Raw genomic sequence first — 57,671 nt, forward strand, 5'->3', positions numbered from 1 at the left:
ACTTTTTGAATTTCTGATTTCTCTGTCTTGATTATAACGGTTTCCACTGCTGCAAATTCTCCCGGTTGTGAAAGTTCTTTCGCAAGCGTTAGCTCGTATCCATCTCCAAATAGTTTTTCTAAATCTTCTGTTGTCACATGGATGTGTCGATTCGATACGCCAATCGGAACCTGTTTCATCTTAAGCACTCCTTTACCACTTCATAAAATTCATACTTTTTTAGCATCCCCTCTCTTTTATCATTTACACAATAATGTTTACACTTATATATGACAATTGAAAAAGACAATATACAAAGTAATTGATTGAAAACATAGTTTTATATTCTCGGTAAAAAGTGGTAAGATATAATTATGTGTTTTCAGAATAATAAAAGAATGAAAACACAGTTGTTTAGGAGGGATTTTTGATGAATTACACGTTAGCAGTACGAATGAAAGCATTTCAATCTTCTATATTTAGTGAATTAGCAACCTATAAAAAAGAAAAAATTGCAGCAGGTCACGAAATGATTGATTTAAGTATCGGTAATCCTGACATGCCTCCTGCTGATTTTGTAAGAGAAGCCTTAGTACATACAGCAAGTGGAAAAGAAAACTATGGATATACGTTAACAGGGATTCAAGATTTTCACGAAGCAGTAACTGAATATTATAACAACAATCACAACGTTATATTAGATGCAAACCGTGAAGTTTTATTATTAATGGGGTCGCAGGATGGACTCGTTCATTTACCAATGGTATTCGCAGATCCAGGGGATCTCATATTAGTCCCTGACCCTGGGTATACAGCGTATGAAACTGGGATTCAAATGGCAGGCGCTGAATCTTATTTCATGCCTTTAAAAAAAGAAAATGACTTTCTGCCTGATTTACAGGCGATTCCTCAAGAAATCGCCGATCAAGCAAAAATGATGATATTAAACTTCCCTGGAAATCCAGTCCCAGCGATGGCACATGAAGATTTTTTCAAAGAGGTCATCTCTTTTGCAAAACAACATAACATCATCGTTGTTCACGATTTCGCTTATGCAGAATTTTATTATGATGGTAAAAAACCAATTAGCTTCTTGTCTGTTCCAGGCGCAAAAGAAGTTGGTGTTGAGATTAATTCTTTATCCAAAAGCTATAGCTTAGCCGGGAGCCGCATTGGTTATATGATTGGAAATGAAGAAATTGTAGGAGCATTAGCACAATTTAAATCAAACACGGATTATGGCGTGTTCTTACCCATTCAAAAGGCAGCAGCCGTTGCCCTACGTCACGGTGCTGAATCTTGCGAGAAAAATCGTACTATCTATCAAGAACGAAGAGATACTTTAGTTGATGGCTTCGCTTCTTTCGGTTGGTGTGTTGAAAAGCCAGCTGGGAGTATGTTCGTTTGGGCTGAAATTCCAAAGGGATGGACTTCATTAGATTTCGCTTATGCGTTAATGGACCGTGCAAATGTTGTTGTGACACCAGGTCATGCCTTTGGACCACATGGTGAGGGCTTTGTTCGTATCGCACTTGTCCAAGATAAAAAAGTACTACAACAAGTTGTTGAAAACATTAAAAATAGCGGTATTTTTTCTCATGAAGATGCAGCTGCTTTAGTCAGAAATTAACTACACTCCCCTGCTCATTTTTAGTAGGGGATTATTTTATATAAAGTGAAACTTTAATCAGTGGGAGTTTTCTTCATCTCCCACTGATTATTAGTTGAACCAATCGGGCTTTTACGGGCAGTTATCCCCCACCTATCTTCTTTGTTTCTCTCTGAATCTTGAGGTGGGCGTCTTACTGCCCGTTAATGCGGGATAAATACAAATTAAAAAACCTACATAAAACCCTTCTTTTTAGGCGGGAGAGAGCATCCGTTTATGCATAGAAGCGGTCGGATCCTTTTCCTGCCCATGCCAAGCGAAAACAAAGAGAGAAAACGAGTGCAGGTGACCTTTTGTTATCCATAGCCGCGGCTATATGTCGAAAAATCAAAATGGATTTATATATAATAGAAAGGATTGATTTCGATTATATATTGGAGTAGTTTCATAATTGCCGTATTCGTAACTGGTTTGGCTTTTTTTTATCTGATTACACATTGTTCAATCGTTTACAATGGTGGCAGCCTTTTCTCATTGGTCTTGCAGTTGTCCCAGCAGGTGCTCTTACTGAAAAAATGAATTCTCCTATGTGGCTAATTATTGTGATCCCTTTTCCAATTGGAATCACTTTGTTGCTTTCTTTTCTTGAGTGGGATGGTATACTTTGGCTATCTACATACGGATTAACACTCATCTATTACATTATTTTTCATATTTTCTTAAGTTACTCGTTCAAATTTGATTCACTTATTCCTGCTTGGAAATTACATGCTTAATTTTAATTAGGAGGTTCACATGAACACAACAAATATTAAAGATACGCTTCCCCATCGATATCCCTTTTTAATGATTGATGGAATCACAGATATTGAAGATGGAAAATCAGTAAAAGGTTATAAACACATCACAACTAACGAATGGTTCATCAATGAATTTCAAAAAACAATGCCTCACACGTTAATCGTTGAAGCGCTTGCACAACTTGGAGCCTTTGTTGGTAGCAATGAATCAACTGGTTTAGGCTTTCTATCTTCCATAGATGGTGTAGAATTTGTAGGAGATGCTAATCCTGGCGATCGATTAGATTTATATTATGAAATTGTACGGAACAAACGTGGTTTTATCCTTGGCAAAGGTCATGCTTCTGTGAATGGGCAAACAATCGTCAAAATAGAAAAACTTTTAGTTTATATGGCTGAAGGTTCACACTAATATAATGATCCTTATGAAAAATAATATAGTCTGCAAAAACAAAGGAGTGGTAAGTGAGAAATTAGGCTTTAGTTACTTCATAAAAGCGCCCGATTGTTGAATAACATTTTTATATATTGGGAATTTCCATTCCTTTTATTAAAGCTTTTATACGATAGATTGAAAGCATTCCTAAAGACTTTCGCTTTGATTGGCGTGCTTAGATAATAAGTAGATTTTCTCCGTTCTTTTGTCTATCTAAATTGGCACTTTTAATATTCTTTTAAACCAACAAGCTCCACTTCAGAATAGCATAAAAACTCATTTGCAATTTATTATTGCAAATGAGTTTTCTATCGCTAGCTGACATCTAGCTTTGTTTTAAAATATGGCTTTTTTTAATAATTCTAATTTAATTATTTTGCTCAAGGCATTGATAAACCGCCATCATATCGCTTTTATTTAACTCACGAATACGATTGAAAATTGGAATATCTGCAACAGCCTCAATATTTAAGCTTTCAGCAACAACATCACTTACTGTTCCAGTTAACCATGTTTTTACTTGTATGCCTTCAACAAGCTCCTTAAGACCATCATCATTGATGCCACTTGCATAACAACTTACACATGGAATTGTTAATTTGAACACGCCATCATGCAGATTATCTTCTGATATAACTTTCTTTCCTTTACAGAATGGACATGGATGGCTTTTTTTAATTTTATTAATTTGGGTAACTAATTTTTTGTAACCAAATGCTTCATAAACATATGTTAGTTTTTTGTATTTTCCATTTGTGAAATACTTATCTATGATGGTTTCTCTTGTTTCATTGATATTAGGAAAATCACAGATGGTCACTTGATTATTGTTGCTAATGGATTCGATATTGCCCTTAATTGTATCCCAGAATGGTAAGACATTTTGTAATACCATTTCATAACCCGTAAAGCTTGCTTGTTCTAATTCAAACATTTTCAGTGAGACTTGTGTTTTTCTAGGCAGTAAAGAGACATCTTCTGTCAAAATCATATCGCCACCTACAATAGATTTCAGTTTGATGAGTGCAGGTAAATCACCTACTATTTTCAATACTTGGTCAATCGGCTGATTGATAATTTCACGAATATCTGTGTCTCCAAATTTAAGCGGTTTATGGTGGTTTAAAACAGTACCCTCACAAATTGGACATGTAATCCTTTCTTTAGAAGCTTTAATTTGCTCTTTAATAATTGATTTTGAAACGAAAATATACCCACCAACGATGGTATTAAAACCTACCCATGTTCTACGTGCCTTGCCTTTCTTATCATAAAATGACTTTTCAAAATACCCGTACCAAAATGTATGCTTTTCTTCATCTGACATCTCATTATAGCTTTTCGTCAGGTCATGACCAAGCTCATTCTTAATTTCTTCAAATAGAAATTCTAATTTTGGGTATTGATAAAATTTTAATACTTCCATTACTTCTGGATAGAATAGACCATCCCAGAATGGAAGATTTTTGTCCTGAATCGCAAGATCTTTATCAAATATTTCAATCTCAAGACGTCCTGAGCATGATGGACAATGATTGTCCTTAGAAAAGAAATCAAAGCCTCTCGTATCTTTATTGGTCGGATGCGACGCTATAATATAGTTAATCATGCCACCAATTTCATAAAGGAAACTATATTGACTATACAAATGTCTTTCAAGATCAATGGCAATGACAGGTGCAATTGTATTAGAATCGTATTCACCATAAATCAAACGGGCTATTGATGATAAGCTTTTTAAAATACCGCCTTTATAGACATTTTCTGCATTTTTAAAATAGGCGATATGACTTTCTTTTAAATACGTAATGCCATTTTGTGATTTGAGTGTAGATGAAATAGGCGATGGTAGCGCGATATCTTCCCTATTTTTAGTCTCATAATATTCATGATGACTAACAACATCAAGATGCGTGACAGGTTCATTCTTTCTTTTACCAAAATCAACGATAAAATCAGAACTTTCCATCATATAGGAATTATGTTCAATCATCATGATTGAAACTGATTCATCTTGTAGAATGTCCCTGATACTATCAATGAATTGATTTAAAATATTTTGTGATAAACCTTTTGAAGGTTCGTCAAAAATGAAAAGTGTATTAGGATTTCTAGAATTTGCAAACAGTTCCGAGACTAAATGCACACATTGAAATTCACCAGTCGATAATGTTTGCGTTTTTCTATTTAAAGTCAAATAACCTAGTCCAAGTTTGATCAATAAGCTCAAACGCTTATGTGCGATATCTTCATTTGGAAGTTCATCAATGATATCTTCAATTGAGCGATCGAAAATATCATCAATTGCTTCACTATATTTTGTGATTTTCTTTTTAATATCAAGAAAAGTCGCAACAGTTGACCGACTCGTAATGGATTGGTTTCGATCTTGTCCAACCATAACAAGTTTATCGTTTTTGTATTGCTTCTGAAAATCTTTGGCAATACATTCGTTGACAAGTGTAGATTTACCACATCCAGACTCTCCGGTAATGGTTACAAGTCTATTTTTTGGTATTTTAATTTCAGCTATTTGAATATTACGGCAATATAAATCATAAAATTGATAGTAATCTGTTGGCTCTTCCTCATTTCGTTCTAAGTGAACTGGTTTTGGACGCGGTGATTCATCCACGATTTTTCCGCCATATTTACCACTGCCAGGTCCAAAGAATACTTGGTCATCTGTTGTATCGAGCACTGTGTCAGAATGGTCAATAAGCCAAATTTGATTCTTATTGCCTAATTGTTTAATTTGTTCTAAAATTTTAAGTAATGTTTCGTGATCAATACCGACTGATATTTCATCAATGATAATGACAGTATTTTCACTTACAGCCATGAATTCTGCCAGGTAAAGTCGAGTTAATTCTCCACCAGACAATGTACCCATAATTCTGTTTAATGTTAAGTAACCCATATTCATATTGATAATGTTTTTAAGTATATGCTGTTTTTCTTCACTAATATTTAAATCTTCTGATAGGGAAAGAATAGTTTCAATACTTAAGTTGTTAATTTCTGATATACTATGCGGTTTACCAAATAAATCGATTGTATATTGCTCAACTTCCTCGTTATAACGCCTTCCATTACACTTAGAACATTCAACATTTTTATTAGTACCGCGGCCTTTACACTTAGGACACCAGCCTAATTCATTATTAAATGAAAAGACTTCTGGAGAAAGATCGTATTTTTCAGCGAGTCTTACACGAATCTCTGTAAATACGCCAGTATGCGTGCCAATTGTTGAACGTGGATTAGAAGAAATTGATGATCTTCCAAGAAAAAGCACTAAAGGCATTTCTTCCATATTAATGGCACTGAAATTTGTTTCCATAATATCAGGAAATAAATACTGATATTCAGCCTTTGGCAATAATGAAACGAGACGTTTCTTAGACTCTTCACCAATTGTCTGACAAAAAGTTGTTTTACCAGATCCAGATAAACCAGCAATGCCTAACGATTGATCAGTTGGAAGTGCTGCATCTAATTTGTTAATATTGTTCGCAATTAATTGATTTATTTTCATTGTGATCTCCTTACAATTCTCTAAATTTAATATTGCCATATTAGTAAAACTTCAAATCGTCAGGAAAATTTGCTTAGCGTTGTAAATCCGCATTTTCCTGACGGTACCCCAGGTGGAGGTCTTACTGCCCGTTAATGCGGGATAAACCTTTGGTTATATAAAAGGCTGGCAGTTTGATATGGTACCTGTTCAAACTGCCAGCCTTTTCAACTTAACTTCCGACCCGTGTATGACATTCAAATAATTTTTGAATATACAACGAATTTGCACATAGTGTCACTCTTTATTTTATATTTTTTTTATGAAGCAAATATGTGTCTGGAGAAGCAGACATTAGAAACAGATTCATTTCTCCTACAGTGTAGATATACAATTCATGCATCGCACGTGTACAAGCTGTATAAAACAGTTTTCGCTCACTTTCTCTACCATATTGTTTCTTTGAAGCATCATAGATGATAACCGCGTCAAACTCTACCCCTTTCGCTAAATAGGAAGGGATAATCAGAATACCTGTATCAAACGAACTTGTTTCTTTTTTTATAAGACGTACCTGTAAAGTTTGTTGTAAAATATGAAAAGCTCTTTCACTTTCTTCTGCTGTTTTACAAATCACCGCAATTGTTCTATGACCGTCTTCTTGAAATTGCTCAATCTGCTTCACAATCTTTTTATGAAGTTCCTCTTTCCCTTTCACTTCCGTTATAGTAGGCTGTTTTCCATCACGTTGAAAAGGTTCAATCTCATTTCCATCTTTGATTAACTGCTTCGTAAAGTTTATAATTTGTTTTGTAGAACGATAACTACGTGTTAGAACAATTCTTTCACTCAATTCTTCTCCAAACAAGGTACATAGCTGTGAAAACTCATTTTCCGCCGCATGCATATAAATTGTTTGATTAAAATCACCTAGTATCGTCATTTTACTATGTGGAAACAATCGTTTTAAAAACGCATATTGAAATGTAGAGTAATCTTGTGCTTCATCAATAAATATGTGCTGAACAGATGTGTTCCTTTGTAGTTCTTCCAGCTGGTCTTTCATATACAAATAAGGCGTTGCGTCTTCGAAAGGCATTTGAAACTGTTGAATCTTCTCTACGGTTTCTTTACAAATCTCTTTCCAGCCTTGTGGTAAGTTATTCTTTTCTATAAACTGCTCAGCAAACTGCGGATCTTTATATAATTGTAAATACAGTGCTGGTGTGTTTATAAATTGGAGTTTTTTTACACGTTTTCGAAGTGGCTTAAAGTATTCTTTTACAACGATAGCCGCTAGCATGTTTTGTTCTCGTTCAAAATCATCAAATGTACCATCCGAATATTCTTGCTGTTGCTGTAATTTTTGATGAACCTTTGCATATGTTTCTTTATCCAATAGCTGTACTTCTTCTTCCACCCAAAGTTTTTTCCGCTCTATTTTCTCTTGTTTCTTCAACTCTTTTAACAACCATTCAGAAATTAACTTTATTCGATTTGGAATCCGTATCGAAGCATCAAAATCATAAAATTGTTCTTTCATTTGTTCCTTAGAAATCAATACTTTCCCTCTAAATTTAATATCTTTAAACAGCATGCCATCCTGTTTTAAGTAAGCCACATAATGATCTACCACTTGAATAAAAGCCGCACTTGCTTTGTAGCGAATACCTTTTAAACGTGTGTTATATCCTTGTTCTTCCATTCCTGTCAGTATATACTCCATTTGTGTAAACGGATCTTCTAATTCGAATTTCTTATCAATATGACGCTCCAAATATTCTTGGAATGTCGTTTGTTTCATATTATCTTCTCCAAGTTCTGGTAATACAGTGGAAACATAACTATTAAACATGGCGTTAGGTGAAAAAAGAACGATTTGATCGGCATGTATTGTATCTCGGTAACGATACAATAAATAAGCGACACGCTGCAATGCAGCAGAAGTTTTCCCACTCCCAGCTGCCCCTTGCACAACAAGTAAACGACTCTTTTCGTTACGAATAATTTGATTTTGTTCTTTTTGAATAGTAGAAACAATACTTTTCATTTGCGTATTCGCATTGTTTCCTAACACTTCTTGTAACAAAGTATCTCCAATTGTAACGCCTGTATCAAACATGCTTATAATTTCACCATTTCGAATAACATACTGTCTTTTTAATGTCATTTCTCCTGAAATCGTCTCATTTGGTGCCTTATAATTCGCTCGCCCTACTGAATAATCATAGTACAAGCTAGATATAGGAGCTCGCCAGTCATAAACAAGAAATTGTTCTGTACTTTCATCATAAAAAGAGTGAATACCAAGATAAATGGAATCCTCACTTTTTTCACCGTCTTCTAAAAAATCAATTCTTCCGAAATATGGTGATTGCTGTAGTCTTTTTAATCCTGTAACTTGATTGTGAGCATGACGATGACTTCGTTCTCGTTCTGATAGTAATTCCACCTGTTGCTTTATGCTTGCTGCAGTTTCAGTAGCCTCTTCAGCATTATCAAAGTTTACTGTCACATCATCCCAAAAGTGTTTTCGAATCTGGACAACATCCGCTTTTCCCACACTTATATTTTGTTCAAGTGTATCAATATGCCGTTCAATTTTCCCGACAACTTCTTCTACTCGGTGTTGTTCCTTCTGCCACTCTTGCCCTGTCTTCTCCATATCGCCACTCCTTATCACCATAAATTCATCCTGATCCTCAATATTTTGAGGCAATAGCTTAGAAAAACAACTTCACTGAAAGAAGTTTTTCATTATATGACCAAAAGTTTGACAAACATAATAATAATTTGTTATAATTATTATGGATAGTTATTGAATAAAAACTAAAATTTAACTAATGGTCATTTTTTCATTGTAGCATATATACATTTTCCAAATCAACATAAAAGGAGATACCAAATGGTATCTCCTTTTATGCTTTCAATTCAACTTCAAATTCTATAATTGATTCACCGTTTTCTCCAATTCGTTCGACACTAATCTTTTCAACTTTATAAGAAAATTTAGTGGTTAAACTAGGAATTTTCACGGTCGCTATTTTATCAGCATTTCTTCCCACTGTGACATGTGGAATATACGGAATATTTTCTATTCACTCAAATGTCCATTTTGTTCAATAAAAAAAGAACACTGTAAAGTGCCCTAAGTTTCTGAGTATAAAATATGTGACAATGCCTTGCCCATTCGAATGGCGCAACATAGAAGAGCTTTATAGCGGAATATATAGAGCTCTTGGAAAAGGAATAAGTTGGTTGGCATTGACTCGATATTTCGATATTGTATGTTTAGAAATTCCTTATGTGCAATGAGAAAGAGCACCTTATCCAATAGGTACTCTTTCGTGAAGGAGAGTGTGCGAAACAGGCGACCACTGCTTGTCCACTCTAATCCCTCCTTATACCGCTAATTCATCAACATATCGTAAGTAATCAACTGGCGCCCTTTCCGTCTGATCTACCAGGTATCCGTAAATATCAAAGTCTGCTCTTAGTATCGACTTCTTCCCTTTCGGCTGCAGTGACAGTCTTATATAAGACTGAATAACCGATAACGGAACTAAGAACACTGTCTGATCTTTACTAAACTCAATAAGGAAGAAACACATAGCTCCCATCTTGTCCGCTTTCTCCAGGTAATCCAGTTGATGCTGTGCGATGTTACTTAAATCAAATCGTGTATCACTCTGTGTTGACTTCGCTTCAAACGCTACTGCTTTACCTCTATACACACCATCGTAATCTACTGTGCTTTTAGACTCATAAAAACCATTTAGAACTCTACTGCCCGCGCTCTTTAACACCTTCACAGGAGTCGGACGCTTGTTTATAAGCGCCACCCCCTAACGTTGGTACATTTCATTCGATAGATTGATAAGTCTTTCGAAATGCATTTCTCGATTACCTAAGCCCATTGTTATTCCTCACTCTCTTTTAAAAGGATTATTTTGTTAAGTTTTTTATACTTCAGGATTTTCATAGGTGTTACTTATTACACAAATCTTGTAATAAAAACCATCACGTTTCATCATCAATTTATTGTAAACATATGAGTCTTTCAACTTCATGCCCTCTAAGGTTTTCATTACATTAATCAATAAAAACAACTATGATACAAGCACAGTCATACATAGAAGAAGCGAATATAGTAATAACATAACCAAGTTGTTCAAATTCTAAATTTATTATAAAAAGGAGAGTGTAAACTATGAGCGAACAATGCCCGATTAATGTACCGTGTCAGGTTACTGGACAAACTCAAACGCCATTAGCTGATGTAGCTGCAACACCAATCGTTACACCAGCTGCACTGATTAAAATACCGGTTGTTTTAGCTGAGAGAACGATTCAAATTGTTGTAGAATCGAATATTTCATTGGAGCCTGCAGCAGTTGAGATTAAACGTGTGTTAAAAAATGTATTTTTAACACAATGTAAGTTAGTTCCTGTAGCTTTCACTTCAGTAGCATGTACGAATTTCCGACGCGTAACAAGAGCGAAGTTATTTGTAGAAGGATTTATTCGTAAAAATATTGAATATGCTGCGGATGAGTGTAATGGAGCATTGCAGGATAGAATTGCTAATGTTCCGTTTAATGGATTTGCAGATTTGACAGCAGGCGATTTTCTAACAGAACCACTATTTGCAGCTTCTTCAGACACTACTTCTCACTTTATTAATCCTAAAAATGGTGACTTACCTCGATTAGATAAGTACTTCTTTGAAAATACGGTATTTTATAATGAACAACCGTATTGTGAACTAATTAGTGCTAATTTCTTTGAACTTGATTTTTCACCATGCCCTACAGTTTTAAATGAGCCGTTCGATACACTTCGTGAAAAAATCGTACTAGACCTTACTTTGAAAGTTTTGCAAATACAACAAGTGGAAGTTGGTTCTGGTACAACCAATAATTGTTAGAAACGTAGATTCTGGTGCAAAAAGAGTCCGAGTCAATTAGAATTCAATTTTTAAATAATCCCTAACTCGGAAAAAGAACCGCACATCCTGCTTGAATTTGTTTTTCTTGATTTTTCATCCGGACACATAACGCTTTGTAGTTTTTCAGCTCTTTCACCACAAATTTACGCATCTCTTTTTCATCGATGTCTTCAAAGAATGACAATTGGCACATACGATACGATTCCCTCCTGCATAAAATTCCAAATCCTGTCCATACTATAGGTAGGCTGTGATAGCTTGAGTTTACGAGTTACCTCCAATTTTCTTTCTCCCTTTCCCTGGGGCCGAGTAGTTAGCTTTTGCTAGCTGCTCTTTTATTGTTCGTTGATTTGACATTCATTGATAAAACGTAGATTTTACAATTCCCATTACCTATATCCTCAACTGCTCGACAACCATTCCTTCATCCACTGCTCTAAAGCATTTTAAAGTGACTTTTTTACCATTTAAATCATTAAAATTAAAAGTCGGTATATTAGGAAAGAAGTTTTCATTCATTTATCCATTCCCCTTTTCTACAAAATGAAATAAGAGATATAGAATTGTAAAAAGGTATTTTTAGATTATACAAAAAAGAGGATTTAACTCCTTTCCGAAGCTAAGTATCCTCTTTAAAACGTTGTCAAAATAATGATTCACGCAAGAGTTTGCGTCTCCCTCCATTTCTCCAATAATCGCTGTTCTTTATCACTCGCTAAACCCGCTTTTCTCTCTTCCGTTTCACTACGTAACTGTTCCCATTTCCAAATATCCGTAATTGTTTCTTCAATAGATCGAAATGATAGTCCTGTTTGCAATGCTTTGTCAATACTAATCGCATTACTACCACGCCACGGCTCTTTCTCTCCTTGAAGCGGTATTTCTTCTGGTAACCAAAGTGGCATTTCTGTCCACGGAGCTACATGGTTTTCTAATAAAAATTGTTCGCTCGCCCAAGTAAACTCAGCATCACTATTTGTTACCTGTTTACAGCATTGTAATAATTGCTCCATCGTTAAGGGAGCAGCGGGTCCTGTTGCATTGTATATGCCAGTCACGTTCCTCTCAATCATATGTAAAATCCATATAGCTAAATATTTAACATCAATTAACTGGACATGACTCTTTGAATTTCCTGGTGCCAATACAGTTCCACCCTCCGAGATTCGTTTCACCCAGTAAGGTAGCCGATCTGCATAATCATTTGCTCCTACAATCAAGCCCGCTCTTACTGCCAACACTTGATTCGGCATATTTTTCTCCGCCTCTATTTCACACATTCTCTTTAATGGTCCGTAATATTCATTGTAGATTGGTCCTGCAGTATCCCGGGTAATATCATTAACTTTTTCTTTTGATAAAATGGGCGTATCGTATTCTTCCGTAATCCCCTTTGAAATCCAATCTCGGTAAACAGAAATACTAGATACATATGTATAATGTGAAATATGATGCACTAAAACAGATGTTGCTTTTCCAACAGTACGTGGTACAAAACCACACGTATCAATTGCAGCATCCCATTTTCGTCCTTTTAATACTTCTAAATCTCCATCTCTATCGCCAATTAATACTTCTACATTTGTATTTTGAAAAATGCCATTTTGGTTTCCGCGATTAAAAACCGTTAGTTCATGCCCCCTCTTCAATCCTTCTTCAACAATTGCTCTTCCTAAAAATCTAGATCCACCGAGTATTAAAAGTTTCATCTTCATCCCTCCATCTTTTAATCATACGCTCTAATTTTCAAAACACCTCTGAAAAATGTGCATTTTCATTAAATTTCAAAATTTTCGTTTTTTCCGTTTACAAACATCCAATAATTGTATATACTTACTAACGTAAGAAAAATTTTCTAAAAGGAGGTCGAATAAAATGATGAAATTACATGTTTATGCCGCATCTGTTTTACAAACAAATATATATTCGACCACCCTAATGGAGAATTGAAAATCGTTCGTTATTTTCTTTAACTAACAAATTCGCCACAGGAGGTCGTATACTTTCCTGTGGCTTTTTCACGCCTTGCCATAGGAGAGCTTTATCTTCCTGTGGCTTTTTTGTGCGATTTTTTAGCCTCTTACCATATTTTTTGAAAGGAGCAAATACTCTATGACATTTCATGTATTCTTTTTAACCATTACAGTTCAGAAAAATCGTCTTTCTGAAGCTGACCTGTTACATGAGAAGCAAATCCAGAAAGCTATGGACGAAGTTAAAGATCGTCAAGTTTCTTTCTACAACCATCTATAACAACATTTCTTTACGAAAGGAGTTCCACGCTATGACGTTTCGTGTATTCTTTTTAACCATTACCATTCAGAAAAATCGTCTTTCTGAAGCTGACCTGTTACATGAGAAGCAAATCCAGAAAGCTATGGACGAAGTTAAAGATCGTCAAGTTTCTTTCTACAACCATCTATAACAACATTTCTTTACGAAAGGAGTTCCACGCTATGACGTTTCGTGTATTCTTTTTAACCATTACCATTCAGAAAAATCGTCTTTCTGAAGCTGACCTGTTACATGAGAAGCAAATCCAGAAAGCTATGGACGAAGTTAAAGATCGTCAAGTTTCTTTCTACAACCATCTATAACAACATTTCTTTACGAAAGGAGTTCCGCGCTATGACGTTTCGTGTATTCTTTTTAACCATTACCATTCAGAAAAGTCGTTTATCTGAAGAGGAAATTTTACGTAAGCAGCAATTAAAACAGATTATGGATGAAGTTCAAGATCGTAGAAGTTCTTATTACAATCATCTATAAAAATGAAATTCAAAAATAATGAGAGGAGATGATGACAATGTTTATGTCGCAATGCAAGAAAATGATTTGGATGATAGAGGTAGACTCCACCTAGCTCGATTGCTACAAATAAATACGGGGTCCAACAGTAAAAAAGACCAGCTACAATATGTAACTGGTCTTCCCCTATTTTCGGTTACTTCTTTTTGTTTTAAATAGTCTTACTAAGTTTGAAACAACAGTTTTCGTCACAGCGTAGACTGGAACCGCCAAAATCATTCCGATAATTCCAGCAAAATTACCTACACCTAGAATTAATACAATGATTGTTAAAGGATGTATGTTTAGCTTTGAACTCATTATGCGCGGTGAAATGATGTTACTTTCAAACTGCTGTACAATTGTTACAACAATGATTACCCACAATGCTTGCATTGGGGAAACGAATAATCCGACAATTACAGCCGGCGCTGCACCAATGAAAGGACCTAAGTTCGGGATGATATTTGTAAATGCCGCTATAATACCTAAAATAAAGGCATATGGCACACCAATAATTAAATATCCCACGAATGTAAATGCACCTACAAATAAACAAACAAGAGCTTGCCCTTGAATGTAGGCGGACAATGTTTCATTCGTTTCTTTTAGAATATGAAGTCCTTCTTCACGGTATGATTCTGGTAATAAACTAACAGCTCTTCCTGGAAATGCATGTCCATCTTTAAACATATAAAATAAGATAAACGGTACAGTAAAGACCACTAATGCAACGTTCGTAATAATACCAAATAAAGCCGTTGCACTCGACGTTATTGTATTAGGTATACCTTTTAAATATTCAAGTACATTTTTTTCAATTGTTTCTAACGATACGTAATTTTGTGTAGCCAGCCATTCAAATAGCCTATGATGAGATAAATCTGTTATGTATACTTTTCCTTCTTGAATATATGTTGGCATGTTTTTCACTAAATCCATTAGCTGCTGAGAAACAGTTGGAACGACAACACCAATCGAGACTGCCGTTAAGGTAATGATAAAAACATACAGCAACAAAATCGCTAAATTTCTTGGTACTTTTTTCTTCTCTAAAAACACGAGTACAGGATTAAAAATAAAATACAAAAACAAAGCGATTAATATTGGGAAAAATAAGGTGGAAACAAAAATGCCAATTGGTTGGAATAAGAACGATATTTTTGTGCAAATAAAAATAATCGCTACAATCATTAGCACTTCTAATGTCCAAAAATGAACTTTTGATTTCAAAAAATGGCCTCCTTTAATATAGTGCTTCACTTTATTGTATCAAAACAATAGTGAAATTTACATGCTATTTTTACCTTCAATGTTCCAAAATAGCAATAAATACACTACAATGAGAGTACATACAAATTTGCAGGTAAAAGGTGATAAATATGACGCAATGCATCATTTGCAGAGAAGAAACGAAAGAACTGAGTGAACAGTACGTCATCCCAGAGATTTTATGTGGATATTATTTCACAAATTCAATATGTGACACTTGTCATGAACATCTCACAACAAATGTAGACCGTCCATTAATTCGGCATAAATTAATTCAATACAAAATTGAACAAATGAAACACCAAATTGACTCTCCTCTTCTTTCCAACCTATATGGTCAAGAACTAGCAGCAAACACTGAAGAAGTTGAAAGTAACAATGAAATGCATTATTCTAACTCGCTTATTATGAAACTATGTAAAAAACATGACATTTCACTTCATAATGAAATTTGGAAAGAAGAGCGCGTAACAAAAGTGGCAAGCTCTATTCAACGTGAATTACTATTAGATAACCGCAAATATAAAATGAGCATATTAAAGATGGCTTACGCATTTGCTGTTCATACAATTGACGGTTATTTCGATGATCCAGATGCAATGGAGATTTCAACGATTATATCCAATGCTGACTTCATTGAATTGAAAGATAGAAGTATTGTTCGTGATTTAAGTAAAAGCTCATTGTGGAATACGCTGAATACAAATTGTGATAATCATTATTTTATTTTATTAAGCGATAAAGATGGCTTATTCTGTTTTATTCGTCTTTTTGATATATTCGATATTGTTGTACATCTTTCTAAAAAAACATATCAACTTCCATCTCCGATTGTTGGTGTGAATGATGTAAACAAACAGGAATTTTATATTGAAAATTTAAAACAATATATGGATGATTTATTTAAGCAACCAAGTAAAGACTTGCATTTGAATAAACTATAAATAAAGGAATAACAATGATAATTCCTATTTTAGATCCATTTGGAAACAAGATTATTTTTTACAAACATATACTAAATTGATTAATAACAAACCAAAACAAGAACGTACGGTCTCCTTTCTTGTCTAAAAGAGACTATGTTATAATGAGTATGAAAAGAGCAATACAATCACATAAAACGATAATAAACTGTATATAAATAAAAAGACCAGTGTGCGGCAACACACTAGTCCATGTAACTTAGCAGATTGGATTGTTCATTATCCTATTTGTTTCTTATGAATGAAACAACCCACATTCTATTGGCGTAGGTGGGTTGTTATTTTTTGAGCTTGTCGATTAGCAATACGACAAACGTTAACAGTGCAACGAGAAATAATCCGCCTTGCAAAAGCAACGTAATTTCACTCATATATTATCACCCCCCTTCTACTTAGAGAAGTGATAATTGAACAACCAACCATACCATAAGTTACCTTTTAATTTTACCATATTTTTTAATAGTTGACGATGAAAACCGGCAAGCTCTAAGCTTACCGGTTTGTTGTATGGAACACAATTTCCCCTTACTTTTTCAATTCATAAGCATCCGCTATCATTTCTCCAACAATGGCATTCAATCTCACATTCAAACAATATTGTATATGTTTAAGGTCTTAGTATGAATCGAATTTGATGTTATTCCCCAAATTCAGATTTTTATATCTTCAGACGTCTCAATGACATGACCGATTGTAGATTCTACTCGACCAATTGGATCGTGATTCCGTAATTCTCTAAAATCAAGACCTGTTAAAGTTTCAATTTATTCTCAAGACATCTACTCTTTTACTGATAAAGAAAAAGTTTCTTCCCTATTTATCCCGGTATGGGTAAAAGCAAACTGCTTAATCATTTCATTTAGAGCCTCCGCTGCTTTTGTAGGAATCTGATGCTTTACGTTATCAATAAATTTTAATTCATTACATGGCAATTTTCCATGCAGTAGTTTCGCATGACCATAAAATGATTTATCTTTCTTACCATAAACCAATAAAACCGGAAGCTCAATGTTTCTAAGCTGATTGGTACAATTATAGTGCAAACTATAACGATAATACTGCTCGATATTTTGGGCATTTCCTTTTCTAGCTTCTTTAAACATCTTTCTGAACAATTTATGTGTATTTGAATTTCCCCATGAAATAGACAATGCTAAAAATGAAACTGCCCCTGTTTTCGCAAGTTTCACGCCTAGTGAAATCTTATTCTTTAGATATCCATCCCTCACTTCTGACATTCCCCCGATTAGAATACCCCCTAAGGCACTTTCGGCAAAAGTCAATAAAAATTCTAATGCGACAGAGCTTCCGGTCGAATATCCGCATATGAATGCTTTTTTGACTTCCAAATGATTCAATAAACGTCTAATATCTTCAACAATCAGTGGATAGGTTATCGGTTGTCTTGAATCCTGACTCCTTCCGTGTCCTCTAATATCAAAAGTAATCACTTTAAACTCTTTGGATAATTCTTCTATTTGATACTCAAAATTTACACAAGTGAGTACAGGAGGATGAATAAAAACAATAGGAATTCCTTTTCCCTTAACGGTATAATACAGACTACTACCGTCCACATCCAACATTGGCATGTATGTAATCACCTCAATAATCTGAAATCATTCCTAACTCTTCTTTAAAGAAAAAAGTAGCTCTCAAAAAAATGATACATAGTAAAAATTTGATTTGAGTAGATGGGCGTTATCTATTCGTTATTAATTCCTTTATAATTTGTGAAGGCTCTTTAGTGATAAGCTGTCGATGATATTCTGTTATACGTTCCTGATAACATTGGAGCTGATTTTCGTTTTGAAAAAATGAATATAGTTGCTCTTCAAGTGTTTCTTTTGCATCTTTCCATTTATTTAAATAGAAAATCACACCTAACTTTTTTAGTTGTTGTAAATTAATTTCCTCTTGTCCTGGTAATACATGATAAATAAAAATAGGTTTTCTTTTAAATAGACTTTCACTTATTGTTACTCCTCCAGGTTTTGTAACGATTGCATCTATTTGATCGTAGAGTTTGTTCATTTTTCCCCTACATGTAATATATTTTAAAGGTGTTATGTTATCTCGCTGTAATTGTTGAAGTTTTTGATATAAATCGTCATTTTTCCCGCATAACACATAAAAGTGAACTTTTGTTTCCGTTCCTATTTTGTGAATCAAATCTTCTATTGCTCCAACCCCTAAACTTCCACCAGTAATTAAAACTGACAATGCAGAGGAAGGAAAGTTTACTATCTGCTCTTTATGTTTTTTTATTTTTTTATGAATAGGAATTCCTGTTATAAAAATCTGTTCATTATTTATTCCCTTGTTTTTTAAAAACTCTTTCATATGATGAGACGGTACAAAATGAAAATCAATATGCTCAATACCCCAACAACGATGAATGAAATAGTCTGTATATACATTTATAACTGGTGTTTTTAGTTCACCTTTTTCTTTCAAATAATTCAATATATATGAAGGTAAAGCATGAGTGCAAATGATCAGATCAGGTTGTTTATCTCTTATTAATCTTCTCATGAATGGCACAAACAGAAGTTCATATAATTGATAACGTTTGTTCTCTTCGACATTTCTGTAGACAGAGTTTTGGTATATCCAATTATAAAAGTCAGGGAATGCTTTAATCCATTTTAAATAAACATTTGAAACCAATGCTTCTATTCTTCCGTAACTATACGAGAGAATATCCACTTGATCACATTTTATATTGAATTGATCCTCTTGTATTCCTTCCATTAATGCATGTGCAACTTGATGGTGGCCTGATGGAATTTGCAAAAATGGCAAAAACAAGATGGTCTTTTGTGTTGAATGTTGTTCCATAAATCACCTCTTGAAGTACACTTGACGATGTGTCTTTTCATTAATTTCTGTTATTATGTGGTACTTCTTTTTTTCTATTCTGGCAACTATTTAGAATAAATTACGATGGATTTTGTTCCATAAATTACATACAAAATGAAAGGATTTTTCATGTATAATTTTTATAGAAGGAGTGATATGATTGAAAATTTTATTACTATCCGTTTTATGTATGATTCTCTTCTATATATTCAAAAAAGCTCACAAAAACACGACTGATGTCGTGATAAATAAAGTTCAAATAGATCAAAAGCAAATTCACGGGCATGATCCGGTACTAAATATTCTACACCTTTCCGATATGCATCTCGAAAATATCTCCATTTCCCCAACTCAGCTTTATGAAAAGCTAAAAGATGAATCAATCGATTTGATTGCACTTACTGGAGATTTCCTTGACCGTAAACGTACAATTTCTAAACTTTCTCCATATTTAGAGGTATTAAATCAATTACATGCAAAGCATGGCATATACGCTGTTTTCGGTAACCATGATTATGTGTTACGTGAAAAGGACTTACAAAAATTAAAAGCAACACTTGAACAATATGGCTGCAAGGTCATGCAGAATGAAAACCATGTTATTTATGTTCAAAATAAACGTGTAAATATTATTGGTGTTGATGATTTTAGTACGAAACGCAGTAATTTAACAGCTTCTTATAGAGAAATTAAACCAGGAACAAATTTAGTTTTAACTCATGATCCGAATATTGTGCTCCATATGAAAGAATATCATTTTGACTATTTACTAGCTGGTCATTTCCATGGTGGGCAAATTTGTTATCCAAAAGCCTATCACCTTGCGAAAATGGGTAAGCTTGCAAGAATGAATATTATAAAAGGACTTCATATGCAAGAGGGAAAACCCTTTTATATTAGTGAAGGGCTAGGTCAAACAGGAGTAAATATTCGAGTTGGAAGCCGACCAGAAATTACATTGCATCAACTATCAATATCAACAGTTGAAAATAAAGAACTACCCGCAGTATAAGATGTAAAGGCTGTTAACGGACCTAGTTAACAGCCTTTATATTTTACTGTCAAATTATTTTTAATGTAGTATCTAAAATTGCATTGACTGTTTAACAAAAGTAATTAACATTTTCTTTTAGCAACTTCATCTTGAGCTCCATGATTATATATTTTCAATAAATTTTCCTTAGACATAAATAAATATTTTGGTGAGGAAGATATATTGTTCTTCATTACTTTAAAAATTGGATCACCATTAGATAATAAACATATTGGTATAAATGCTAACCATTTAAACAATTTATAAAAAGGGCTAGAAATAGAAACAAATTCAAAACCTAATCGGTCAGCTCCTCTGTTTAACATTGAAATCCCAATTATCCCTTTAATTTCATCTGCCCTAGAATGATTTTGAATATATGATCCAAGACTGGGCAAAGACTTTTTGACATGTTGATAAATGAATCGTGCTTTTGTAATATCATTTTTAATGTACTTCATATCATTGATTAAACGAATATTATGTAAATGAATTTTAACCAAGATATCATTCTTATTGATCTGTGTACCATCAGAAAGAGTAATATGTCTCCCCTTGTAACGAGTGAGCCTTACACGAAAAATATTTTCTTTGTGAGTTTCGTTATGAATATAAGTTAAGCGAGTGAATTTATAATATATTGGATCAAAAAAATTCCAAATCGTTAGTACATAACTTTTCATTTTATTTTCATTTCCCTTTTTGAATGTTTGATAAAACTATTTTGCATATTTTTAATAAAAAATATTTAGGAAATCTTAGGTCTTTTAGTAAAAAGAATGAAGAATTATTAGTATAAGTTGGCATCATAAATTTCTATAAAATATTGCAATATAAATCATGTGAAATTGAACTTAGTGGTTCTTTTTCCTAATTATTTTTTACAGGGGGCAAAAAATGAATATTCTTAACTTCTTGATGTCATTATTCAATTCTGGAAGAAGAACTCAGCAAATGTTTAAATTGTTTAGAAATAGACGGAGTAATAATAGAGGTTGGGTTTGGGTTTCTTTACTAGGATTAGGAACAGTTTTTAGTGTAGTAGCAACGCGTAATTCAAATATGATGAGACCTATCCAACGTTTGTTCCAAGGTGTTCAAAATACGACAAGCACATTTATTCCATCCAAAGTAAACCTGGCAAATATGGAGTTTGCTAATGAAATTACTCCTAACAGTCAAAAGAAACAAGGTAATCAAAACCAATAACTATCGCGAATAATAAAAAACTCATCTTCTAGTCACGAGTTTTTTATTATTCTTAATAACTCTATAGCTGCGTCAAATAGGTTTTCCCCTCTTTTGTTATAACTTCAACTTCACTTCGTTGTTGATAACCAAATAACACAGCTTGTTCTGCACGATGCCAATAGATTGAATTAAATCCAAATATTACGAGATTGTGCAGATATCTGTGGATTAACTGCGAAATACATTGTTCGAAGAAGCTACTTTGCTAAACATTTTGTGAGATTATGTACAATGATTTGTCAAACCTGTGGTCATAAGTGTTTAAAATAAGAAAAAGAGTGTTCAATATTTGCAATGTAACGAAATGTAGTAAGTTTTTAAAAAATATGTATTGTATATTCCAATAACCTCTTGGAATAAATAAAAGGAACGCTGAAAAGGAATCCTCCATGTAAGGATTTCTTTTCAGCGTTCTTATTTGAGGTATACCCGTTGTCATTTTCATTATATGATGTGTATGAAAAAGTATGTTAATTTTATCCCGCATTAACGGGCAGTAATCTCCCCCACTGATTAAAGTTTCACTTTATCCATATCGTAGGACAACTTATTCATTGCTATTGAGTTGGTTCACTCATGCTTTTATCTAATTTCTCGACAATCATTTCATAAAACTTTCTATCCTCATCCACATTCAAATGAATACGATTAACCGTCTTTGAAAAACCATATAATAAGTTTGCTTTTAATGGTTCTTTTAGCTTTATTTCAAATGTCGCTGGTTCTTTTATAAATTCTGTTAATGTTGCTTCTAGTACTTCATTCTCTTCTTTTCCCTTTATTACATCACCTTTGTAATACGTTATTTCTTCTATTTGTTCAAATGGAACAGTTATCTTCTTTGCTAACCCAACTTGTATCACTACTTCTTTCTTTGTGATCATATACGGATTTAAACGAATGGCTTGTATTTCAGCTAAAAAGTAAAGGAATCCGTATACATTCAAAACAAGTAACACCCAAGCGAAAACTGGATTCCATTGATGAAGCAAATAATGAAAGCCAATGGTTTCAATGAGCATCGCGTGCATAAGCATAATATAGAAAGCAATTGCACCTGTTTTTTTATGATAAGAAAAAACATGATCACTTTCAGATACCTTCGTTCGCCATGAAAATAAAGCGTAATATAGTAATTTACATTCTGATACAATTACATTTACAGCTGTATTCCTTTTTAAAGTGGCATCAAATGCTTTATCTATCGCATAAGAGAAGGATGGATAGTCTAGTTTATATTGCTTATACATACGAATAATTCTTGGTAATTTTCTAGCAATTTTATACAGAATAAAAATCTCTAAAGCTAAAAATGCGATTTCACCAGCAATTAGTATATAAGAAACAAACGAAAACGCCTGCAAATATTCACTTGGAATAACAAACCTTGCCGCAATATATCCTGCTATGACAACTGGAAATATATATGTTAGGGAGTATCGCTTACGTATGATAAAGAAATACGTAATTACCGGAATCACAATAATAAAATCTAACAAAGAACCAAGTGCTACTTCTTTCGGTGCTGGGGGCATAACTGGAAGTGCATAAGCGAGATAGTTAGATACCACAATTAAAGCCGTTAACACACTCCACATTGTCCATCTTTTTCTTGAAATTGATTCACTCATATAATCCCACCCTATTTATTTAAATGTTTTATTTAAATGATCTTTATAAAATAAAATTGCTCTCTCGTACTCTTTCACAGTTTCTAATTTCACAGCCGTATCAATTAATAATTTCATTGCTTCTTCATACTCTTTCACATTATATTTCGCTAACGATAAAAAGACTTTCATGGCATCATCGTCTGGAAAACGCTGCAAACCAGCTTCCAGCGTTATAATCGATTTATTGTATTCGCCAATGCAGCGATATGTACTTCCTAATCCAATATATGCTCCGCGTAAGTCTTCCCCAGCAAGCCCATTCACAATTGCTTGCTCATAATAAGGAGCCGCTTCGGTTTCAAGTCCCATCGCATCATGTGTCCATGCACATTGATATAGTACTTCTGCATCTTTAGTAAGATTTAGTAGTTCAATTAGTATATTTCTAGATTCTTCATACTTCTTTTCATTCCGGAGATCGATGGCTTGCTGTAGTAACTGTTTCATTTACGTCACCCCTTACTTGTTCCAAAATATTAGCTACACCGTCATCATCATTACTGTTCGTTACATAGCATGCTATTTCTTACAATTCTGAGATTGCATTTCCCATTGCTATTGGATGCCACATTCTTTAAATAAGCCAATATCATTCCAGTCATCTCCAAATACCATTACTTCTCTTGCATGTATATCATGTTGTTTACACCAATTTAACACCGCTCGCTCTTTCGCAACATCTTTATCCATGATTTGAACAAGTTGATTTTGATCCGTACTTATAATATTTACTTTTTGTTGAAATTCTTCTTTCAAATTTTCATAGTACGGAAACGAAGGTAATAATAGTTTAGAAACAGATAGTTTTTGTGTTACATAAATGTTCCAGTCCACTTACAATCACTTTCGCTGTTTCATCTTTCCCTTCACATAATTGAACTTCTCCATCACGTCCTATAACATGATGAATCGCGGCATGGGAATATAAAGAATGAGAAGAATTTGCTATCATGATGTCAGCCTTTGCACTTCCCATTCTCTCTTTTGCTCGATGAATTAACTCTTCTTCACTGATATCACTTTCAAGTTTGAATCCGACTAAAACAATTTCCGGATCCCATTCTTTAATTTGCTTTAACACTTTTGGTGCTTTTTGAAAATGAATAATTGGAGCTATATCACTAGAAATTTTCCCATTCTTATCAAGCACATTTCCATCTTGATCACTTATTTTATCAACAATCCAATCGGAACCAGCTGCCGCCATAATAACTGCATCGATTTTCTCATGTGTAATGATACTTTTCATTTTATCTTGTAAATCAATGATCCCTTCAAATGGATGTAATTCTAACTGTGTTCCGTAAGTACTTGGCTTTTCAGCGAAATAACCGTGCAAATAAATTACATGTGCCCCTTTAGCCATAGCCTCTTCAGCAAGAATTCTTCCAATTGTACCTTTTGCTAAATTTGTATGCCCGCGTACTTGATCCCATTTTTCTAAACAGCCACCACTTGTAATCAAAATCTTTTTCCCCTTCATCATTACCATCCCTTACTTATTTTTTCGAATGAAACCATTGCACCCCAAAGTCAACAGCTTCGCGTTGTTTCATTAATCTACATGTTGCTTTTCCAATCTTTCCAAATGTTACTGCTCCAGTTCGATCAAATTCTTTTCCAATCTCTTCAAATTCATCTGAATCATAACCCATTTCATCGAATTCCTTCCATACCCGAACCCCATTTTCCATAATTGGTGCTCCTGCTTTCACAAATTCACGTGCTTGCGTGCGCATTTCAGATAAATGTAGGGATGTGTTCGAATCATGTCCTACACCAATCAATAGGACAAATCCATCCAGATCATATATTTTTTTTAGTGGTGAATTTTCTCCTAAGCTCATCGAAAGCGCATGCTCTTTTGTAATACTTTCAGCATGCTTTCCCCAAGCAGCAAAACTATTTAATGGATGATTGCTTCTCTTTACATTTGGGTATGTACGAAAACACTCGACAATCTGTCCCATGCCACGTGTCGGTGTTACATTCGGATCAAAAGCTGGAACGTGATCTCGAATCATTTGCCACCAATTTTCTGGAACAGCTGGTCTTGACCAATCTTTCGGATCTGATAAATCAGACGTTTGCGTTGGCATAATGATTGTACCTTCTTCAGTAATCACATTCATTAATGCATCTACCACTGCAACGGCACCGCCTGATACCCACCCGAGTGAACTAAGAGATGAATGAATGATCACTGTCATGCCTTTTTCTATACCTGATGCTTTTAAATCATTTGTAATTGTTTCAACTGTATTTGGTAATTGCGTTGCTGCTACTATATCGTTTATTTTCATGTTTAATCCTCCGTCAATTCTATCTACCATATCGCGAAATCGTTTTTTAAAACTTCACTTAATATATTATCATATTTTTCTTAATTTTTATTATAATGATAAAGTGAAACTTTTCTCAGTGGGGGTTTTCTTCATTCCCCCACTGAGAATTAGCCCTCACCAATCGGGCTTTTACGGGCAGTTCCCCCCCACCTATCTTCTTTGTTTCTCTCTAAATCTTGAGGCAGGGGGTCTTACTGCCCGTTAATGCGGGATCAATTTCCAGTGATCATTTCTCCAAATCTTGAAAACACCCTAGCTGCTTTGTCATCAATGCAGTGTGATCCAATCCATAATTCACCAGAATACGGGCCGTCCCACGTATCAATTGTATAATTTGGCATTTTTACATATTGTTGATACATTTCCCGCTACTCAAAGTAGCTCACCATTTCGATGAATAGATTTATACAAAAACGCCATTCTTTCTGCATATTTCTACAAAAAGAATAGCGTTTTTTCATTGTCTGGATACAAACTCCTCTCAACTTGATGGCGATATCCTTTAGACTTCTACAATACTTTAACGCTCTATCCGAAAGAAGTCTCCTTCCTCAAGCGTGTGAAGGTGCAACAGCGCCAATGGTAGGTAGGAGTAGTTCACTACACAGAACCTAATAAAAAAATAGAGGGTAAACCAAAACAGTGTTAACGTTTCGGATCATCCTCTATTTTTTACCATTCCTTTGGTTCGTAGTTTAAATCTGCGAATAATCGATTTTTTTCTTTCTTTGTTAAATCTCTCCATTGTCCAACAGGTAGATTGTTCAAATGAATATTCATGATTCGAGTTCGCTTCAGTCTGTAAACTTCGTATCCTAATGCTTCACACATACGGCGAATTTGACGATTTAACCCTTGTGTTAAAATAATTTGGAATTCAAATTTTGATAGCTGCGTTATCTCACAAGGAAGTGTTTTTGTCCCTAAAATTTTAACTCCCTCTGCCATTTGTTTTAAAAATTCAGGAGTAATAGGCTTGTCTACTGAGACAATATATTCTTTCTCATGTTTATTTTCAGCTCGTAAAATTTCATTTATAATATCTCCATCATTTGTAAGGAGTATCAAGCCATCTGAATCTTTATCAAGTCGTCCTACATGATGGATGCGTAAAGGATGATTAACTAAATCGATAATGTTACCCTTAACCTTCTTTTCACTTGTACTCGTAATGCCAACTGGTTTGTTTAAAGCAATATAAACGTTGTTTCGAGCAAGCCTAATTTGATCTCCATTTACTCGCACATCGTCTCCCTGTTGAACTTGGCTACCTATTTTTGCAACAGAACCGTTAATAGTTACTCTACCTTCATCAATTAACTTATCTGCTCCACGCCTAGATGCTTTTCCAGATTCACTAATATATTTATTAATTCGCAAGTTAGCCACATCCTTTTCTCTAGAATTTTCATGCTCACGCAACTCCTACCTTATCATAACAAAAAGGTAAACTTCCTAATATAACGTAAATATATTAACATGAAAGGGCGTCTGACGTCTTCTTTTAATTTAATAATTCTCTCCAGAATATACGTTCTCGCTTGTTTCTAGTATTACCATACATGATATTCCATAAAAAGAAAATTAAAAATCGTGCTAGACACGACCAACATTCATTCCCTCCCTACCACTTGGGCTATGGCCTGCACATGCTTGAGGAAGGGAACTTCTGTTAGAGTACTGTTAAAGATGAAAAATTCAAAACAATTACAAATAATCTCTCGCTCTTGAACATACTGATACTTTTACCCTAAACAAGGTAAATGAAATTTAGTCGAAATTCGTAAAAGTACACCTTTTTATTACTTTTGACTTTACATTTTTTCAATATGGATATCATATATATGGAATAATATACAATACTGGAAAAAGACGTGCGATCTATAAAGGGGTGTATATAGTGCATCAAAACGAATATGAATGGGTCAGACAGACTCGAGGAGTACTTCTTGACTTTTGTAGTGAACTAGAACCAAATGACTTTACTCGCCAAATGGACGGATTTGGTTGGCACAGTATGCGAGACACACTGGTACACATAGCAGACTGTTATAACGCTTGGCTTGGCTCATTTGTTTTATTAAAAACGAAGAAGCCACTCACTTCAAAGGAAGACCTGCTGCAACTTGGTTTGGACGAAATAAAAATACGCTTTGAACATGTAGATTCTTTGGTAAATGAGGTATTTGAAGTATTTGAAGTATTCGCACATCACATGGGTGAACCGATTCAGAGGGAAATTCCTTGGAGAAAAGAAAGTGAAATGTTATCGATTACACCTAGTAAATTGCTCATGCATGCGATCACTCACGAATTCCATCATAAGGGACAGATTGTAGCTATAGTACGCCAGATGGGTTATGAACCTCCAAATACAGATGTGTTAGGAACTAGAGAGTAGAGAGGATACCCATCTTGAAACATTCTGAAAAGCATCCCGCCTTTACCACCTGTATGCGCTTGAAGCTCAGGAGTTAATTCTTTAAAGCTTTTTACCGTTTTTTCACGAACTCCGTATTCTCTTTTCGTAGCCTCATAACGATTTCTTATATAGGTATTTTTCTAATAGATTTAAATAGTAATAATCCATTTCCACTACCATATTCTCTAAATGAAGTTCATCGTTATTGTGATTTTAAACACAAGTAATTCATTATTAAAATATTAAACATTAAATCAAAAATTAGACTGAAGGATATTGGTTTTATCGTTATTTCGTTAGAAACCAATTCCCAGTCTAATACTTTTTTATTTTATATAGAGAATTGGAATATGCCTTAGGTCAGTCTACAACTATTTTTGCATGATTTGACTGCTCCCTATATGTAAAAAGACTGTTATGACAGCATCTTCAGTCTAAAACATTTTTTTAATCGAACAAAAATTTGTTTATAAGCATAGGAAGAACTAGGAATATCAACAATCATTAGTCTACAACTATTTTTTTAATCAAACGCCCTTCTTTCTCAAGCTCTTTTATATTGAAGATTTGAAGGTCTCTCCTTTCCCTCTTCAATCATGTTTATTTTAAGCAAATTTGCAACAGTACTGTTAGATAACTAAAGATATTTTAATCTAAATTTACGAAATATAATCAGTTTGACAAGCTAATAAACCTTTTATGCAACGTTAATGCATTTGTATTAATTAATTAATTAATTAATCTAATCATATTGTATGAAAATCTATTTCCATAAAGCTCCCTATCAGCAAGGAACTCAAAAAAATCCTCTGTCCATCCTCCTATACCTTCTGTCCCTTTATCCTCATGCAATTCACCATTAGGTTTTCTGACCCTCATTGATGTTGATCCAGACCCATCTAACAGAATATTTTCATTTTCCTTAAAACCTAACTTTTCAACATGTAGCTTCAGCCTTTCAACTGTTACAAAAGATTTTGTAATTATTAAATAAGCATAGACAGTACCGTTCTCTTCTTTATATGCTAGTATAGTTCTTCTGAGAGTATTCTTAGAATAATCATCTTTGCTATCCCCAAAATGCTTTATGTTATAACCCTTCCCCCCAATAGCGTTTATTATGACTTGATTAGAATTATGATTATGATCAGCATTATCGAGATTTTTAAAGTGATTATTTATATCATCCATGCTTTTAGCTTCTTGTATAATCTCTGCTTTAGTTTTTTGTAAATCCTTATCGTAATAAGTAACGAAAGTTGGTAGAGAACGATGTTTGTCAGGGCAACCGTTAAAATTATATCCATCAGTTAATCCATTAGTATTATAATAAGTCATTGAGCAGGTCTCATATTCATCATAATCCTTAAATGGAGACCATGATGGAGTATAGAACCCTCCATTTATTCCTATATATCTAGTTTTATTTACAGGTTTCTTAATAACTTCAGTGCGAATATTGTCAATAGGAGTCTTAATTATAGAAAACACAACTTCTTCTTCTCCTATTTTTGTGGTTTTTTCCTCTTCGAAAGAATAATTTACTGGCTCTGTCTCTTGTCGACTGATAAATCCATCCCCGACCTTGCCCTCGTCTCTCGTTTCTTCTTCAATCGTTCCATCTTTCGTTTCTTCTGGTGGATCTAAAATACTATTCCCCTCATACTTTCCTTCTTTCGCATTGGCTCCTTCCGATTCTTCCTCTTTTGGTCTTGCCTCTTCTGCTATATCTGCCTCCAACACTTTAAAATGGAGGATCTTTTTTTGTTTGCTCATAGCTTTAATCACATTTCGCCCTTCTTTAGGTACAGATGAAAAATGATTATCAAAGGCATGGGGAGGTGAACTCATAGCAATGTTTTCAGTTATTAGATAGGTTTTACCATTCCCAACACCAAGCACACCATTATCTCCTAACTCCTCCTGTTCTTCGCTAGAATATTCCTTATTCTCCACATAGATATTAAACAAATAGATATCATCATATACTTTACCATCGAATTTAAATTTAAAGGTTACACCACCCTGCTCATTCTCTTCAACAATATAATGCTCTTTCCAAAATTCTGGAATTGTTAGTGCAAATCCTAATTTTCCATTCACATATTCAATCCCCTTAGCCTGTTCTTGCTTCATGGCGTCCTTTTTTGGTTTCGCTTCTTCTGCCACGGCTCCCTCTTTCTCCAACATTTTGAAACTATCAAAAACCTCGGATATTTGACTAATCATAGTTAAGACAGTATCTTGCTCTTCTCCGGGTGGAATACTATCTCGATAAAGATGTAGAGCATCATAGTAACAGTAATAGCCTATGTCATCTTTAGTGCCAAGTTCACCCACCCATCTTAGCCCCTCGTTCCATCCATCTTCTTTCTTGGTATCGTATTTAATAGTAAACAAAGGAGGGATAGCATCATTTTTTTTACCTTCGTACATAAATATAAACCTTACAAGGCCATCCTCCTCTTCAGTTGTATACTTACCTTCCCAAGATTTTGGGAGTGTTAGAGAAAACCCTAACTTTTTATTCACATACTTAATTCCATTTTCCTGCTCTTGGTTCATTGCTGCATGAACTGTGAATGGCTGTGTAACGGGCATTATAACAAGAGAGATAAGCATCACAATGGTTAATAACAAAGAACAGATATTTTTTCTCACTGTACAATCTCCCCATAGATATATTTTCCTTTTAATCTCTTTCCATATAAATTGGTACAGATGAAAAAGAATCGTCTCATGATGTGCTATATATTTCAAATATATAAGTTTGAAAAAGTTAGTGGATTAAAATGAATGTTAATAATAATTTTTTTATTCTCTTAGACTAAGTTGTACATAATAGCACTTTAATTTGTTCATTTAATATTCATAGGCTTTGTTTGGATATTTATTAAGGTCATCAGGATCTCCTCCACCAAACTTACAGTCTTCTATTTTCCACTCTTCTCCAATCTTGCTTAACGTAATTTCAAATAAGTCATTCGTTTCGGATCGATACACACCTATTAGTCTCTCTGCTCCATAATTAGCCGCGTCAATAATATATATTTTTTCTATTGGTTTTCCTTTTGCTTTTACCTCTTTAATTATTTGTGAAAGCTCTTGTGAATCATCTTGAGGATTTTCTAAGTATTTCTTTGCACCTTTTAAATCATAATCTACAAATGCTTTTTCATAAAAATCTACTACAACTTGTTCCCCTGATTCTAGTTCTGGATTATTGTTTGAAGTGTTGTTACATCCTGTTAGCATCAAAAAAATTGTTAACAAAAATACCGCGAATTTTTTCGTTTTCATCTTCATCCATCTCCTTTCTAAATTGTCTTGGATGGTACAATAAAATGAACCGTGTGTGTTGAAATTAATCGCTGAATTTCTTTACAATACTGACTAATCTGTATATATTCGTGTCAAACCAGTACTATGATACTATAAATCGAAAATTCAGAATTGAATGAATGAAGGGGTCCGAAATTATGAAGGCATCAGGAAATGTCAGAACGAACAAATCAGAAGCTCGTCGATGCAGGAATAAAACTTATTTCAAAAAGCGGATATGGAAGTACTAGTATAGACCAAATCGTTAGACATGCTGAGGTATCAAAAGGAGCGTTTTATGCCCATTTTTCTTCTAAAGAGGAGTTTCTCATAAAAATCTTGCATGACGGGGTTCATTTCTATTTCCGTGATTTACAGGGCATTTTGGAACAGACAGTCCAAATGTTATTTAAAAAGAACCAAATACGTGCAGGAAACTACGAAAAGAATGATTAACTAATTCTAGACTAGTTTGTAATTTGGAAAAGATAAGGGGCTAGACAGTCCTGGTATAGTGTCCCAAAATCCCTTCAAATCTTCTGAAGGGATTTTTTGAGGTTTCTAGATATATTGGGTTACGATAAGTTTTATTATGTAAACCATTAAACTATGGCTAAGAATGACTCAACCACTCTATTATTCCGGCGTAATAAAGAAGCCTGAAGATACAAAATCTCCAAGCTTCTTTACAACAGTTATTCAATGAAATACATCTTCCCGTTTACTTCAAGGGACACTGATGATTGCTTCATCTCTTCCTTTAGAGATTTAGCATATGCTACCACTTCATTAACCTTCTTCTTATTCAAACTTTCCGCAAAACTATACACAATGGTAACTTTTTCCTTAATGAGCTGATTATTATCTCCTACCCAAGCCCCTGTTCCCTCAATAGCGGTAGCTCCTCCAAACATATTAGAGAATGTCTCGAGAGACTCATTAACGTACGGAGTATTATCGATAGGTTGATCTACATTATAGGTCGATGGCACGTAAATTTTTACTACATTATCAAGATGGAATTGTCCTTTTAGAGCATTCGATTCTTGAACCTTAAATGATTCTTGTTGTTCTGCAGCATACACCGTATGCCCTAAAAAAGTAACCAACATAATAGATAGAAACCAATACAAAATCGTTTTCCTTTTCAAGCTTGCCACTCCTTCTTATTTGAAATATAGTCATTCTTCTTCACTAGACGTTTTTGTCCCTCACTTAGCTTTTATAGCTATTAAAAGTAAAAAAGAAGTATATTTATAATCTGCTGGGTATTATCATCAACATAAGTGGAAAACATAGAAACAGAAAAATCTTTATTTTTCGATTCTTGTGTCATTAGAAATGGTAAGATAATTAAAACTGATAAAACTATAAAAGTATAAAATTCTCCAATTAGAATAACGAGGGTGACATAGTATTTTTCAAATGGGTTGTACTATTTGTAAATCTGATAAGACGACCTACATGAGTGTATTCAAGGAGATGAATCCCAGTATGATCAGTGTGGAACCATATATCATGAACTGTAGGTAATTGAAGAAAGCTCTCAACAATTTTTGTAATCATCCCTCCATGTGAAATAATAACAATTCGTTTATATTGTTTACTGTTTTCTTTAATGAAAGATACGATTTGTTCACCGTGTAGCCTAAATTCTAGTTTACTCTCACCATTGTTCATTTCTCGCAGTTCGTCCAAGTATTTCACTGGACAACTGACAGTATCAGCTACAACTTCGGCAGCTTGCTTGCACGCAACAATGTACTCGACCAAATAAATTCTGGAAGAAACTCTTCTGATACGTGATTAGACGTTTTTTCAACTTGTTCAAGCCCTTTACTGGTTAGTGGTAAATCCGTAGAACCTTTATATCCCTCTTCTAAAAAGTCATCTCAAGATTCTCCATGATGAATTAATAAAATTTGCATCTATTTCACCTCATCTATAATTTGATTTGCTCTTTTTTATATTAAACAGGGCGCAAAAAAATCCTCTTAAGTTTATTTTTTTAAACTATATAAATCCATTTTGATTTTTCGACATATAAGTCGCGGCTATGGATAACAACAGGTGACCTGCACTCGTTTTCTTTCTCTGTTTTCACTTGGCATGGGGCAGGAAAAGGATCTGACCGCTTCTATGCATGGCCGGATGCTCTCTCCCGCCTAAAAAGAAGGGCTTTATGTCGTTTTTTTAATTTGGATTTATATATATGTTCTATTCATGTGAGGTTTACATAACCCGACTTCTTGTTCTATCCGTTCATTTTTCTTCATAAAGGTCAATACTCTTAGAACCTGGTCCATAAAACACAAGAACGTTACCATAAGTCACTCCACAAACTGTAAAGTCATTCTAAATCAGAATTAATGAACCTTAATTTGAACAATTTTTCTAATAAAAAAATAATCTCTCCTAAGTAAAATTACGATTTTTACCTAGGAGAGATTATTTGAGCTAGTACCTTTTATCATTGTATTCCCTAACGGCTTTCCTCCATGTTAACCTTGGAGATATTTTTCATCAAAAATAATCAAAAAAGCATGGTGGTGAATCAGGAATTAAATCTTCAAGGGCTTTAATCATTTCATCATCCCCTTTAATTCTCCCAATATCTTTCAGAAATGTAGGTCGTTTATAGCTTAACAACATTGTCGTTAACGTTTGAATGGTTAAAAATACTCCTTCAGCACGATTTGTTGTTTCCTGATACGTTATACGCAATTGCTTTTCATTATTCCATTCTAAAGTAAAAATGCCTTTATTCCATTCCAGTATTGGATCATCTATATGTAAAATTAGTTTTTCGTTCTTCACTCTTTCAAATGGATATTGTTTCAAAAAACCTAAAACATCTACAATTCTTCCCATATAATAAGGCGCAATAGTTTGCTTTATCTCACTATCTTCAAGTAAAAAAGCGACTGGTTCATGAACACATGTTTTCCCTTTCACAAAATACACCATTGAAAAATGAGCGCTAATAAAATTCCATAACCCTCTTCTCGCTTCTTCATTTAAATAAATCATTTCTTCAATATAAAACTTTTCCTCAAGTACACGATAAAACAAATACCCTTCAGGAACATCTTCGTCCGTGTAGTAAACTGCTAATTGTAAGTCAATTGTTTCTTCACGAAAACGTTCTTCCCATGCAAGTGTGTTCCGAATCATTGCACCATTTGTTTTTTTTGCAAAGTCATTATAAATTTTTTCTTTCTCTTTACTTTTTAAATTCACTCTTCTTACACGACCATTAATGTCTCCACGGTACCTAGGTAACTGCGTATCTTTAATTTGATACTCAATCATATCCGAAATAATTTCCCAACCCTTTTTACGATAATAAGGAATTGAATAGGGAAATAAATAAGAAATATATTGTCCACTCTCTCGCATCGTCTTTAAACTTTCTTTCATTAATGAATTCATTAATCCATGCCCCGCATATTCTGGATATGTTCCGACTCCAGTAACTCCCCCCATCTCATAGATCACGCCATGAATATTCACTTGAAATGGAAGAACTACAATTTGTGAAATTAATTTATCCTTGTCAAACCACCCTAAAGCAGTTCCTGGTTTTAGTTGATGACTTTTCTTCTGTACCATTTTCCCTTCATCATCAATCATTTTTTTTGAAACTTGAAACACATATTTCATCAAATTTGAAAATTGATCTACTTCATTTTCCTTAATTGGTCTCATCGTTAACCCTTTATAGTATGTTGCTTTCATTTTAATAAACTCCTTCTACTTTAACACTGACTATTTAAATTCACTGTTTAGTTAGTATATACAAAATCGTTTATTATCAAGCATGGACATACTATTTATAATGGACACTAAAAAGCATGTCTATCATTCCGTTGCTGTTTTAATAAAACAACAATGTCTTCATATTTGTATAATACTGCATATCGTAATATACTCACAACCGAGTCCTTAGCAACATTTTGAACAATTTCCAACATGAAATATTCCTTCTTTCTTACAATATAAAAAGATGATCGAATCGTTTTATTGAAAGCGAGAAATAAGCTATTATACCTTGGTTTCTAAAGGGATTAAATATAATGTTACACATTATATAGAGAAAAAAAAGAAAAGGATAGATAATACAGATTTACTCTGTATTATCTATCCTTTTTGTACTACAAATGACCTCATTTACTACTACAACATATGAAATTTACTGCAATGCATTTCTGGTTAACAATTCACTTGAATTAAACTAATATAAAACTGCTCAGTTGATTTTTTCAGCTCATCTATTTATTGAATTCATTAACTGGAAGAAGTATTCAGGTTTATGAGTCTTATTTAGGTTATACCATGAATGTAATGTATCTGGTGCAAATACATCTAATTTTTTCAGTACTTCCATCGCAAATTCCAGAGGAGCTACTCCTGATGCAGTAACCAAATTCTCACCAGATACCGCAGGTCCCATCTCATAAAATTTTTCTCCTTTATAATTAGGACAGACCATTTTAATATACTCTAAGTTATTGCTTGTATGCTTTCTAAAATCTAGGTATCCCATATTCGCGAGGCCCTCAGTTGCACCACAAATCGCAGCAACAATAGTGCCAAGATTTAAAGCTTCGCCAATTTTTTTCAAGATAGGTTGATGAATATCTTCTCTCCAAGTAGTCCCTCCAGGTAAAACTAAAAGGTCTTTACTCTCAAGAGTACATTCATCAAGGGAAATATCTGGTTTTATGCTCAGTCCTCCCATCGTAGTAATAATTTCTTTATTAGCTCCTACTGTAACTACTTTTAAAGGTGCTAAATCTTTTTTGAAATATCTTCCTGAGTTTAGTTCAGCAATTAAATATCCATATTCCCAGTCTGACATTGTATTAAATACATAAAGATAAACTTTTTTTGTTTGCATCTAATAACACTCCAATCACAATTGATATAGCCTATTATAATAAAACTTCCCTGACAGATGCGTCAGGAAAAAGATCTTAACGTTGTAAATCCGCATTTTCTAACGCTACCCCTATATTGTAAAAAATTTCCGTTTTTCCTTATATTAAAGAATATATTCTTTATATATTTCGATAAGTCTTTTTTATTTAAATGATTCAAAATGTTGAGACACCCATGTTTTGTTATTTTCAGCAATATATTGTTCTGCTTGAATTAATAGTTGTACGAGTTCTTTTTTAGATAACTTCATGTATCTTGTTTTTGCATTCTTTATATTACGTTCCGTACTAATACGTCGATAATCGATAGGATTAACTTCAATAGCACTCTTTTGAATAGGCTTGTTAGCATGTAATTTTTGTTTGTACGTTACAAAAGTTTTTTCCAAAATATTCTAATTTAATTATACAAAAAATGATTGTTGCAGTAAATCTATTTTTTTGTTGTGGCAGTATATGAGGTCATATAGAGGTCTTCTAAAATAAAAAACACACCACTATCAAATAGTGATGTATCTCTTATTCATATAATGTGTAACATTGTATGAAAATAGTGTTTTTATATCTACTATGATTAAAAACACTTATTTAGTTTTACAGATTAATCATCTTTTTACGCTGGTATTTTTTCTTCTTTTTTCACGAAAACTGCAACATAACTATGTAAAATCATTCCGACAACAACAAGGCTCATTCCAACCCAAGATAAGGATGATGGCAATGGAGCAGATAATAAAATGAGTTCTCCAAGCAATGCGAATAGTACCTCACCAGACTGCGTTGCTTCAACAGTCGCTAGTTTTTGTGGGTCATCCTTTACAAGATCAGTCGCAAAGAAAAATAACACTGTAGCAATTAAACCGGAACTAATCGCTACAATAAAACATTGAAAAACCTGATCACTTGATGGTAATCCGGCCGTAACAGCCCCGTACCCAGATAACAGAAACCAAAATGGTAAACTTGCTAATGTCATACCTAGAACTCGTTGGAAAACATCCAATTCTCCCTTACAAACCTGCATCATTTTTCGATTACCAAGTGGATAAGCAAATGCTGCAACTATAACTGGAAGGACACATAAAACGGTTTCACGAATTCCTAAAGAAGAAGCGTGTTCCACTTGCATGAGAACAACACCCATTAAAATAACACCAGACATCATCAATTCTTTGACTGGGATTTTTTTATGAAGAGAATCGTTTGCAAATAATGGTGTTAATAGAATACCTGCAATAATCGTAATTTGCCATGTTGAGGCAACGAGCCATCCTGGACCGAATGATCCCGCGAAGCTTAAGGGTGCATAAAAGAGCCCGAATCCAATAATACTCCATAACAACCATTCTTTTGGATTTGTTTTCATATATTGAAAGAGTTGTTTTAAATTTCCCCTATACATGACAATGATAAGGAGTAAGGGAACCATAAAAAAGTATCGTAACGAAGCACTCCATATCCAGCTTCCCCCTTGTAAATCCATCGCTCGATTGAAAATAAATGTAAAGGCAAAGAAAAAAGATGCCAATACACCTGCTGCAATTGCTTTCATCCTAAAACCCCTTATTCTATTTTTCTTTTACTATATAACAAAATATATTTAAGTTGAAAATAACTCTTAATTTTCAAACATTTTTTTGGCATATAATTAATTACCTTACTTTTTCATATTGATACAATTTTCGTAGTCGACCAATGTGTGCCTGATGATATCGATTATGATCGGCAATATGCCATATTCCCCATCTAATCGTAGCAGTTTCGCCTTTTTCATAAAACACTTCACGCTGTAAGTCTTCTTCCTTTAAATTCATACATTCCTTGTAAAACATGCTTTGGACTTCTTGATAATTTTGCATAAGTTGTTCCAAAGAATAGTTTGCGACTTGAGGTAATTCCCTGTTTTCATCTAGCATAGGACCATACGTTTCCTGTAACTTCGATGGAAGTGGCTCATTTTTCAAACGATACACCCAATACAAATCAACAATCGCTAAGTGTCGCAAAAGTTGACCAATGCTATTCTCATCTCCGCTTGGACCTTTATACACTAATTCTTCTAATCCTACATCATAAACTAAGTCTACTAATCTGTTGAATGTATCTCTTACAGTAGCGTATAAAATTGCGACTTGAGGATTCATTCCTTGTTCCAAATATAAATCTTTCATTGTAATTCCTCCTTTCAGGTAAAGCTTTTTTGTTTTAAACATTGTATGCCCCTTCTTAAATATTCTTTTAAAGAAACAACACCATATGCTCTTCATCACGATATTCGTTATTTATTTTTAATGCTCTTTTTTCTAGTCCATACGTTGTAAATCCAATAGATTTATAAAGCCCTTTAGCAGATTCATTGTTAGAAACAACGCCTAAACAAAGTTGTTCTATGTGTAATTCTTTCGCTTTTTCTATTACTGCTTGTAATAAATCTCGTGCATACCCATTCCCTCTACTATGGGCATCAACATACATCGCCACAATATGCCCTTTATGCTTAAAGGCTAACTTTTGTTCGGTTAATAGTGTTACCACACCAAGTAATGTATCACTTTCATTAAATACTCCAAATGTATAGCTAGTATGTGATTGTAAATTTTGAGTTACTTGTTCAATTGGGTTTTCTTTTTTTAGCGCTTCTTCATAGGTTGTAACGAACGCTTCTGGATTGATTTGTAATGCTTGCAATCGTAAGTCCCAATATTTTGCTGCATCACATTCAGATAAAATTCGTATCATTTTCTATATCTCCCCCATCATAAACTTACCTATCATCAGATTCAAAAAGAGAATATTTTCTTTTAACGCCTTTTTGTTTACATAATATTTTTATAGTTCACAAAAGATATTCAATGCCCGTTGTTCATAACCATTTGTTCAATTCATACACATTTCAATCCATTTTCTTGTATCCTCACGTGTAAATGGTGGATATTGATCAGGTACGACTAAGTGTTTTGTGACTTCTCTATCTAATGACCATTGATATCGATCTTCTGTATCATGTAATGACAGTTCTCTTAATTGAACAATTGATACATCCATTTTTTCTATCCCCTTTTATTTAAACTTCCACTCTATTATTTCCCAATCGAAAAACCTTCAAATAATCTGCCTCCATACATCTCTAGCACTCTTTCAACAAATATGATAAGTTCTTCTTTTTCACCTGTTTTATAAAAGTGGTCAAAGGCTCTAACAAAATCCGCCGCAAACTCTTCATCATATTTTTTCAAAGTCTTAAAAAACCACTTGGAATGTCCTACCCATTGACCATTTACTCGAAGTACAAATTCATGCAAAAGATTTGCTAGATGATTTGCAATAAATAATTCCTCTTCCCTTTTTGTTGCTCCAATAAAGTCATCTAACATATCTGTAATAAAATATCGTTTCTGCTTGATTACTTCTTCAATCCAACGTTCAGGTCCTTTATCTAATAATTGCTGTGCTTCTTTTTTTAAATCCGTTACAATTTTCTCAGTATCTTTTAATACAATTCCTTCGACAACAAGTTGTGGTAAAGAAGGTCTTCCACGTTCACAATCACTTTTAAAAAAATCTTTATACGATGTAAAGTTATGTACAAATACTTCTACTGGCCATCCATAAGCTAAAAAGGATTCGCGGTAACAAGAAGTGAGACTATGACCAAATATAACAATATCAAGATCAGATGTTTTTGTATCCTCACCTCTTGCAACACTTCCACCTAAAAGAGCCACATCACAATTTGGAAATTGTGATGTAACGATTTTCTTTGCTGCTTCCAGTCCATTCATCACTTCTTCTACATTCATATCCTTGCTCCTTTGTTATTTAGTACAGACCTATCCCCCATTACTTTAACAAAACTTATCGGCTATACATAACATCTTCTTATTTTTCATGAGTATTTACGATATATTCGACATTATTTCTTGTTTTCCTAGTTTTTTATTCTTTTCAATACGGTATGTGAAATTTAATATAGAATTGAACAAAGCTAAAATATCATTTTTTATTATTTTGTAAAACCTACAACTTATCAGATTTTAAAGCCCAGTGTAATTTATCACACCTTCTTTCCTTTATCTAGCTATTTTACGGGCAGTGATACCCTCACTGATAAAAGTTTTACTTTATTGAATGTTAACACTCTCCAAGTGTTAACATTCCCCTTTATTTATTCATTTCTCTACACCGCTTTTTGAACCTGCAATATAAAAAAGATTGTTCTTGTATAAATGAAAAAATCTTGCATAGGTATTTACAATCTTTTTTTACTTTTAAAAATCTTCTTTGCAATTACCTACATAAAATTGCTAAAATAGTAGAGTATAATGATTATAGAGAGAAGGAAAATTATGCACAATGGAATCCGAATGACAACCTTATTAAAAAGGGCAATGTTGATTTGCGTCGGGGTATTATTTTTATACGAAGCAATTTATGGTTCAACTAACATTGTTCATGCGAGTACAGAAGATGAAACAAAGTCTGTTCAACTTGTAAGTGAATTTCAAACTGCACTTACTCCAAAAGAAGCACCAAAACAATATAACGGGCAAGTTAGAAAAGTTGCCTACCTAACATTTGATGATGGTCCAGGAAAATATACTGCTGAACTTCTTGAAATGTTAAAAAAAGAAGATGCAAAAGCTACATTCTTCTTAGTTGGTGCAAATGTAAAGGCATTTCCAGACCTAGTAAAACGCGAATTAGCTGAAGGTCATTACGTTGGAATGCATAGTATGACGCATAATTACAAAAAGCTGTATACACAAGGTGATTATGTAAATGAAATGAAAGAAGATCAAAGCTTAATTGCTGGCATTATCGGAAAATCACCGACATTAACACGACCACCATATGGCTCAATGCCAGGATTAAATGAAGCCCTTCGCAACAAAGTTGCAGAAGGTGGTTTTAAAGTATGGGACTGGACAATTGATTCTTTAGACTGGAAATATAACAAAATGCCAGTAGATGCTGCATCTGCTAAAATTGCAGAAAATATTCTTGCTAGTGCGGTGAACCCTACGGAAGTCGTTTTAATGCATGATATTCATCCGCAATCAGTAAAAGCTGTGCCTGCAATTATTAAAGGCCTAAAAGAAAAAGGTTATGAATTGGAAAGTTATCAGGAAAATGAACATTTCCCATTAAACTTTTGGCACGATAAACGTATGTAATAAAAAACACTTGATTTCCTCTTAAGGGAATCAAGTGTTTTTTATTTTTATATCATTAGAAGATAGAACTTAATAATTTTGCAATTTGACTGATTAATATACCAACTACAGCAAAATCAGAATCTCCAAATGTGGTATTTTCAAATCCTAATCCGCCGAGTACGGGTAATAATAAAGCTGGTAGAAATGAAATTAATAATCCATTCACAAATGCTCCTAGCACAGCCCCTCTCCTTCCACCTGTTGCATTCCCAAATACACCTGCTGTTGCTCCTGTAAAGAAATGTGGGATTAGACCTGGTACAATCACGCTCAATCCGATAACTGGAAGGAGAAACATCGAAAGTAACCCCGCAATAAAACTGGTTAAAAATCCAATAATTACTGCATTTGGTGCAAACGGAAAGATTGTCGGACAATCAAGTGCTGGTTTTGCATTCGGTACAAGTTTATCTGCAATTCCTTTAAAAGCCGGTACAATTTCAGCAATTAGCATACGCACGCCAGCTAAAATAATATAAACACCTGCTGCAAATGTGATTGCCTGCATAAAGGAATACACAAGATAGTTTTGTCCATTACTTAATTCCGTCTCAATAAATCCTTTACCTGCAAATGGTGCAACGATAAAGAATAAAATGGACATTGTTAAAGACATAGAAACCGATGTATCACGTAAAAAACCTAGGGATTTTGGTACTTGAATTTGTTCTGTTGACTTCTCTTTATTTCCGAACTTACTTCCAACAAAGCCAGCTGCTAAATAACCAACAGATCCGAAATGACCAATTGCAATGTCATCCATTCCTGTGATTTTTCTTACATACGGCTGTAGTAATGCTGGAAAGATCACCATAAGAGACCCTAATACAAGTGAACCGATTAAAACAAGAGAAAATCCTTTCATCCCAGCTGTTGAAAATACTGCTGAAATTAAACATGCCATAAAAAGCGTATGATGCCCCGTTAAAAACACATATTTAAGCTTCGTAAATCGAGCAATGATTAGATTAATAATCATCCCAAATACCATAATAAATGCTGTTTCTTTTCCTAATGTTTGCTGTGCAATGGCAACAACTGCTTCATTATTTGGAATAATCCCTTTAATATGAAACGCTTTGTCAAACATTTTTCCAAAAACATCTAATGCTCCAATTAGGATCGTGGCTCCGCCTCCTAATACGACGAAGCCCATAATTGTCTTTAATGTTCCTGAAACAGTATCAGCAAAACTTTTCTTTTGTAAGAGCAAACCACACATCGCAAATATTCCAACGAGTATTGCTGGTTGCCCTAAAATATCTTTCATGATTACTTCAAACATAGCACTGCTCCCCCTTCAGCTTTTCATCGCTGCTTTGTTCTTACATAAGATGTTTTTGCAATGCTTCTTTAATTTCATTTTGATCTAAAATATTTGTTAAGCCAGCCACCGTGCGAACACCATCTTCAAGGTTACAAATGATGTCCTTTGCGCCTAAATATAAATCTGCCTGTTCTGATTTACTCGAAGCTAAATCCGTATGAGAAACCTCCGCTTCTAAACCTAGCTCACCTAAAATCTTTTTCACATTCATTTCCACAATAAAGCTACTTCCTAAACCATTTCCACAAACAACTAATACTTTTTTCATTTTTATTTCCCCCTTAATTGGAATATTGATTTATCATTTCTAGCATTTTTTCTTTTGAATTTGAATGAATTAGCATTTCTATATTCTCTGTTTGAGATAGCATATCGCTTAATTGTGCTAAAGCCTTTAAATGTGTTTCATTATCAATAGCCGCAAGAACAATAACGAGATTAACCGAGTGTTCTTGTTTCTCTGAAAATAAAACCCCTTCTTTTAATTGCAATAAACTCATGCCAAGTTTTTTCACTCCTGTTTCCGGACGAGCATGTGGGATTGCAATTTTAGGTGCAATAACAATGTAAGGTCCTAACTCTATTACAATTTCGATCATCGCCTGAATATACTTTTCTGAGATACATCCTTTTTTTAATAATGGTTCAGATGCAACAGTAATTGCCTCTTCCCAAGAATCTACTCGATCCTGAAATTGAATATGGTCTTCGACTAGTAGTTCGTTTAACATAGGCTTGTATTTCTCCTCCTTGCTTATGTGTACTGGGCCACTTATATATTCTCTTAACTCTTGTTTTAGAGAATGTTCATCTATAATGTGTGAATGCTTTTTAATGATTTGCATGAGTGTATCAACTGAATCTTTTTGATCCTCACCATATAAAACTGCATTCACCTTGCGAAGTAAAGATGCTTTTTCAGAGTCTGTCAATATAGGATTGACCATAAAAATTGGTTTTGTGCTTTTTTCTAATTCTGTTGTTGTAATAATGCAGTCAACTTCAAAAGAATTCGATTCATACTCCCGCTTTGATACCGCTTTTAAAATATCAATACTTGAAAAGAGTTGTTCTAATTGATATTGAAGCATTCTTGATGTACCAATTCCATTTGGACAAACGAGCAATGCCGTTTTTCTAGGATTGGGAACGATTCCTTCTTTCCTCATCCAAGCACCAAAATGCATCGTAATATAAGCAATTTCATCTTCTGAAATTTGTTTCCCCACATACTCTTCGAAATGACAAACAACTTTCTTTGTTAGTACATACACTTCTTCATATGTTTGCTGAATGATCTGCAATAACGGGTTCTCTATTTCAATACCATATCTCACTCGATAGAACGCTGGTTTCATGTGCAAATATAAATCTGAGGTTAATCCTATTAAATCGGTAAACATCACACAGGCATAATATTGAAAATCCTTTATCATGTAATCTACAATCTTTCGAATACCTGTTGGATCATGTACTTCATAATCGTGCTGCTGAGCATTTACTTTTGCACCTAACAAATGAGTCGTAATATAGTAAATTTCATCCTTGGGAAGCTTTACATTCAATACTGTTTCAAACTGTTTTCCAATGTATTTAGCAGCTTCGAAATGTTTTATGTTTTGAAGAACATCTTTTTCTACATCATCCATTTCAACACATTGGCCTTTTGCAATTCGATTTCGAAACAAGTACATGTAAACGCTTAAATTTTCAAGTACCTCATCCGTATATTGAACACCAAGAAACACTTCACATTCAGAAAGGATTTTGCTAATAAGCAAAATTTCCTCTTGCTCTTCTCCTTCCTTGTTGATTTCCTCACGATTCACAATTCGTTTTACTTGTGACATTAAATGCTCCCATCCGTGCTTAGCGATAAGCTGTGAAAGATAAAAAGTTAAAAGATTGCGTTTTCCTTGCTCCGTTCCCTCAATGAAATAACCATGTTTACGATCAAATTGTATAGACAGCTCAAATTTCATAAGTTCTTGTTTTAATTTTTTTAAATCAGCCAGTGTTGTATTACGACTTACTTGTACTGCATCCATTAAGTCTTCCAACAAAAGCCGTTTTTCTCTCGTTAATAAATGGAGAGCCAGCCATAATTTTCGCTCATGAGGTGAATATTCATATTGAAAAGCTGTAAAACCATGCCACTTTTCAATAACCTCTTGTTTTGTATCATCATCTAAACAATATCCTAAAGATCGAATATTTTGGATTGGTTGTAATTGTTCTGCAATTAGCCAATCGTCTACTTTTTTGACATCATAATAAATCGTTCGTTTTGACACTTGTAAAACTTCTGTTAACTGTTCTACAGAAATATAAGTATCAGCTTGAATTACTTGCTGTAAAATTGCAGTACTGCGATGATCTAGCATCATATATGACTACACCCTTTCTATACTTGTTTCCTTATTATACTGCAAGTATAGATACTAACTTTGCAAAATTAAATTGTTTGAATCACTTTCTACTTTTATAGTATCTTTTATTTCTCATAAAATTAAGTCCAAATTATCGTTTATACATTGTGCAATGATTGTACTCTTTAAATAATTTTTTTATCTTATACTAATACAGTATGTGAAATTTTAATATATCCTCATAAGCTCTATCATTACTAACCTTTATGCAAAAAACCTCTCGCTTTTATACGAGAGGTTTTTTGTTACATTTTAAATTTTAAACGAATTGCTAATAAAACTAAGACACCACCGAGTAGCGGAAGCCAATTTGTAGAATGGCCGGTTGCTGGTAATTCATTGTTTGGTTTAGTATCTTTCGATTGATCCGTTTTACCTGGATCTACTGGATCTGTCGGTTAATGTCTCTCTTATACAAACTATAACCTTATTTCCAAATAGACATCTGCACTTATAGTTTCTTTATAAAAAAACACCCTCATAAAGGATAATTTACCTCATGAGGGTGTAACATAATATTTATCTAAAAGCTTAACATACACCTTTAACCTTCTTGTGTCGTTTTCACTTTCGTTTTATTTTTATCACGGTGATTGTAATTATATTTTGAACGATCTACCGGTTCAAACCCTTCTGGTGTGTAGAAACGTAATAAATCTCCATTTACTACTTGATCAGAAAATTGGAGTTTTTGTTGTACCATTTGTTCGTTTTGTTTTATCTCATCTGTTTTTTCAACTGCATTACCTGTGTTTGTATCGTAATATTTCCCGTTAATTGCAGTAACAGTTGGGCTTACATAGTTTCCGTTACGGAATGCAACAACTTGCTTATGCTCTGGTGATAATAGATCTGTACCAAATTGAATATAATTTTTTGTATCCGTACCAAGTAAATGTAACAGCGTTGGAAGTACATCAATTTCTCCACCATATTGATGTTGCACGCCTCCTTGTACACCAGGAACACGAACAATTAACGGTACACGTTGTAATTGTGCATTTTCAAATGAGTTAATTTCTTTTCCCATTACTTGTGACATCGCCGCATTATGGTTATCCGAAATGCCATAATGATCACCATACATAACAATAATTGAATTGTCGTATAAACCAGATTGCTTTAAGTAATCAATAAAACCTTTAACGGATTCATCTAAATAACGTGCCGTTTGGAAATACGTATCTACAGATGAATCACCTGTTTTAGCTGGTTCAATCGTAGCTTCCTGCTTATCAATCGGATAAGGGAAGTGATTCGACAATGTAATAAATTTCGTATAAAACGGCTGCTTTAACGTTTGTAACAATGGAATCGATTCATTAAAGAATGGTTTATCTTTCAAACCATAATTTACAACATCATGGTCATTCATATCATAGTACGTTGCATCAAAGAATTTATTAAATCCAAAAGATTTATAAACATCATCACGGTTCCAAAATGTTTTATAGTTACCATGGAATACTGCAGATGTGTATCCTTGTTGACCTAAAATAGCCGGTGCAGCTTGATACGTATTATGAGATTTTGTTGTAAATACAGATCCTTGAGGTAATCCAAATATAGAGTTCTCTAACATAAACTCTGCATCAGATGTTTTACCTTGTCCTGTTTGATGAAAGAAATTATCAAAGTACAATGTATTTGCATCTTTCGTAAATGAATTTAAAAATGGCGTCACTTCTTGCCCGTTTAATTTGTAATTAATCAGGAAGTTTTGGAACGATTCTAAGTGAATATAGATAACGTTCATCCCTTTTCCTTTTCCAAAGTAATCTTGGTTAGGACTTGCATAGTTCGATGTAATATAGTTTCGTACACCTGTCATACTATCTCCATCAGCTAATGCTCGTTCCGTAGATGCTTTCATACTTTGGATTCCATCATAGATTGTATAGTTATATGCACCTAAATATTTCACAATATAATTTCGATCAAATGTTCTTGTTAATAATTCAGGACGATCAGATTCTGCTAAACCTAAGTTGACACTGAAGATTAAAATCGCAGCTATAAACACCAGAGAAAGTTTATGCTTTGCTACACGAATTGGTGCTGGGTTTGCGAATTTTGTTATCACTAACACAGTTAGAATGATTGTATCTAAGAAATATAACGAATCATATACATGTATTAATGCAAGAATACTTCCACCTAAGTCCCCAAAGTTACTTGTTTGGGTCAATGTTGGGAACGTAATAAAATCGCTGAAAAAGCGATAATACACAACATTTGCGTATAATAAACAGGTCATCAACAAGTTAATAATAATTAACCAAATGTAAGATCTTCTACCTTTCGCAAATAACGCTAACCCTAAAAATAACACTGCAGAACTTAACGGATTTATAAACAATAAGAATTTTTGCATAGTGTTGGCGATACCTAAGTTAAACTCTGTCACATAGGCCGCATACGTTTTTAACTAAAATAGAACAACCGCAAAAACGAAGAAAGCAAAATGATTGCTTAACATACGCTGGCTCTTCATTAATAATTTTTTCATCTCTCCACCTCTTTTAATCATCCAAAGCTTATTCATTATAAGTCTATCTTTTTTTATTTTTATACAATTACAACTTTCTCCTTACAAACCTCTCTCTTTTCATCTCATGAAGAACATTAGTAATTATACGTTCAGACGTTTATTTATTCAACAATTTTCTTACCACACATTTTTACTTATTTATATATATAATCAAATACATTTGTAACATTCTTTCCCTGTGCTTATTTTAAATTTGTAAAAAAATGCTGCCCGTGTAGCAGGACAAAACTACTATAAACCTTTGTACTCTATTCCGCAAACAATCTTATTTCCAAAATTACCAATTTGATTTGATACTACTAATTTATTCATATTAATAAGTGCCCTTAATTGTTGACTTTTTGTTATTCCTAATATTTCTATACGTTTAGTAATACCTGTATTATTTAATAAAAATAATAGGATACTTCTTATTGCTGTTCATAGGGACCAGGCAGCAATCAAATTGATACTAATAACCTTGATAAACGAATAAAAAGAAAAAGCGTGTGTTTTGAAAAAAGATTGATCAAAACACACGCTTAACATATTCAATTGGATTATACTTTTATAAAAAAGTTTGATCATTTTTTGTAGTTCTTGTTCAACTAACGCACCCGTTAGTTGAAATAAATTTAAATGTAGAAATTCTATCGTTCATACATTTCTTTTATGGAAACTCCATCTAACATAACATCAAAAGTAATTATTACAGGACCTTCTGGTGGATTATGAGGACCTGTATATGTATCATATTTTACTTTCACGTTAAAATGATATTGATCCGCCCCACTAGTTAATCGTTTAACTTCTAGTATTTCGGCATTCCACAATCCATAACTTCGATCAGGAAATTTTTCTTTAATGGCTTTAGATGCATAAGGATTTAATAATACCAAAAATGCATCATAAAAAGAAGTATGAAAATGAACCTTATCTTCTTGTTTTTCTGTACTATTTTCGGCTTTAACTTGAAACGTTCCAATAAAACCAATAAGGCAAATAATTAAAAATAGACTAACTAACAAATGCTTCATTTCCACTATCTCCTATTTTCCAATAGCTTGTGCACATTTAAGGGTACCAATGTATTAATTCAACTAACTTGTCCCTTTAGTGCAATAAGAAAAGCAAAATTTTTTATAAATTATCAAACTTTATTTAATGTCTACACCATCCAACACATGGGATAAAATGAACCTTTGATCAGTGAGAGGGTTTTCATCCCCCACCTAACTTTTTAGCTTCCTGCTGAACTTTGAGGTGGAGGCATTACTGCCCGCCGCAAATAGCGGAATAAATCAAAACCCTCGCTCTTATAATAAGAGCGAGGGTTTCATGTTTACAGATTATTTTCCTGCGTTGTACATTGCTTCTACTTGCTTTTGAAGCTCTTCGTTTTCTAAGAACTCATCATACGTTGCTTCTTTATCAACGATACCATTTGGTGTTACTTCAATGATACGGTTTGCAATTGTTTGTACGAACTGATGGTCATGAGATGTGAATAGTAATGTACCTTTAAATGCGATTAAACCGTTGTTTAATGCAGTAATAGACTCAAGGTCTAAATGGTTTGTTGGATCGTCAAGAGTTAATACATTCGCTCCGCTTAACATCATTTTAGAAAGCATACAACGAACTTTTTCTCCTCCAGACAATACAGAAACGTTTTTCTTTACTTCTTCACCAGAGAAGAGCATGCGGCCTAAGAAACCACGTAAGAAACTTTCTGATTCATCTTGTGGAGAGAATTGACGTAACCATTCCACTAAGTTAAAGTCACTATTCTCAAAGAACTCAGAGTTATCTCTTGGGAAATGCGCTTGAGATGTTGTAACACCCCATTTGAACGAACCGCTATCTGGCTCCATTTCACCCATTAAGATTTTAAATAATGTTGTCATTGCAATATCATTACGTCCGATAAATGCAACTTTATCACCTTTATTTAAAGTGAAGTAAACATTGTCTAATATTTTTTCACCATCAATTGTTTTTGAAAGACCTTCTACTGTTAATAAATCATTACCTACTTCACGCTCTGGTGTAAATCCAACGAATGGATAACGACGAGAAGACGGTCTAATGTCATCTAATGTAATTTTATCTAATAATTTTTTACGAGAAGTCGCTTGCTTCGCTTTCGATGCGTTCGAACTAAAGCGTGCAATAAAGTTTTGCAACTCTTTTACTTTCTCTTCTTTTTTCTTATTTGAATCTTGTGTTAGCTTTAATGCTAATTGGCTAGACTCATACCAGAAATCATAGTTACCAACATAAAGTTGAATTTTACCGAAATCAAGATCCGCCATGTGCGTACACACTTTGTTTAAGAAGTGACGGTCATGGGATACAACGATAACTGTATTTTCAAAGTTCATTAAGAAGTTTTCTAACCATTGGATTGCTTTTAAGTCCAAGTGGTTGGTAGGCTCATCTAATAATAGAATGTCAGGCTGACCAAATAAAGCTTGTGCAAGTAATACTTTTACTTTCTCTGCCCCTGTTAACTCAGACATTTTTTTATCATGAATGTCTTCACCAATACCTAACCCTTTTAAAAGAATTGCAGCTTCAGACTCAGCTTCCCAACCGTTTAGCTCAGCGAACTCACCTTCAAGCTCTGCTGCACGCATACCGTCTTCATCACTGAAATCTTCTTTCATGTAAATTGCGTTCTTCTCTTGCATTACTTCATATAAACGTGTGTGTCCCATCATAACTGTTTCTAACGCTGGGAACTCTTCGTATTCGAAGTGATTCTGTTTTAATACTGCTAAACGTTCACCTGGCGTAATGTGTACATCACCTGATGATGCATCAATTTCTCCAGATAAAATCTTTAGAAATGTAGATTTACCCGCACCGTTTGCTCCGATTAAACCGTAGCAGTTACCTGGCGTGAATTTTATATTAACATCTTCAAATAATTTGCGGTCCGCAAAACGCAAACTAACGTTACTTACTGTAATCATGTGGTTCCTCCAATTTCAATACTTTTATATACATACTTCACTTACTATAACATATTTAGCCAGTTAAAGGTATATCTTATCATCTTTGTATTTCAGCAACAAAATAAAAAGCACTTTTCTAAATCGTGCTTTTTAGCTTTATATTTAAAGTGCGTGTTCAAAAAGGAGGATACGGAGTGTAGTTGAAACTACATGAGTACCGGACTTTTTGAACATCCTCTTAAAAGAAATCATAAATAAATGGTTGTTGCAATGGAACTAGACTCTCAAACTCTTTTACTTCTTCCTCTGTTCCTGAAAGAAAACCAATTTCATAGAGCTCGGTTGGTCGTTTATAACCAAATAGCGTCGCTGATAAAGCATTAATATTTAACTGAATCCCTTTATTTTGTAGCTTTTCTGCTTCTTCATTACGAACAATATCAACTTTTTTATTTTTTAATACGACCGTCACATTATTCCACGAAGCAAATGAATCTGAAATATGTAACACTACATCATTTTGTTGATTTCCCCAAACAAATGCATACTGCTTAAAAAATTGCTCCACATCCACAATTCGAACCATAAAATATGGTATGACTTCAGCCTTAACTCGCGGCTCCTGCAAAGTATAAAGTAACGGTTCTTTTTCATGTGTAATGAGTTTGATCTCTTTAATCATCGAGTCATGCTGACAAATAAAATTCCATAATCCGTTTCTCGCTTCATTATTTAATGGAATAAATTCTTCTATTTTCATTTTCGAATCTTTTATTTCATATAACATATACCCGGTTAGGTCATTTTCTTCGTTATAATAAACCGCTGCAGTTAGATCGTGATAAATCGACTGGATCCACCAATCTCGGCTTCTGACTAACATGCCAGCAAAACGTTTTGCAAATTGTTCATATAATCCTTCAATTTCTTCTATATGTGAATCTTTATTGTAGCGCTTTACTGTTCCTTTAACATGCTTATGCACAACTAAATCTGTTTTTGTCAGCGAACAGATTAGACGATTCGCAAAAAGTTCCCACCCATACTTTCGATAAAATGAAACTGCGAATGGATGCAGCATTGATACACTATATCCATCTTTCTTCATCGTTTCTAACCCATGTTTTAATAGCTCTTTTACATATCCACTTCTTCTATATTCTGGATATGTCGCTACACCGGCAATTCCACCCATTTTCAATGTTTCATCACCTATATTTATTTCTAGCGGAAGGAGGTGTAGTTTTGCTGCAAGTTGCTCCCCTTCCATAATTCCAAATAATTGATGATGTTCTTTCATAAGTGTAAGACGGTTTTCAAGTTGATCTTCTGGTACTTTATATTGAAAGGCATATTCCGATAATGCTATTGCTTCTCGATATTGGTTTTCTGTTAGTTGAATTACTTTCATTTTTTATTCTCTCCCCTTAATGAAATAAACATTAAACTACACAATCCAAGCACCTCTTGTAACTTAATATGAATTCCACCTTTCCCTCGCCTATCCCTTCTTTATATATACAATTTTTACTTAGCTTGTATTTGACACTATATACATAACTTTCATTTTTTAAAAGTTATGAGCACAACGCAAAAAGGGATTGAATGAATTGTCCCCAATCCTTAATCCCCTTTACTTTACATTTAGTTCTAGCATCTCTCATTCATTTATTGCAATTTTTCAAGTTCCTCAAAAAACGTCGGATACGACACCTCAACAGCTCCAGCATCTTCAATGACAGTCTCACCGTCAGCTATTGCTCCAGCTATCGCCAGCATCATACCGATTCGGTGATCACCATGACTATTTACACTGTTTCCTTTTAATGAAGGCTTCCCATAAATAATCATTCCATCTTCTGTCGCTTCAATACGTGCTCCTAGTTTTGTTAATTCTGCGACGACTGTATCAATTCGGTTTGTTTCTTTCACTTTTAGCTCATGAGCATCTTTTATAACTGTTACTCCTTCTGCTTGCGTTGCTGCAAGAGCGATGATCGGAATTTCATCAATGAGGCGTGGAATTATATCACCACCGATTTCGATTCCTTGTAGTGATGATGTTTCAATCGTAATGTTCGCAGCAGGTTCTGCAGCATCCTGATTAATAGGTGTTATCTCTAGGTTAGCACCCATTTTTGTAAGAACATCAATAATCCCTGTCCGTGTTGGATTGATTCCAACATTTTGTAATACGAGTTTACTGTTTGGGATAATCGCCCCAGCTACTAGGAAAAATGCCGCTGAAGAAACATCTCCAGGTACTTGTATATGAGTTCCGGTTAGCGTTTGTCCGCCTTCGATTGCAACTGTTGTTACCTCACGGTTTACTTTCACTCCAAATGCACCAAGCATTCTCTCTGTATGGTCTCTCGAAATATGCGGTTCTGTAACAGTTGTTACACCTTGTGCAGTAAGTCCTGCTAACAATATAGCTGATTTCACTTGTGCACTAGCTACAGGTGAAATATAGTCAATGGCCTGTAAATTTCCGCTCCTAATTGTAAGTGGTGTAAACGTTCCATCCTCTCTTCCATCAATCATTGCTCCCATAAGCTGAAGTGGCTTTGTCACACGTTTCATTGGTCTTTTCCCAATTGAAGAATCTCCTTGTAAGCACGAATGGAAAGATGTATTCGCAAGTATCCCAAGCATTAATCGTATTGTTGTACCTGAATTTCCGACATCTAAAACGCACTTTGGTTCTTGCAGTCCTTCTAATCCCTTTCCAATTACTACTACTTCATCACCACTTTGTGAAATTTCTACTCCCATTTCTTTGAAACAAGCGATTGTACTTAAACAATCTGCACCAGGTAAAAAACCTTTGATTGTCGTTCTTCCTTGTGCGATTGCCCCAAACATCACTGCCCGGTGTGAAATTGACTTGTCGCCTGGAATTGTAATTGTTCCTTGTAATCCATCTTTTACTTTTCGTATCGTTTCTGTATTCACAGTTACACCTTCTCCCTGTTACATTGTTTCATATGTTTGATACTGTGCTTTTTGTAATGATTTCGTTCCCTTCGTACGATCTTCTGCTGTTTGAAAACTAATGCGCAACACACCAAGTAATCCTTCTCGTGCTTCGATAATTTGTAAGTTTGTAATACTAATTTCTTCTTGTGCTAAGATACTTGTAATATGAGCTAACGCCCCTACTTTATCTAGGACATCAACGTATAAGTCATGATAAGCTGGAATCGCACCACTTTTACGAACGGGTAAAGAATCACGATATTCTTTCGCATTCGCAAAGTAGTCGTGTAATGAGTCAGCATCTCCGTCAGCAACCGTCTGATGCAGTTCTTTCATTTCAACAATCCAGTCTTCTAATAGTTCTAACAAATGATTTCGATTTTGTTTTACAATGTCACTCCACATTTTCGGGCTACTCGATGCAATGCGCGTAATATCTTTAAATCCCCCTGCGGCAAGCATATGAATAAGCGGATTATCACCCGCACATTTTTCAACTTGCTTCACTAATCCTGCGGCAATTAAGTGTGGGAAATGACTGACAATACCCGTTACATAATCATGTTCTTCCGTATTTAATACAAGAAAATGCGAACGTGTTCCTTTTAGCCATTCCTTTAGTTCTTCTACTCTTTCAATTGGTACATGGCTCATAGGTGTTAAAATGTAATATGCATTTTCAAATAAATGAGCTTTCGCACTTTCAACACCTGTTTTATGAGAACCTGCCATCGGATGCCCACCAATAAACGCAACGCCACTCGGAAACAACAATTCCGCCTCATTCATAATTTTCCCTTTTGTGCTCCCCACATCTGTAACGATGACATCTTCACGTAACTTATATGAAGCAAGTTTTCGTAATAACTTTGTTGTTTCTTCAACAGGAGATGCAAAAATGATTAGATGTGCCTCTTCACAAGCTGTCTTTAAGTCCAGCGCAATTTCATCAATTACCTGTAACCGTTTCGCTCGTTCCACTTGTTCTATATGAATATCATAGCCAGTAATGGTAACGTCATGTTCTCGCTTAATAGATAGAGCAAGCGAACCACCGATTAATCCAGTACCAATTAATACAACTTTTTTACACATGTGCCTCATCTCGAAACCTGTTTCTTCTATTAGTAAAGTGTTGTTTTAACACTGAAATCACTCCTTCATTTTGCTCACTTGTACCAATTGTGATGCGAACACCGTTCGGAAATGGACGAATGATATATCCTGCATGTGCACAAGCCTCATAAATTTCTTGTGCATCGTCTACTGGTAAAAAGATAAAGTTCGTTTGAGATGGATAAAAAGGAATCTCATTCTCTTTACAAAAACGTTCATACTGCTCTAAACCTTCTCGATTTGCGCGAACAATCTTTTGTAAAAATTGGTCATCCTTCCATGCAGTTCCTGCTGCTTTTTGTGCAAGTGATGAAACATTAAACGGCAGACGAACAACATTTAATTTCTCGATTATTTCTTCATTTCCAATTGCATAACCAACCCGGAATGACGCTAACCCATAGGCTTTAGAAAATGTTCGTAATATAAGAAGATTTTTATGTTTCTTCAACAGTGGAATCGTATCCGGAAAATCACGCGCTGTGACATATTCGTAGTACGCTTCATCGATTACAACGAATGTTCCCTCGTTGATTCCCTTCATAAATTCACTTAATTTTCGCTCATTCACATATGTGCCTGTCGGATTATTCGGGTTACAAATCCAAACGATTTTTGTTTTTTCATCTATAGCTACAGTAATATCCTCTAAGTCATATACTCCGTTTTGCAGTGCAACTTCCTTCACTTCGCATCCTTCAATAATCGCGTGATGACGATATTGCGGGAATGTTTCCCTAGCCGCAACAATATTATCTCCTTGGCAAAGCATCGTACGGCTAATAGTTTGAATCACTTCATCCAATCCGCTACCACATAAGATCTGCTCTTTCTTAATATGTAGTTTTTCAGCAATGGTTTGGCGCAATTCAACTGCGGACCCATCTGGATATAAAGAAGGATTATTCCACGCTTCTTGTAAACCTTCCATAACAAGCGGCGAGCAGCCAAATGGATTTTCATTTGATGCTAATTTTACAAATGAATGGGCACCGTATGCTTCTTGCATTTGTTTTGCTGATTTACCTGGTTTATATGGCTGCAGTGCCTTTAATTGGTCTTTTACTTTCATTGATATCCATCCTTTATTTAAAATTCTTTCGCATACTTGTTATGCTGAGCAATATTTTGTGAGAGCAATTCCATACGATCTTTTCCAAATTGCTCTACTAACGCATCTGCAAGCTCCCAAGCAACAACAGCTTCCGCAACAACACTTGCTGCTGGTACTGCACAGCTATCAGAGCGTTCAATACTCGCTTGGAAAGCTTCTTTCGTCTCGATATCAACACTTGCAAGCGGTTTATACAATGTAGGAATTGGCTTCATAACCCCCCGTACAACAATTGGCATTCCTGTTGTCATACCACCTTCTAATCCACCTGCATTATTTGTTCTTCTTGTATAACCTGTTTCCTCGTCCCACAATATTTCATCATGTACGGCACTTCCAGGTTGTCTCGCCGCCTCAAATCCAATCCCAATTTCAGCACCTTTAAAAGCATTAATACTCATGATAGCTGACACAAGCTTAGCATCTAATTTACGGTCATAATGAACATAACTTCCAACACCGATTGGCATTCCTTCGGCGATTACTTCCACAATACCACCAATTGAATCCCCGTTACTTTTTGCAGTATCAATTGCATCCATCATCGCTTGCTCTATCTTTTTATCTAAGCATCTTACTGGTGAATTTTCTGAGATTGATTGCACTTCTTGCAAAGGTATATTGTTTATAACATTTGCTTTTATACCACCAATTTCAAGTACATGACCGGCAATATGAACACCTAATTCTTTTAAAATTTGTTTTGCAACTGCACCTGCCGCTACCCTCACTGTCGTTTCTCTAGCAGAAGAACGCTCCAATACATTACGTATATCACGATGCCCATATTTAATCGCACCATTTAAATCTGCATGTCCAGGGCGCGGTTTTGTAATTGTTCGTTTCATTTCTTTACTTTCTTGCTCTGAAATGGGTTCAGCTCCCATCACTTTTGTCCAATGTTTGAAATCGTCATTTTTGACAATTAATGTAATCGGCGAACCAAGTGTAACGCCATGACGTACTCCGCTTACAATTTCCACTGTATCGGTTTCAATTTGCATACGTCTCCCGCGACCATGCCCTTTTTGTCTTCTTAATAATTCTGTATTGATTTGTTCTGCTTTTAAAGATAAGCCTGCAGGTACACCTTCTAAAATAACTGTTAATTGTGGACCATGTGATTCTCCAGCTGTTATATATCTCATTTTCGTTACCCCTTTATGATTTTTATATACAAAAAGTCCCTACTGATGCATTCAGTAGGGACGATTGTGATCGCGGTACCACCCTAGTTGTAAACGATTTCTGTCTACCTCTTTTTCTTTCTAACGATCTATTAGACCGTCTTTCCCTTCATAAAGACCGTTGCCTTTACTACGAAAAAGATGCTCTAGGGTTGTAATTCATGCTTATCTTTGTACTGATTCACACCATCCATCAGCTCTCTATAACAGGAAGATAAGTACTACTGAATCCCTTTCCACGCCTATTGAATATTAAATTAGGATAATTTATTTTTGAAACCTTTTAGCTCTTCCATGAATCTGTGGAATTCTGGAATATCCATTTGCTGTGCGGAATCGGATAATGCAACCGCTGGATCTGGATGTACTTCTGCCATTACCGCATCTGCTCCGATTGCAAGTGCCGCTTTCGCCGTTGGTAATAATAAATCTCTGCGTCCTGTTGAATGCGTTACATCAACAATAACTGGTAAATGTGTTTCTTTCTTTAAAATTGGTACAGCAGAAATATCTAACGTATTACGCGTTGCTCTCTCGTATGTGCGAATGCCGCGTTCACATAATATAATTTGATCATTTCCTTGTGCAATAATGTATTCTGCTGCATTTATGAATTCATCAATCGTTGCTGCTAA

At 34.4% G+C, this 57,671-nt stretch carries 53 protein-coding genes, 5 pseudogenes and 1 other annotated feature (2 of these 59 cut by a window edge); of the genes and pseudogenes, 15 read left to right on the forward strand and 43 right to left on the reverse strand.

The window, feature by feature from the left end; translation table 11 throughout:
• Positions 1–179, reverse strand: the start of a protein-coding gene (gene pduL, locus QRE67_RS13440; RefSeq protein ID WP_286120666.1) for a phosphate propanoyltransferase. Its footprint begins 391 nt before the window's first position; 179 of the gene's 570 nt are visible here — the first part of the coding sequence; its start codon is at positions 177–179; its stop codon lies beyond the left edge, outside the window.
• Between the two features lie 230 nt (positions 180–409).
• Between pduL and QRE67_RS13445 the strand changes: the two genes are divergently transcribed.
• The 3 genes from QRE67_RS13445 (at position 410) to QRE67_RS13455 (ending at position 2,800) form a co-directional block, all read left to right on the forward strand.
• Positions 410–1,609, forward strand: a complete 1,200-nt coding sequence (locus tag QRE67_RS13445) for an LL-diaminopimelate aminotransferase (protein WP_286120667.1) — start codon at positions 410–412, stop codon at positions 1,607–1,609.
• Positions 1,610–2,085: 476 nt separating this feature from the next.
• A complete protein-coding gene (locus tag QRE67_RS13450) occupies positions 2,086–2,364 on the forward strand; it encodes a hypothetical protein (RefSeq protein WP_286120668.1) in 279 nt (92 codons plus the stop codon).
• A 19-nt stretch (positions 2,365–2,383) separates the two neighbouring features.
• On the forward strand, positions 2,384–2,800 hold the full coding sequence (locus QRE67_RS13455) for a 3-hydroxyacyl-ACP dehydratase FabZ family protein (RefSeq protein WP_286120669.1): 417 nt from the start codon (positions 2,384–2,386) through the stop codon (positions 2,798–2,800).
• 391 nt (positions 2,801–3,191) lie between these two features.
• Here QRE67_RS13455 and QRE67_RS13460 read toward each other — a convergent pair whose 3' ends face one another.
• The 3 genes and pseudogenes from QRE67_RS13460 to QRE67_RS13475 all read right to left on the reverse strand — a co-directional run.
• Positions 3,192–6,362 carry an ATP-binding cassette domain-containing protein gene (locus QRE67_RS13460; protein ID WP_286120670.1) on the reverse strand — a complete coding sequence of 1,057 codons (3,171 nt, stop codon included), beginning with the start codon at positions 6,360–6,362 and terminating at the stop codon, positions 3,192–3,194.
• Between the two features lie 283 nt (positions 6,363–6,645).
• A complete protein-coding gene (gene helD, locus QRE67_RS13465) occupies positions 6,646–9,006 on the reverse strand; it encodes an RNA polymerase recycling motor HelD (protein WP_286120671.1) in 2,361 nt (786 codons plus the stop codon).
• A gap of 748 nt (positions 9,007–9,754) precedes the next feature.
• A pseudogene (locus QRE67_RS13475) lies at positions 9,755–10,258 on the reverse strand (Holliday junction resolvase RecU); the annotation flags it as partial.
• A 293-nt stretch (positions 10,259–10,551) separates the two neighbouring features.
• Between QRE67_RS13475 and QRE67_RS13480 the strand changes: the two are divergent.
• On the forward strand, positions 10,552–11,268 hold the full coding sequence (locus tag QRE67_RS13480) for a CsxC family protein (RefSeq protein ID WP_286120672.1): 717 nt from the start codon (positions 10,552–10,554) through the stop codon (positions 11,266–11,268).
• A 61-nt stretch (positions 11,269–11,329) separates the two neighbouring features.
• Here the strand turns inward: QRE67_RS13480 and QRE67_RS13485 are convergent, their stop codons facing one another.
• From QRE67_RS13485 to QRE67_RS13495, 3 genes are all read right to left on the reverse strand, one after another.
• Entirely contained in the window at positions 11,330–11,482 is a 153-nt protein-coding gene (locus tag QRE67_RS13485) for a hypothetical protein (RefSeq protein ID WP_286120673.1), read from the reverse strand.
• A 200-nt stretch (positions 11,483–11,682) separates the two neighbouring features.
• Entirely contained in the window at positions 11,683–11,808 is a 126-nt protein-coding gene (locus QRE67_RS13490; protein WP_286120674.1) for a hypothetical protein, read from the reverse strand.
• 137 nt (positions 11,809–11,945) lie between these two features.
• Entirely contained in the window at positions 11,946–12,998 is a 1,053-nt protein-coding gene (locus tag QRE67_RS13495) for an NAD-dependent epimerase/dehydratase family protein (RefSeq protein WP_286120675.1), read from the reverse strand.
• A gap of 403 nt (positions 12,999–13,401) precedes the next feature.
• Between QRE67_RS13495 and QRE67_RS13500 the strand changes: the two genes are divergently transcribed.
• From QRE67_RS13500 to QRE67_RS13515, 4 genes are read left to right on the forward strand one after another with little or no spacing between them, the layout of a single operon-like run.
• On the forward strand, positions 13,402–13,542 hold the full coding sequence (locus QRE67_RS13500; protein WP_286120676.1) for a YrzI family small protein: 141 nt from the start codon (positions 13,402–13,404) through the stop codon (positions 13,540–13,542).
• A 31-nt stretch (positions 13,543–13,573) separates the two neighbouring features.
• A complete protein-coding gene (locus QRE67_RS13505; protein WP_286120677.1) occupies positions 13,574–13,714 on the forward strand; it encodes a YrzI family small protein in 141 nt (46 codons plus the stop codon).
• A 31-nt stretch (positions 13,715–13,745) separates the two neighbouring features.
• Entirely contained in the window at positions 13,746–13,886 is a 141-nt protein-coding gene (locus QRE67_RS13510; RefSeq protein ID WP_286120677.1) for a YrzI family small protein, read from the forward strand.
• A 31-nt stretch (positions 13,887–13,917) separates the two neighbouring features.
• Positions 13,918–14,058, forward strand: coding sequence for a YrzI family small protein (locus QRE67_RS13515; RefSeq protein WP_286120678.1), 141 nt, complete (start codon positions 13,918–13,920; stop codon positions 14,056–14,058).
• A gap of 165 nt (positions 14,059–14,223) precedes the next feature.
• Here QRE67_RS13515 and QRE67_RS13520 read toward each other — a convergent pair whose 3' ends face one another.
• Positions 14,224–15,309, reverse strand: a complete 1,086-nt coding sequence (locus tag QRE67_RS13520) for an AI-2E family transporter (protein ID WP_286120679.1) — start codon at positions 15,307–15,309, stop codon at positions 14,224–14,226.
• Positions 15,310–15,458: 149 nt separating this feature from the next.
• Between QRE67_RS13520 and QRE67_RS13525 the strand changes: the two genes are divergently transcribed.
• Positions 15,459–16,292, forward strand: coding sequence for an HNH endonuclease (locus tag QRE67_RS13525; protein ID WP_286120680.1), 834 nt, complete (start codon positions 15,459–15,461; stop codon positions 16,290–16,292).
• A gap of 317 nt (positions 16,293–16,609) precedes the next feature.
• Here QRE67_RS13525 and QRE67_RS13530 read toward each other — a convergent pair whose 3' ends face one another.
• From QRE67_RS13530 to QRE67_RS13540, 3 genes are all read right to left on the reverse strand, one after another.
• Positions 16,610–16,702 carry a putative holin-like toxin gene (locus QRE67_RS13530; protein ID WP_286120681.1) on the reverse strand — a complete coding sequence of 31 codons (93 nt, stop codon included), beginning with the start codon at positions 16,700–16,702 and terminating at the stop codon, positions 16,610–16,612.
• A 408-nt stretch (positions 16,703–17,110) separates the two neighbouring features.
• Entirely contained in the window at positions 17,111–17,923 is an 813-nt protein-coding gene (locus tag QRE67_RS13535) for an alpha/beta fold hydrolase (protein ID WP_286120682.1), read from the reverse strand.
• 109 nt (positions 17,924–18,032) lie between these two features.
• A complete protein-coding gene (locus QRE67_RS13540; RefSeq protein WP_286120683.1) occupies positions 18,033–19,172 on the reverse strand; it encodes an MGDG synthase family glycosyltransferase in 1,140 nt (379 codons plus the stop codon).
• Positions 19,173–19,353: 181 nt separating this feature from the next.
• Here QRE67_RS13540 and QRE67_RS13545 point away from each other — a divergent pair, with 181 nt between their 5' ends.
• On the forward strand, positions 19,354–20,205 hold the full coding sequence (locus QRE67_RS13545; protein ID WP_286120684.1) for a metallophosphoesterase: 852 nt from the start codon (positions 19,354–19,356) through the stop codon (positions 20,203–20,205).
• A 104-nt stretch (positions 20,206–20,309) separates the two neighbouring features.
• Here the strand turns inward: QRE67_RS13545 and QRE67_RS13550 are convergent, their stop codons facing one another.
• Positions 20,310–20,909 carry a YkoP family protein gene (locus tag QRE67_RS13550; RefSeq protein ID WP_286120685.1) on the reverse strand — a complete coding sequence of 200 codons (600 nt, stop codon included), beginning with the start codon at positions 20,907–20,909 and terminating at the stop codon, positions 20,310–20,312.
• Positions 20,910–21,123: 214 nt separating this feature from the next.
• Here QRE67_RS13550 and QRE67_RS13555 point away from each other — a divergent pair, with 214 nt between their 5' ends.
• Together QRE67_RS13555 and QRE67_RS28890 are read left to right on the forward strand one after the other, a co-directional pair.
• Positions 21,124–21,435 (forward strand): hypothetical protein, encoded by a 312-nt coding sequence (locus tag QRE67_RS13555; RefSeq protein WP_286120686.1) that lies wholly within the window; start codon positions 21,124–21,126, stop codon positions 21,433–21,435.
• A gap of 180 nt (positions 21,436–21,615) precedes the next feature.
• Positions 21,616–21,747: a four-helix bundle copper-binding protein gene (locus QRE67_RS28890; protein WP_483298704.1), complete on the forward strand. Its 132-nt coding sequence runs from the start codon at positions 21,616–21,618 to the stop codon at positions 21,745–21,747.
• Between the two features lie 287 nt (positions 21,748–22,034).
• On the opposite strand, the gene QRE67_RS13560 is transcribed toward QRE67_RS28890, so the two are convergent.
• The 7 genes and pseudogenes from QRE67_RS13560 to rluF all read right to left on the reverse strand — a co-directional run bounded on the left by QRE67_RS13560 (position 22,035) and on the right by rluF (position 26,875).
• Positions 22,035–23,108, reverse strand: a complete 1,074-nt coding sequence (locus QRE67_RS13560; protein ID WP_286120687.1) for a hypothetical protein — start codon at positions 23,106–23,108, stop codon at positions 22,035–22,037.
• 15 nt (positions 23,109–23,123) lie between these two features.
• Positions 23,124–23,597 carry a tetratricopeptide repeat protein gene (locus QRE67_RS13565; protein ID WP_286120688.1) on the reverse strand — a complete coding sequence of 158 codons (474 nt, stop codon included), beginning with the start codon at positions 23,595–23,597 and terminating at the stop codon, positions 23,124–23,126.
• A 108-nt stretch (positions 23,598–23,705) separates the two neighbouring features.
• On the reverse strand, positions 23,706–23,984 hold the full coding sequence (locus QRE67_RS13570; RefSeq protein ID WP_286120689.1) for an HAD family hydrolase: 279 nt from the start codon (positions 23,982–23,984) through the stop codon (positions 23,706–23,708).
• The gene (locus QRE67_RS13575; RefSeq protein ID WP_286120690.1) at positions 23,941–24,642 is read right to left on the reverse strand and encodes a phosphopantothenoylcysteine decarboxylase domain-containing protein; all 702 of its coding nucleotides are present in this window, start codon (positions 24,640–24,642) and stop codon (positions 23,941–23,943) included. The genes QRE67_RS13570 and QRE67_RS13575 overlap by 44 nt, the downstream gene beginning before the upstream one ends.
• A 7-nt stretch (positions 24,643–24,649) precedes the next feature.
• Positions 24,650–25,453 (reverse strand): AAC(3) family N-acetyltransferase, encoded by an 804-nt coding sequence (locus QRE67_RS13580; protein WP_286120691.1) that lies wholly within the window; start codon positions 25,451–25,453, stop codon positions 24,650–24,652.
• 254 nt (positions 25,454–25,707) lie between these two features.
• A pseudogene (locus QRE67_RS13585) lies at positions 25,708–25,863 on the reverse strand (glutathionylspermidine synthase family protein); the annotation flags it as partial.
• Positions 25,864–26,167: 304 nt separating this feature from the next.
• Positions 26,168–26,875, reverse strand: coding sequence for a 23S rRNA pseudouridine(2604) synthase RluF (gene rluF / locus QRE67_RS13590; protein ID WP_286120692.1), 708 nt, complete (start codon positions 26,873–26,875; stop codon positions 26,168–26,170).
• Between the two features lie 520 nt (positions 26,876–27,395).
• On the opposite strand from rluF, the gene QRE67_RS13595 reads away from it, so the two are divergent.
• Complete coding sequence (locus tag QRE67_RS13595) at positions 27,396–27,896, forward strand: DinB family protein (protein WP_286120693.1); 501 nt, start codon at positions 27,396–27,398, stop codon at positions 27,894–27,896.
• A 750-nt stretch (positions 27,897–28,646) separates the two neighbouring features.
• Here QRE67_RS13595 and QRE67_RS13600 read toward each other — a convergent pair.
• Both QRE67_RS13600 and QRE67_RS13605 read right to left on the reverse strand, forming a co-directional pair.
• Positions 28,647–30,578 carry a hypothetical protein gene (locus QRE67_RS13600; protein WP_286120694.1) on the reverse strand — a complete coding sequence of 644 codons (1,932 nt, stop codon included), beginning with the start codon at positions 30,576–30,578 and terminating at the stop codon, positions 28,647–28,649.
• 201 nt (positions 30,579–30,779) lie between these two features.
• Positions 30,780–31,217, reverse strand: a complete 438-nt coding sequence (locus QRE67_RS13605) for a hypothetical protein (RefSeq protein WP_286120695.1) — start codon at positions 31,215–31,217, stop codon at positions 30,780–30,782.
• Between the two features lie 195 nt (positions 31,218–31,412).
• Between QRE67_RS13605 and QRE67_RS13610 the strand changes: the two genes are divergently transcribed.
• Complete coding sequence (locus QRE67_RS13610) at positions 31,413–31,694, forward strand: TetR/AcrR family transcriptional regulator (RefSeq protein WP_286120696.1); 282 nt, start codon at positions 31,413–31,415, stop codon at positions 31,692–31,694.
• 239 nt (positions 31,695–31,933) lie between these two features.
• Here the strand turns inward: QRE67_RS13610 and QRE67_RS13615 are convergent, their stop codons facing one another.
• From QRE67_RS13615 to QRE67_RS13655, 9 genes and pseudogenes are all read right to left on the reverse strand, one after another.
• A complete protein-coding gene (locus QRE67_RS13615; RefSeq protein WP_286120697.1) occupies positions 31,934–32,389 on the reverse strand; it encodes a DUF3574 domain-containing protein in 456 nt (151 codons plus the stop codon).
• A 241-nt stretch (positions 32,390–32,630) separates the two neighbouring features.
• On the reverse strand, positions 32,631–33,011 hold the full coding sequence (locus QRE67_RS13620) for a histidine phosphatase family protein (RefSeq protein WP_286120698.1): 381 nt from the start codon (positions 33,009–33,011) through the stop codon (positions 32,631–32,633).
• Between the two features lie 750 nt (positions 33,012–33,761).
• Positions 33,762–34,976 (reverse strand): GNAT family N-acetyltransferase, encoded by a 1,215-nt coding sequence (locus tag QRE67_RS13625; protein ID WP_286120699.1) that lies wholly within the window; start codon positions 34,974–34,976, stop codon positions 33,762–33,764.
• Between the two features lie 529 nt (positions 34,977–35,505).
• Complete coding sequence (locus QRE67_RS13630; protein ID WP_286120700.1) at positions 35,506–36,138, reverse strand: type 1 glutamine amidotransferase family protein; 633 nt, start codon at positions 36,136–36,138, stop codon at positions 35,506–35,508.
• A 653-nt stretch (positions 36,139–36,791) separates the two neighbouring features.
• Positions 36,792–37,730, reverse strand: coding sequence for a DMT family transporter (locus QRE67_RS13635; RefSeq protein ID WP_286120701.1), 939 nt, complete (start codon positions 37,728–37,730; stop codon positions 36,792–36,794).
• Positions 37,731–37,830: 100 nt separating this feature from the next.
• A complete protein-coding gene (locus QRE67_RS13640) occupies positions 37,831–38,349 on the reverse strand; it encodes a DinB family protein (protein ID WP_286120702.1) in 519 nt (172 codons plus the stop codon).
• 67 nt (positions 38,350–38,416) lie between these two features.
• A complete protein-coding gene (locus QRE67_RS13645) occupies positions 38,417–38,917 on the reverse strand; it encodes a GNAT family N-acetyltransferase (RefSeq protein WP_286120703.1) in 501 nt (166 codons plus the stop codon).
• A 141-nt stretch (positions 38,918–39,058) separates the two neighbouring features.
• Positions 39,059–39,223: pseudogene (locus tag QRE67_RS13650) on the reverse strand (GNAT family N-acetyltransferase); the annotation flags it as partial.
• A 35-nt stretch (positions 39,224–39,258) separates the two neighbouring features.
• Positions 39,259–39,960 carry a nucleotidyltransferase domain-containing protein gene (locus QRE67_RS13655; protein ID WP_286125283.1) on the reverse strand — a complete coding sequence of 234 codons (702 nt, stop codon included), beginning with the start codon at positions 39,958–39,960 and terminating at the stop codon, positions 39,259–39,261.
• Positions 39,961–40,524: 564 nt separating this feature from the next.
• Between QRE67_RS13655 and QRE67_RS13660 the strand changes: the two genes are divergently transcribed.
• Complete coding sequence (locus QRE67_RS13660) at positions 40,525–41,352, forward strand: peptidoglycan-N-acetylglucosamine deacetylase (RefSeq protein WP_286120704.1); 828 nt, start codon at positions 40,525–40,527, stop codon at positions 41,350–41,352.
• Between the two features lie 55 nt (positions 41,353–41,407).
• Here the strand turns inward: QRE67_RS13660 and ulaA are convergent, their stop codons facing one another.
• From ulaA to QRE67_RS13725, 13 genes and pseudogenes are all read right to left on the reverse strand, one after another.
• Positions 41,408–42,679: a PTS ascorbate transporter subunit IIC gene (gene ulaA, locus QRE67_RS13665; protein ID WP_286120705.1), complete on the reverse strand. Its 1,272-nt coding sequence runs from the start codon at positions 42,677–42,679 to the stop codon at positions 41,408–41,410.
• A 40-nt stretch (positions 42,680–42,719) separates the two neighbouring features.
• The gene (locus QRE67_RS13670) at positions 42,720–42,989 is read right to left on the reverse strand and encodes a PTS sugar transporter subunit IIB (RefSeq protein ID WP_286120706.1); all 270 of its coding nucleotides are present in this window, start codon (positions 42,987–42,989) and stop codon (positions 42,720–42,722) included.
• A gap of 13 nt (positions 42,990–43,002) precedes the next feature.
• Entirely contained in the window at positions 43,003–45,108 is a 2,106-nt protein-coding gene (locus tag QRE67_RS13675) for a BglG family transcription antiterminator (protein ID WP_286120707.1), read from the reverse strand.
• A gap of 287 nt (positions 45,109–45,395) precedes the next feature.
• A pseudogene (locus QRE67_RS13680) lies at positions 45,396–45,494 on the reverse strand (LPXTG cell wall anchor domain-containing protein); the annotation flags it as partial.
• 200 nt (positions 45,495–45,694) lie between these two features.
• Positions 45,695–47,659: pseudogene (ltaS, locus tag QRE67_RS13685) on the reverse strand (lipoteichoic acid synthase).
• Between the two features lie 671 nt (positions 47,660–48,330).
• Positions 48,331–48,717, reverse strand: coding sequence for a DUF3888 domain-containing protein (locus tag QRE67_RS13690; protein WP_286120708.1), 387 nt, complete (start codon positions 48,715–48,717; stop codon positions 48,331–48,333).
• Positions 48,718–49,029: 312 nt separating this feature from the next.
• On the reverse strand, positions 49,030–50,658 hold the full coding sequence (locus tag QRE67_RS13695; RefSeq protein WP_286120709.1) for an ABC-F family ATP-binding cassette domain-containing protein: 1,629 nt from the start codon (positions 50,656–50,658) through the stop codon (positions 49,030–49,032).
• A gap of 220 nt (positions 50,659–50,878) precedes the next feature.
• Positions 50,879–52,051, reverse strand: coding sequence for a GNAT family N-acetyltransferase (locus QRE67_RS13700; RefSeq protein ID WP_286120710.1), 1,173 nt, complete (start codon positions 52,049–52,051; stop codon positions 50,879–50,881).
• Between the two features lie 257 nt (positions 52,052–52,308).
• The gene (aroA, locus tag QRE67_RS13705; protein ID WP_286120711.1) at positions 52,309–53,595 is read right to left on the reverse strand and encodes a 3-phosphoshikimate 1-carboxyvinyltransferase; all 1,287 of its coding nucleotides are present in this window, start codon (positions 53,593–53,595) and stop codon (positions 52,309–52,311) included.
• 18 nt (positions 53,596–53,613) lie between these two features.
• The gene (tyrA, locus tag QRE67_RS13710) at positions 53,614–54,714 is read right to left on the reverse strand and encodes a prephenate dehydrogenase (protein WP_286120712.1); all 1,101 of its coding nucleotides are present in this window, start codon (positions 54,712–54,714) and stop codon (positions 53,614–53,616) included.
• Positions 54,707–55,807 (reverse strand): histidinol-phosphate transaminase, encoded by a 1,101-nt coding sequence (hisC, locus tag QRE67_RS13715; RefSeq protein ID WP_286120713.1) that lies wholly within the window; start codon positions 55,805–55,807, stop codon positions 54,707–54,709. Before hisC ends, tyrA begins: the two co-directional genes overlap by 8 nt.
• A gap of 17 nt (positions 55,808–55,824) precedes the next feature.
• Complete coding sequence (gene aroC / locus QRE67_RS13720) at positions 55,825–56,997, reverse strand: chorismate synthase (protein WP_286120714.1); 1,173 nt, start codon at positions 56,995–56,997, stop codon at positions 55,825–55,827.
• A gap of 53 nt (positions 56,998–57,050) precedes the next feature.
• Positions 57,051–57,284, reverse strand: a binding site (T-box leader).
• 9 nt (positions 57,285–57,293) lie between these two features.
• Positions 57,294–57,671: the 3' portion of a bifunctional 3-deoxy-7-phosphoheptulonate synthase/chorismate mutase gene (locus tag QRE67_RS13725; protein WP_286120715.1), read on the reverse strand. The gene runs 699 nt beyond the window's last position; only the last 378 of its 1,077 coding nucleotides appear in the window; the start codon falls outside the window, past its right edge; it ends in the stop codon at positions 57,294–57,296.

The sequence above is a fragment of the Bacillus sp. DX3.1 genome (assembly GCF_030292155.1).
Taxonomy (GTDB): domain Bacteria; phylum Bacillota; class Bacilli; order Bacillales; family Bacillaceae_G; genus Bacillus_A.

What these genes read in the sequence shown, in the direction of transcription:
- QRE67_RS13445 (WP_286120667.1), top strand. Translation starts at nt 410, where the DNA reads ATGAATTACACGTTAGCAGTACGAATGAAAGCATTTCAATCTTCTATA.
- QRE67_RS13555 (WP_286120686.1), top strand. Translation starts at nt 21,124, where the DNA reads ATGAATATTCTTAACTTCTTGATGTCATTATTCAATTCTGGAAGAAGA.
- QRE67_RS13480 (WP_286120672.1), top strand. Translation starts at nt 10,552, where the DNA reads ATGAGCGAACAATGCCCGATTAATGTACCGTGTCAGGTTACTGGACAA.
- QRE67_RS13505 (WP_286120677.1), top strand. Translation starts at nt 13,574, where the DNA reads ATGACGTTTCGTGTATTCTTTTTAACCATTACCATTCAGAAAAATCGT.
- QRE67_RS13525 (WP_286120680.1), top strand. Translation starts at nt 15,459, where the DNA reads ATGACGCAATGCATCATTTGCAGAGAAGAAACGAAAGAACTGAGTGAA.
- QRE67_RS13675 (WP_286120707.1), bottom strand. Translation starts at nt 45,108, where the DNA reads ATGATGCTAGATCATCGCAGTACTGCAATTTTACAGCAAGTAATTCAA.
- QRE67_RS13490 (WP_286120674.1), bottom strand. Translation starts at nt 11,808, where the DNA reads ATGAATGAAAACTTCTTTCCTAATATACCGACTTTTAATTTTAATGAT.
- QRE67_RS13645 (WP_286120703.1), bottom strand. Translation starts at nt 38,917, where the DNA reads ATGATACGAATTTTATCTGAATGTGATGCAGCAAAATATTGGGACTTA.
- QRE67_RS13485 (WP_286120673.1), bottom strand. Translation starts at nt 11,482, where the DNA reads ATGTGCCAATTGTCATTCTTTGAAGACATCGATGAAAAAGAGATGCGT.
- QRE67_RS13580 (WP_286120691.1), bottom strand. Translation starts at nt 25,453, where the DNA reads ATGAAAATAAACGATATAGTAGCAGCAACGCAATTACCAAATACAGTT.
- QRE67_RS13535 (WP_286120682.1), bottom strand. Translation starts at nt 17,923, where the DNA reads ATGCCAATGTTGGATGTGGACGGTAGTAGTCTGTATTATACCGTTAAG.
- QRE67_RS13560 (WP_286120687.1), bottom strand. Translation starts at nt 23,108, where the DNA reads ATGAGTGAATCAATTTCAAGAAAAAGATGGACAATGTGGAGTGTGTTA.
- QRE67_RS13640 (WP_286120702.1), bottom strand. Translation starts at nt 38,349, where the DNA reads ATGAAAGATTTATATTTGGAACAAGGAATGAATCCTCAAGTCGCAATT.
- QRE67_RS13500 (WP_286120676.1), top strand. Translation starts at nt 13,402, where the DNA reads ATGACATTTCATGTATTCTTTTTAACCATTACAGTTCAGAAAAATCGT.
- QRE67_RS13670 (WP_286120706.1), bottom strand. Translation starts at nt 42,989, where the DNA reads ATGAAAAAAGTATTAGTTGTTTGTGGAAATGGTTTAGGAAGTAGCTTT.
- tyrA (WP_286120712.1), bottom strand. Translation starts at nt 54,714, where the DNA reads ATGTGTAAAAAAGTTGTATTAATTGGTACTGGATTAATCGGTGGTTCG.
- QRE67_RS13510 (WP_286120677.1), top strand. Translation starts at nt 13,746, where the DNA reads ATGACGTTTCGTGTATTCTTTTTAACCATTACCATTCAGAAAAATCGT.
- QRE67_RS13625 (WP_286120699.1), bottom strand. Translation starts at nt 34,976, where the DNA reads ATGAAAGCAACATACTATAAAGGGTTAACGATGAGACCAATTAAGGAA.
- QRE67_RS13690 (WP_286120708.1), bottom strand. Translation starts at nt 48,717, where the DNA reads ATGAAGCATTTGTTAGTTAGTCTATTTTTAATTATTTGCCTTATTGGT.
- hisC (WP_286120713.1), bottom strand. Translation starts at nt 55,807, where the DNA reads ATGAAAGTAAAAGACCAATTAAAGGCACTGCAGCCATATAAACCAGGT.
- aroC (WP_286120714.1), bottom strand. Translation starts at nt 56,997, where the DNA reads ATGAGATATATAACAGCTGGAGAATCACATGGTCCACAATTAACAGTT.
- QRE67_RS13460 (WP_286120670.1), bottom strand. Translation starts at nt 6,362, where the DNA reads ATGAAAATAAATCAATTAATTGCGAACAATATTAACAAATTAGATGCA.
- QRE67_RS13540 (WP_286120683.1), bottom strand. Translation starts at nt 19,172, where the DNA reads ATGGAACAACATTCAACACAAAAGACCATCTTGTTTTTGCCATTTTTG.
- QRE67_RS13530 (WP_286120681.1), bottom strand. Translation starts at nt 16,702, where the DNA reads ATGAGTGAAATTACGTTGCTTTTGCAAGGCGGATTATTTCTCGTTGCA.
- QRE67_RS13575 (WP_286120690.1), bottom strand. Translation starts at nt 24,642, where the DNA reads ATGGTAATGATGAAGGGGAAAAAGATTTTGATTACAAGTGGTGGCTGT.
- QRE67_RS13655 (WP_286125283.1), bottom strand. Translation starts at nt 39,960, where the DNA reads ATGAATGGACTGGAAGCAGCAAAGAAAATCGTTACATCACAATTTCCA.
- QRE67_RS13700 (WP_286120710.1), bottom strand. Translation starts at nt 52,051, where the DNA reads ATGAAAGTAATTCAACTAACAGAAAACCAATATCGAGAAGCAATAGCA.
- QRE67_RS13605 (WP_286120695.1), bottom strand. Translation starts at nt 31,217, where the DNA reads ATGAAAACGAAAAAATTCGCGGTATTTTTGTTAACAATTTTTTTGATG.
- QRE67_RS13550 (WP_286120685.1), bottom strand. Translation starts at nt 20,909, where the DNA reads ATGAAAAGTTATGTACTAACGATTTGGAATTTTTTTGATCCAATATAT.
- QRE67_RS13610 (WP_286120696.1), top strand. Translation starts at nt 31,413, where the DNA reads ATGTCAGAACGAACAAATCAGAAGCTCGTCGATGCAGGAATAAAACTT.
- helD (WP_286120671.1), bottom strand. Translation starts at nt 9,006, where the DNA reads ATGGAGAAGACAGGGCAAGAGTGGCAGAAGGAACAACACCGAGTAGAA.
- ulaA (WP_286120705.1), bottom strand. Translation starts at nt 42,679, where the DNA reads ATGTTTGAAGTAATCATGAAAGATATTTTAGGGCAACCAGCAATACTC.
- QRE67_RS13565 (WP_286120688.1), bottom strand. Translation starts at nt 23,597, where the DNA reads ATGAAACAGTTACTACAGCAAGCCATCGATCTCCGGAATGAAAAGAAG.
- QRE67_RS13495 (WP_286120675.1), bottom strand. Translation starts at nt 12,998, where the DNA reads ATGAAACTTTTAATACTCGGTGGATCTAGATTTTTAGGAAGAGCAATT.
- QRE67_RS13635 (WP_286120701.1), bottom strand. Translation starts at nt 37,730, where the DNA reads ATGAAAGCAATTGCAGCAGGTGTATTGGCATCTTTTTTCTTTGCCTTT.
- QRE67_RS13455 (WP_286120669.1), top strand. Translation starts at nt 2,384, where the DNA reads ATGAACACAACAAATATTAAAGATACGCTTCCCCATCGATATCCCTTT.
- QRE67_RS13630 (WP_286120700.1), bottom strand. Translation starts at nt 36,138, where the DNA reads ATGCAAACAAAAAAAGTTTATCTTTATGTATTTAATACAATGTCAGAC.
- QRE67_RS13515 (WP_286120678.1), top strand. Translation starts at nt 13,918, where the DNA reads ATGACGTTTCGTGTATTCTTTTTAACCATTACCATTCAGAAAAGTCGT.
- QRE67_RS13695 (WP_286120709.1), bottom strand. Translation starts at nt 50,658, where the DNA reads ATGATTACAGTAAGTAACGTTAGTTTGCGTTTTGCGGACCGCAAATTA.
- QRE67_RS13660 (WP_286120704.1), top strand. Translation starts at nt 40,525, where the DNA reads ATGCACAATGGAATCCGAATGACAACCTTATTAAAAAGGGCAATGTTG.